Below are 57,671 nucleotides of genomic sequence, written 5' to 3'. Positions count from 1 at the left end.
GAGCATGAGCGCGTGGCCTGCCGTCGCGTCCGCGCCGCGGGCCGGGTCGACGCCGAAGTACACCATCCAGTGCGGCGGCGCCTGCGGCGGGTACTCGGGCCCCATCACGTACCGGTACAGCACCGGTTGCTGGTCCAGCCGCCATTCCACGTAGTCGATGCCGCGGTTGTCGCCCACCTGCAGGCTCGTGTACGAGAACAGCCTGGTGAAGAAGCCGTCCGCGGCCGCGCCGTCGCGGGTGTTGAGATCCGCCCCGGAGAAGGTGTTCGGATAGCCGGTCGCGAACGCCCAGTCCGGCGGCGGCTGCCACAGCACGAACGGCGCGCCGGAGGGCTCGACGCCGTGCATGATGCAGCCGCGGTGGGGCAGCACGGTCGGTTCGAGCGTGACCGCACCGCCGAGCCGCTGCACCCAGTTCGCCGCCGCCTGCGCGTTCTGCACCGAGATGTTGATCATCCACGCGCTCGCCTGCCCGGGCGCCGCCTGGTAGAGACCACCGACGGGCACGCCCTCCAGCGTGCCGATCAGGTACCGGCCGGTGCGCGTGGCGGGATCGCGGCTGAGCACGTAGGTCCAGCCGAAGAGGCCCTCGTAGAACCGGTGGGACGCCGCCTCGTCGACGGTGGCGAGCTCGACCCAGCACGGAACCCCGGACGGCAGAACGGACGGGGCCGAAGATCCGACGGACATACCGCCTCCGATCGGTGGGGAGGGCAGCAAGTCTAGGCCGAACGCGAAGCGCTTTCCGGGCAACTTTTCATTTATCCTTGCGGTGTGTGGAAGATCGCCCGGCGTGGGCAGCGGACCACGTCCCGGGCGGACGTCCTGCCCAGCCCCAACATCTGGTACTACCCGGACACCTACGAGCTGGAGAACCGCGCGCAGGACGTCGACGGCGACATCTGGCGGGTCCTCGCCGAGGAATGTCCCTGGCAGGGCAAGGACGTCCTGGACGTCGGCTGCGGGGACGGTTTTCACCTGCCCCGCTTCGCCGGGACGGCGCGGTCGGTGATCGGCGTCGAGCCGCACGAACCGCTGGTGCGCCGGGCGGAACGCCGGGTCGCCGGACTGTCTTCGGTGCGGGTGCTGCGTGGTTCCGCGCAGCTGATCCCGGTGCCGGACGCGAGTGCCGACGTCGTGCACGCGCGCACCGCGTACTTCTTCGGCCCGGGCTGCGAACCCGGTCTGCGCGAGGCGGACCGCGTGCTGCGGCCGGGGGGAGCGCTGGTGATCGTCGATCTGGACGTGTCCAGTGAGCCGTATGGCCGGTGGATGCGGGCCGATCTGCCCGACTACGACCCGGCCGCGGTCGACGCGTTCTTCGCCGGCCAGGGTTTTCGCTGCCGTCGACTGACGGCGAAGTGGCGGTTCGCCGACTCCGAGAGCCTCGCGGCGGTGCTGCGCATCGAGTTCAGCCCGGAGGTGGCCGACCGCGCGATCGAAGAGGTCCTACGGGACAACGGATCGCGCGGCCGGCACGGCGCGGGCTTCACGGTGCCGGTGGGCTATCGCGTTCTCGTCCGCGACAAGCCCGCCGGCCTCGTGCTGCCTGGTCACTCCTCGTCGTCCTCGTCGTCGGTGTCGATCTCGCCGAGCACGGCGTAGATCGACCGACGGGCTTCGTTGAGGATCTCCGCGGCGCGCCGCTTCTGACCCGGCGTCCCGGCCTGGGACACCTGGACCGCGGCGGCGGCCAGCATGGCGCCCGCCTTGCGCAGGTCGACCTCGTTCGGGTCGACGTCGGAGGCGATCTGCTCCCACGGCGGCTTCCCGTCCTGGTTCGCGGCCGCCTCACGGCCGGCGTCGGTCAGCTCGAACAGGCGCTTGCCGCCGTCCTCGCGAGCCACGACCAGGCCTTCGTCGGCCATCAGCTGCAGGGTCGGGTAGACCGAGCCGGGGCTCGGCCGCCAGAAGCCGCCGCTGCGCTCGGCGATCTCGCTGATGATCTCGTAACCGTGCCGGGGCTGTTCGGCCAGCAGGGCGAGGATGGCGGCGCGCACGTCGCCTCGTCGTCCCCGCCGCCCGCCGTGCGGGCCGCGGGGACCGCGTCCCCGGAACTCGCCGCGCGGACCGCCCGGGCCCCAGCCCGGGGGGAACTCTCCGAAACCACCGCGGGCGAACGGGCCGAAAGCGGGCCGCCCGTGCGGCGGGGGGAAATGTCCGTGTCTCATGTCGGTTCTCCTTCCGTACTGTTCCGACATTCTCACGATATATCGGAAACAGTCGTAAGGCAACCCGGCTGTCGGTCCGCCGGGTCGTCGACCTGGATGACCTGTGGAGACGGTGTGGCGCCAGTGGCCCGGCCCGTCTGCGTGCTGCCGTTGATCCGAAGTCCGCGGTGCCGGTCGGGGCAGGGTGAGCAGCGTCGCGGCGCCGGTGGCCAGTGCGGCACCCCGGCGCGGGTTCCCCGGGCGGTGGCGTGGGACAATATGCGGTTGTGTCGACATTGCCGCTGCTCTTCGAGGCTCCCCGGCGTGGGATGCCGCCTCGCCACCTCGCCGATCTGACCGCCGCCGAACGCGCGGCGGCCGTCAGCGACCTCGGCGAGAAGCCCTTCCGCGCCAAGCAGCTGTCGAACCACTACTTCGCCCGCCTCACCGCCGACCCGGAGGCGATGACCGACATCCCGGCCGCGTCCCGGGAGCGGCTGGTGTCCGAGCTGATGCCGCCGCTGCTGACCGAGGTGCGGGCGCTGGCCTGCGACGACGGCACGACGCGCAAGACGCTGTGGCGGGCGCACGACGGCACGCTGCTGGAGAGCGTCCTGATGCGCTACCCGGACCGGGCGACGCTGTGCATCTCCAGCCAGGCCGGCTGCGGCATGGCGTGCCCGTTCTGCGCCACCGGCCAGGCCGGGCTGACCCGGAACCTGTCGACCGCGGAGATCGTCGACCAGGTGCGGTCGGCTGCCGCGGTCATGCGGGACGGGTTGATGCCCGGCGGCCCGGGGCGGCTGTCGAACATCGTGTTCATGGGCATGGGCGAGCCGCTGGCGAACTACAAGCGGGTGGTGGCCGCGGTGCGCCGCATCACCGACCCGGCGCCGAACGGGCTGGGCATCTCGCAGCGGTCGGTCACGGTGTCCACGGTCGGGCTGGCCCCGGCGATCCGGCGACTGGCGGACGAGAAGATGCAGGTCCGGCTGGCGGTGTCGCTGCACACCCCGGACGACGAGCTGCGCGACACGCTCGTGCCGGTCAACAACCGCTGGTCGGTGGACGAGGTGCTGGAGGCGGCGCGGTACTACGCCGACTCGACGGGCCGCCGCGTGTCGATCGAGTACGCGCTGATCCGGGACGTGAACGACCAGCCGTGGCGGGCGGACCTGCTGGCGAAGCGGCTGCGCAAGCACCTGGGCCAGCTGGTGCACGTGAACGTGATCCCGCTGAACCCGACGCCCGGCTCGAAATGGGACGCCTCCCCGAAACCGGTCGAGAGGGAGTTCGTGCGGCGCGTCAACGAGGGCGGCGTGGCGTGCACCGTGCGGGACACGCGGGGCCAGGAGATCGCCGCCGCGTGCGGGCAGCTGGCGGCCGAAGGCTGATCGAAGGCGCGGCGAGACGGGGGGATTTCGCTGGTGCGGACTCGTCCACCGGACTTCTCGGTTCCTTCCGGGCGGCCGGTTTTCCCACCGGTAACGTTCCGTACTCCGGCGAGCTGTGCTTTTCGGCCGACGACCTGGCACACGCGCCCTGGGCCAGGCGACCGCCGTGTTCTGCCGCCCTCAGCTCGGTGTGAGGTTGCTTTCCGAGATCGAGGGCGAGGCGCCGTGGATCGCGCTCGGGTGCGTCGCCCATTTCCCCCGGCGCGACGGGCCGATCGAGGTCGAAGCGTGTCTTCGCCGATCTCGGGATGCGCGTCGGCCTTCCGGGGCGCATCGCCGAGCGGCTTCGCCGGGCCCGAGTCCGGTCGTGTGGACGGGTTGTTCGAGGGCTGAGCAGCAAAGAAGGGGCCCCTCGCCGAGGGGCCCCTCCTCACGTCGCCTGCGTCAGCGGCGCCAGGCCGTGCGCTTCTTCCGCATCTCCCAGAGCAGCCCGAACGCGATGCCGGCCGCGATGCCGACCAGCCACACGTTCTCGGTGTTGTTCTCGTGGTTGTTGTAGATCATCGCCAGCAGCACGACGACCGTGACCCAGCCCGCGATGCGCCCGCCCTTCGGGAACCCGCCGTGCCAGCCCCACTCGGCCGACGGCTCGTCCCGCGGGTCCACCTTCGCCGGAGCGGCCTGCCGCCGCTTCTCGACCGACTTGCTCGCCACGATCACTCCTCCAGGCCCTGCTGAACGTCCAACCGGATGATTCCACACCGCGACCGGCCCCGCGCCGATGACCCGCTCGGACGGGTTCGCGACAATGTCCCGGATGAACGCACCCCGCACCGTCCTCGTGCTCGGCTCGACCGGCTCGATCGGCACGCAGGCCCTCGACGTCGCCGCCCGCAACCAGCACCTCTTCCGCATCGCGGGCCTCGCCGCGGGCGGGTCCGATCCGGCGCTGCTGGCCGCGCAGGCGCTGGCCGAGCCGGTCGACGCGGTGGCCGTGACGAAACCCACGGTCGTCGAGGATCTGCAGCTCGCGCTGTACGCCGAGGCCCAGAAGCGCGGCTACTCGCGGGGCGAGTTCAAACTGCCGCGCATCTTCGCCGGCCGGGACGCCGTCGTCGAGCTGATCAACACGGTCCGGGTCGACGTCGTCCTCAACGGCCTGCCCGGGTCCCAGGGCCTCGAACCGACGCTCAAGGCCCTGGACACCGGCGCGACGCTGGCCCTGGCGAACAAGGAGTCGCTCATCGCCGGCGGGCCGCTCGTGCTCAAGCAGGCCAAGCCCGGCCAGCTCGTCCCGGTCGACTCCGAGCACTCGGCGATGGCCCAGGCACTGCGCGGCGGCCGCGCCGAGGAGGTCGACCGCTTCGTGCTGACCGCCTCCGGTGGGCCGTTCCGCGGCCGCAAGCGCGCCGATCTGGCGAACGTCACAGTCGAAGACGCGCTGGCCCACCCCACCTGGGCGATGGGCCGGCTCATCACCATCAACTCGGCCACCCTGGTCAACAAGGGCCTGGAGCTGATCGAGGCGAGCCTGCTGTTCGGCGTCGCGTGTGACCGGATCGACGTGGTCGTCCACCCGCAGTCGATCGTGCACTCGATGATCACCTTCACCGACGGCTCCACCCTGGCCCAGGCCAGCCCGCCGGACATGCGCCTGCCGATCGCGCTCGCCCTGAACTGGCCGGACCGGGTGCCCGGCGCGGCCCCGGCCTGCCGCTGGGACCAGGCCGCCCAGTGGACGTTCGAACCCCTGGACAACGAGGCCTTCCCGGCGGTCGAGCTGGCCCGGCACGCCGGTACCGTGGGCGGCTGCCTGCCCGCGGTCTACAACGCGGCCAACGAGGTGTGCGTCGAGGCGTTCCTGACGCAGAACGCCGGCTTCACGGCGATTGTGGACACTGTTACCCAGGTGGTGGAGGCCGCCGACGAGTGGCGTCGCGAGCCTGGCGACGTCGCGGAGGTACTGGCGGCCGAGCAGTGGGCACGAGCCCGGGCCGCGGAGATCTTGACCGGAGGGAAGTAGCGGGTGGCCTACGTTTTCGGAGTCGTGCTGTTCGCGCTGGGCATCTGCGTGTCCGTCGCGCTGCACGAGGCGGGGCACATGCTGACCGCCAAGGCGTTCGGCATGAAGGTCCGCCGCTACTTCGTCGGGTTCGGCCCGACGGTGTTCTCCTTCCGCCGCGGCGAGACGGAGTACGGCCTGAAGTGGATCCCGCTGGGCGGGTTCTGCGACATCGCGGGCATGACCGCGCTGGACGAGGTGAAGCCGGACGAGGCGCCGCGCGCGATGTGGCGCTTCAAGACCTGGAAGCGCACCGTCGTGATGGCCGCCGGCTCGGTCACGCACTTCATCCTCGGTTTCGTGGTGCTCTACCTGATGGCCGCCACGATGGGCCTGCCCAACGCGGTCGGCAAGCCGCAGATCTCCACGGTGTCGGAGTGCGTGCGCAGCGCGACCACCGACGAGGAGTTCGCCAACCCGGTGTGCCGGCCGGGCGACGCGGCCCCGGCGAAGAGCGGCGGCATCCAGCCGGGCGACGAGATCGTGTCGGTCAACGGCACCCGCACCCCGACCTACTCCGACGTCACGGCGGCGATCCAGCAGCTGTCCGGCCCGACCCGGTTCGAGGTCGAGCGCGACGGCCGGATCGTGCCGCTGACCGTGGACGTGGTGCGGGTCGACCGCCCGGTCACCGACCCGGCCAACCCCAACGGGCCGGAGAAGGTCGTCTCCGTCGGTTCGATCGGCGTCACCTTCCAGCGCATGTTCGAGTACAACGCGATCACCGCGATCGGCGGCGCGGCCGGCTTCACCGGCGACATGTTCGTCCAGACCTGGCAGCGCCTGCTGGAGTTCCCGGAGCGCATCCCGGCCGTGGTGTCGTCGATCTTCGGCGGCGAGCGCGACCCCAACACGCCGGTCAGCGTGGTCGGCGCGAGCCGCATCGGCGGCGAGGCCGTCGAAGCCGGGCTGTGGTCGCTGTTCCTGCTCCTGCTGGCGAGCCTGAACTTCTTCGTCGGCGTGTTCAACCTGCTGCCGCTGCTGCCGCTGGACGGCGGGCACATCGCGGTCATCTGGTACGAACGGGTCCGCGACTGGATCCGCAAGCTGCGCGGCAAGGCCGCGGGCGGCCCGGTCGACTACTCGAAGCTGTCCGCGGTCACCGTCGTGCTGGTGCTGATCGGCGGGGCCGTAACCCTGCTCACCGTCACCGCCGACATCGTCAACCCGATCAGGCTGCAGTAGCGGTACGTTTCACCAGGTCAGGGCCTTGTGCGGGGGAACTCGCTCCGGCCGGTCGCCACCGTGCCGGGCCCGGCCTGTGAGTAAGCTGGACAACGTCAGCAGCCCGTCTCACGCCGTAGAGGATTCGATGAGCGTCGAGCTTGGTATGCCCGCCCTCCCCGCCCCCGTGCTGTCCGAGCGCCGCAAGACGCGCCAGCTCATGGTGGGCAACGTCGGTGTCGGCAGTGAACACCCGATCTCGGTGCAGTCCATGACGACCACCCTGACCGCGGACGTGAACGCGACGCTGCAGCAGATCGCGCAGCTCACCGCGGCCGGCTGCGACATCGTGCGCGTGGCCTGCCCGTCCGCGGACGACGCCGAGGCGTTGCCGGCGATCGCGAAGAAGTCGCAGATCCCGGTCATCGCGGACATCCACTTCCAGCCCAAGTACGTGTTCGCCGCGATCGAGGCCGGCTGCGCGGCGGTGCGGGTGAACCCGGGCAACATCAAGAAGTTCGACGACAAGGTGGCCGAGATCGCCCAGGCGGCGAAGGACCACGGCACGCCCATCCGGATCGGCGTCAACGCCGGTTCGCTGGACCCGCGGCTGCTGAAGAAGTACGGCAAGGCCACCCCGGAGGCGCTGGCCGAGTCGGCGCTGTGGGAGGCGTCGCTGTTCGCCGAGCACGACTTCCACGACATCAAGATCTCGGTCAAGCACAACGACCCGGTGGTCATGATCCGGGCGTACGAGATCCTGGCCGAGCAGTGCGACTACCCGCTGCACCTGGGCGTCACCGAGGCGGGCCCGGCGTTCCAGGGCACGATCAAGTCGGCCGTGGCCTTCGGCGCGCTGCTGCGGCAGGGCATCGGCGACACCATCCGCGTGTCGCTGTCCGCGCCGCCGGTCGAGGAGGTCAAGGTCGGCATCCAGATCCTGCAGTCGCTGAACCTGCGGCCGCGGAAGCTGGAGATCGTGTCGTGCCCGTCGTGCGGCCGGGCGCAGGTGGACGTCTACAAGCTGGCCGACGAGGTCACCGCGGGCCTGGAGGGCATGGAGATCCCGCTGCGCGTCGCGGTGATGGGCTGCGTGGTGAACGGCCCCGGTGAGGCGCGCGAGGCCGACCTCGGCGTGGCGAGCGGCAACGGCAAGGGCCAGATCTTCGTCAAGGGCGAGGTCATCAAGACCGTGCCGGAGCACCAGATCGTCGAAACGCTGATCGAAGAGGCGATGCGCATCGCCGAGGAGGCGGGGGACGCGGAAGGAAGCGGTTCTCCCGTCGTCACGGTGAGTTAGGCTCCCTCACCGAGGGCACATCCGGGCCCTCCGGCCGCTATCCTTCGGGACGGCGCGTGGACGGCAGGAACGGGGTGGGTCGATGAGCACCGCATTCGCGGGTTCGGCGATGACCTGGGAACGGCTGCTGGACACCTGGCGCGAACTCCAGGTGCCGGAGGGCTGGCGCCCGGAGCTCACCGCCGAGGGGATTCAGATCACGCCGCCGCCTGGGGGAAAGCACAACCTGATCGCAGATCTGGTGGACGATGCACTGCGCCGGGCACGCCCTGCGGGGTGCGGCATCGTCCAGACGCTGGGTGTCGGTATTCGCGCGATCGGGAGCATCCACGTGCCGGATCTCTGCGTGGTGCCGCGCGACGTTGTGCCGGAGAACTCCGATCCGGTCCCGGCCGAGCACGTGCTCCTGGCCGTGGAGATCACCTCGCCGAGCAACGGTGAGCACGACCGGAAGAAGAAGTGGGCCTACGCCCACGGCGGCATTCCGCAGTACCTGCTGATCGACGCCTACGACGAGGACGGCCCCGCGGTCTCGCTGTTCACCGAGCCGGTTCAGGGCGTCTACAGCCGGACCGTCCGGGTCCCGTTCGGGCAACCCGTCGAGATCGGCGAGCCGTTCGGGATCCGGTTGGAGACCACCGGGTTCTGAGCCCGTGACGGCCGAGTGGGTTGTTCGTGCGCCGCACCCGCAGTTGCGGCCCGCGATCACGCGGTACATCGGCTACACGCAGCACGGCGTGACCCTCGAAACCCACCGCGGGCTGCCCTCGCGGCACGTCACGCTCGTCATCAGCCTCGCCGAGCCGATCCGCTTCACCGGCCTGCCCCGCCCCGGCCAGTCGCCGGGCCGCTACACCGCCGCGCTCGGCGGGATGCACACCGCGCCCGCCCTGATCGCCCAGGACGCCTTCCAATCGGGCGTCCACGTCGAGATCGACCCGCTCGCCACGCCCGCCCTGTTCGGCGTCCCGGCCACCGAGCTGAGCAACCTCGTCGTCGACCTCGCCGAGCTGGGGCCGAAACACCTCGCCGAACGCCTCGCCGACGCCCCCACCTGGGCCCACCGCTTCGCCATCCTCGACGACGTCTTCCGCCCCGCCCGCGCCGACCGCGAACCGGCCCGGGAGGTCGCCTGGGCCTGGCGCCGCCTCACCGCGGCCGGTGGGCTGATCCGCGTCGAGGACCTCGCCGCCGAGGTCGGCTGGAGCCGCCGCCACTTCGCCGAACGCTTCCGCCGCGAGCTGGGCCTGCCGCCCAAGCAGGCCGCCCGCGTCCTCCGCTTCGAGCGCGCCATCGCCAGGCTCCGCCAGGCCCCCACCGACCTGGCCACCCTCGCCGCCGACTGCGGCTTCTACGACCAGGCCCACCTGTCCAACGAGTGGCGCGCCCTGGCCGGGTGCTCGCCGCGCACCTGGATCGCCGAGGAACTCCCATTCCTCCAAGACCAGGACGCCTCGGCGGGCCCAGACTCGGGGACATGACCGAGAACCCACCCACCGTCTGGCCCGCCTTCCGCTACGACGACGCGCACGCCGCGCGGAAGTTCCTCACCGAGGTGTTCGGCTTCCGCGAGACGCTCGTCGTGCCGGGCGAGGACGGGCAGATCGCCCACGCCGAGCTGCGCTGGCCCGAAGGCGGCGGCTTCATGTTCGGCAGCACCGGCCACACCACAGGCGTCCACGGCGAGACGAAGAACGCCGGCTCCGCGTACGTGGTCACCGACCACGTCGACGAGATCCACGAGCGGGTGCGCCAGGCCGGTGCGGAGATCGTCGAGCCCCTCCACGACACCGGCTACGGCTCGCACACCTTCACCGCCCGCGATCCGGAGGGCAACCTGTGGACCTTCGGCACCTACCGCGGCGCCGCCTGATCCCCCACGATTTCCCGATCCACCACTCCATCTGGCAATCTGGTGGACGTGTTGCGGCTTGCCGGTGCACGGCTGCTCAGTGATCGGGACGATGCCGTGGTCCGTGCCGTGCTCGCGGCGGACCCGGTGGCCAGTTGCATGGTCAGCGCGCGCGTCGAGGTGGCCGGTCTGGACCCCTGGCGCCTCGGCGGGGAGCTGTGGGCCGCCGACTACCGGGGCGCCCGCGGCGGCCGCCTGCCCGGCCTGTGTTTCTCCGGCCCGAACCTGATCCCGTTGCGCGGCAACGCGGCGGCCCTGCGGTCGTTCGCGGACCGGGCCCTGCGCAAGCAACGCGTGTGCTCGTCGCTGGTCGGCCCGGCCGAGCAGGTCCTGGGGCTGTGGGACGAGCTGGCGGGGGAGTGGGGCCCGGCCCGCGAGGTGCGCGACGACCAGCCGCTGATGGCGATGGACGCCCAGCCCGCGGTGAAGCCGGACCCGCTGGTGCGCCCGGTGCGCCCGGACGAGCTGGAGCGGTACCTGCCGGCGGCGATCGCGATGTTCATCGAGGAGGTCGGCGTCGACCCGCGCGCCGGTGACGGTGGCGTGAGCTACCGCGCCCGCGTCGCGGAGCTGATCTCCAGCGGGCGCGCGTTCGCCCGGTTCGAGAACGGCGAGGTCGTGTTCAAGGCCGAGATCGGGGCGATGTCCCGCAGCGTGGGCCAGATCCAGGGCGTCTGGGTGCGGCCGGACCGGCGCGGGCACGGCCTGGGCGCCTCCGGCACGGCGGCGGTGGTGAGCCGGCTCGTCAACGGGCTCGGCCGCACGGCCAGCCTGTACGTGAACAGCTTCAACAGCCCCGCGCTGGCCGCCTACCGCCGCATCGGGTTCAGCCAGGTGGGCCGGTACGCGACCGTGCTTTTCTGACCGGGCTCACAGCCGCCGCGCCCGTCGGGGGTCGTAGGGTGGAGTCATGTCCCAGCGTGCTCCGTTGACCCCTGGCGTCCAGACGCCGCGCCGCCCCGTGCCCGCCAGCATTCCGCGCCCCGAATACGTGGACAGGCCGGCGCCGAAGCGGGACACCGGCAACGGCGTGCGCACGCCCGAGGTCATCGAGGCCATGCGCGTGGCGAGCAAGATCGCCGCGCAGGCGCTGGAGGAGGGCGGCAAGGCCGTCAAGCCGGGCAACACCACCGACGACGTCGACAAGGTGGTGCACGAGTTCCTGCTCGACCACAACGCCTACCCGTCGACGCTCGGTTACCGCGGCTTCCCGAAGTCCTGCTGCACCTCGCTGAACGAGGTCATCTGCCACGGCATCCCGGACTCGACGGTGATCCAGGACGGCGACATCTGCAACATCGACGTCACCGCCTACATCGGCGGCGTGCACGGCGACACGAACGCGACGTTCTGCGCCGGTGACGTGTCGGAGGAGGTGCGGCTGCTGGTCGAGCGCACCCACGAGGCGACGATGCGCGCGATCAAGGCCGTGCGGCCCGGCCGCCAGCTGAACGTGATCGGCCGCGTGATCGAGTCCTACGCGAAGCGGTTCGGCTACGGCGTGGTGCGGGACTTCACCGGCCACGGCGTCGGCCCGGCCTTCCACACCGCGCCGACCGTGCTGCACTACGAGGACCCGTCGGTGACCACGGTCATCGAGGAGGGCATGACGTTCACGATCGAGCCGATGATCACGCTCGGCTCGATCGACTACGACATCTGGGACGACGACTGGACGGTCACCACGAAGGACAAGAGCTGGACGGCCCAGTTCGAGCACACCCTGGTGGTGACCGCGGACGGCGCGGAGATCCTGACGCTGCCCTGACCACGGTCGGCCCGCGGAGCCGCGCGCCGGGGCGGACCGCGCACCACGGTGGGTTCGTGCGGGGCTGTCGCGCAGCCCCTGGCGCTCGCACCGTGACTACGCTCGCCCCGCCGCCGGTCAGGCGTCGGCGATCAGGTTGTCCAGGAAGCCGGCCGCCTCGGTCATCGCGCGCTCGGTGTCCCGCGCCGCGATGGCCTCCAGCAGGCCGCGGTGGCCGATCGCCTCGGTCTCGGGCAGGCGGGTGTCCGTCGTGGCCGCGACACTGGCCGTCACGGCCTCGAGAATCCCGCGGTACAGCTCGGTGAGCAGCGCGTTGTGGCTGGCCCGCACGACCGCGAGGTGGAACTCGGTGTCCGCCCGCACGTACGTTTCGATGTCCTCGCCCCGGTAGGCCTCGTCGCGCTGGTCGAGCAGCTCGGTGATCGTCGCCAGCTCCTCCTCGGTGCGGACGGTCGCGGCCAGCCGCGCGGCCTCCACCTCCGGCGCCGGCCGCACCCCCAGCACCTCGCGCAGCTCGGAGCCGCACAGCCGGCGGATCGCGCCGGAGACCTCACTCGTGGCGCGGACGTACGTGCCGTCGCCCTGCCGCACCTCCAGCAGCCCGCTGTGCGCGAGCGCGCGCACGGCTTCCCGGACCGTGTTGCGTCCCACCGCGAGGCTCTCGGCGAGTGCCGCCTCGGTGGGTATCCGCTGGCCGATGGCCCATTCGCCCTCCGCGATGGCGTCCCTGAGCTGCCCGATCACCTGGTCGACGAGACCGGTCCGGCGAGTAGTGGCGAGTGGCACGGGGATATCCCTTCACCCGATCATCCTATGTTTGTCATACTAGCCGCTGTGACCGTCAATGATGAAGCATCGGTGGAGGAGAAGACGCGCGTCCCCGCGCCTCGCGTGCTCATCGGCAGCGGGCTGCTCGCGGTGGCGGTCCTGCTGGCGGCGATGAACCTGCGCCCCGCGGTGACCAGCGTCGGCGCGGTGCTCGACGAGATGCAGGACACGCTGGGCGCGTCCGCCACCTGGGCGGGGGCGCTGACGACCATGCCCGGCCTGTGCTTCGCGCTCGCCGGCCTGACCGCGCCGGTGGTCGCCCGGCGCCTGGGCATCGCCACGGCCGTGTCGCTCGCGCTCGTGCTGCTGGCCGGTGGCCTGGTGCTGCGGGTGCTGGACGGGCCGCTGGTCGTGCTGGGCGGGACGTTGATCGGGACCGCGGGGATCGCGCTGGCGAACGTGCTGATCCCGGTCGTGGTCAAGGAGTCCTTCGCGACGCGGATCGGCCTGATGACCGGGCTCTACACCGGCGCGCTGCAGGCCGGTGGCGCCCTCGGCTCGGCGCTGACCCCGCCGCTGGACAGCGCGTTCGGCGGCTGGCGTCCCGGGCTCGCCAGCTGGGCGGCCCTGGCCGTCGCGGCGCTCGTGCTGTGGCTGGCGTCCGCGCGGACCCGTCCCGGCGGGGCCGCCTCGGGCGAGAACGCGACCGCCGCGCGGTCGCTGTTCCGCAGCCCGCTGGCCTGGATCGTGACGGTCTTCTTCGGGATGCAGGCCTGCCTGGCCTACATCGTGATGGGCTGGCTGCCGCAGGTGCTGATGGACGCGGGCGTGACCCGCGCCGACGCCGGCCTGATGATGGGCCTGGTGTCGCTCCTCGGCCTGCCGGTGAGCCTGATCGTGCCGCCGCTCGCCGCGAAGCAGGGCAGCCAGAGCGGGTGGATCCTGCTGCTGGGTGTGTTCGGCATCGCCGGCGTGACCGGCCTGATGGTCGCGCCGAGTGCGGCGCCGCTGCTGTGGTCGATCTTCATCGGCATCGGGATGGCGGTGTTCTCGCTGGCGCTGACGACGATCGCGCTGCGGGCGCGCACGGGCGCCGAAACGGCGAAGCTGTCGGCGATGGCGCAGGGGATCGGCTACCTGCTGGCCGCGGTCGGCCCGTTCCTGTTCGGCCTGCTGCACGACGTGACGCACGGGTGGACCGTGCCGTTCGCGATGCTGCTGGCCGTGGTGGCGGGGCAGATGGTGTTCGGCTTCTTCGCCGGCCGGCCACGCTACGTCTGATTCCCGCCAGCGCTCAGCCGCGCCGTGATCCACAGTAGCGATCATGGAAACCAGTGATCTGTCGGTGCTGCGCGGTATGTACGCGGCCGAGGCCGCGTACCTGGCCGCCGGTGGTCCCGGCCGCGCCTCGTTCGAACCGCTTGCCCCGTTCTTCGCCCCGGACGTGGTCCTCCACCAGGCGGAGGCGCTGCCCTATGGCGGGGTTTGGCGCGGGCACGAGGGACTGGAGCGGTTTTTCGCCGCGATGAGCGGTGCGTGGGAGACCTTCGAAATGGTGGCCCAGGAGTTCCTCCGCACCAGCAGTCCGCTCGTCGTGCTCACCCACGTCCACGCCCGGGCCCGGGCAACCGGGCGCGAGCTGCGGTTCCCGATCCTGCAGACCATCGCGATCGTGGACCGGCGGATCGCTGAGGTGCACCCGTTCTACTGGGACACCTCGGCGATCGCCGGCGCCTGCTCGCCCCGCTGACCGGTCCCGCTACGGCTGACCGCTCACAGCGGCAGGTTCAGCAGCGCGTTCTCGATCAGCTCGGGCATCGCCGGGTGGATCCAGTACTGGCCGCGGGCCATGGACTTCGCGTCGAGGCCGAAGCTCATCGCCTGGATCAGCGGCTGGATCACCGTCGACGCCTGCGGGCCGATGATGTGCGCGCCGATCAGCTGCCCGGTCGACGGGTCGGCCAGCAGCTTCGCGAACCCGCTGGTGTCCTCCATCGCCCAGCCGTAGGCGATGCCGGCGTAGTCCTGTGTGGACGTCACGTACTCCACGCCCCGCGCCCGTGCCTCCTGCTCGGTCAGGCCGACCGAGGCGATCTGCGGCGAGGTGAACACCGCGTGCGGCACGAACCGGTGGTCGGCCGTCATCGGCGAGTCCGGGTTCAGCAGGTTGTGCTGCACGACCCGCGCCTCGTGGTTGGCGACGTGCTTCAGCTCGTACGGCGACGAGATGTCGCCCAGCGCGTAGATCCCCTCGACCACCGTTTCCTGGTGGTCGTCGACCACCACGTGCCCGCTCTCGGTCGTGGTCACGCCCGTCGCGGCCACGTCCAGCAGGTCGGTGTTCGGCCGGCGCCCGACCGCGATCAGCAGCTCGTCCGCCTCGACGGTCTCCGCGCCGCCGGGGCCCTCCAGCTCCAGCGCGACCCCCGTCCCGGACGGGCGCACCCGCACGGTCTTGCGGTTGAGCCGCACGTCGAACCGGCGCTCGGCCAGCTCCGTGAACCGCTTGCTGAGGTCGAAGTCCTCGCTGCGCAACAACGCGCCGGACCGGGCCACCATCGTGACCTCCACCCCGAACGAGCGGAACACGTGCGCGAACTCCGCCGCGATGAACCCGCTGCCGACGATGACCATCCGCGCGGGCAGCACGTCGAGCCGCATCACGGTGTCCGAGGTGTGGTAGCGCACGTCCTCCAGGCCCGGCAGGTCCGGCACCACCGGACGCCCGCCCGCGGCGAGCACGAACCGGTCCGCGGTGACGACCTCGTCCGGCCGCCCGTCCGCGAACGACACCGTCAGCTCCTTGTGCCCGGTGAACCGCCCCTGGCCCTCGTACACGGTGACGCCGGCGTTGTCCTCGTGGTTCTTCCGGTACTCGCGCCCGCCCTCGGCGATCGGGTCGATGCGGCCGAAGATCCGGTCGCGCACGTCGGTCCAGCGCACCTTGTCCAGCGTCTCGTCCACGCCGAACCGGCTGGACACCGACGGGGTCGCGGCCACGTCCGCGGCGTGCACGAACATCTTGGTCGGGATGCACCCGACGTTCAGGCACGTGCCGCCGAACACACCCTTCTCCACGATCGCCGTCTTCCAGCCCGCGAACCGGGGGTCGAGGATCGAGTTCCCCGAGCCGGTTCCGACGATCACCAGGTCGTAGTGGGGCACGTGCGGTTACCTCCCAAGTAGTCCGATCCGGTACAACCGGTCCGGACCCGAAATCTGTTCCCGTTACTACCCGCCGGTCGCGGTGAAATGCATCCGGTCCTTCGGCTCCCGCCAGGCCCCGCCCCAGCTCCAGCCGGCCGCGGCGAACGCCCGCACCGTCGCGTCACCGGCCTCCACCATGCCCGGCCGCACCCACGAGCGGTCCAGGTACGCCGAGGAGAGTTCCGGCAGCACCAGATCGTCCTTGGTGTAGGGGTTGCAGAACGGGTTCAGGTCGATCGCCAGGCCGTACGCGTGCGCCGACCAGTTCGTCTGGCCGCGCACCGGGCGGCAGACGAACGCGCTGGTGTTGTTGCCGTCCCCGGTCGGCGGAGCGTCGAGTTCGGCGGGCGAGGTGACCCGCATCTCCTCGATCGGGAACCGCGCGGCGAACAGCTGCCCGAACACGCGCGTGACCTCCCGCGCGACCGAGGCGCCGACGAGCATCTCACCGGTGTGCGGCTTCCCGTCGAAGCCCCAGAACGACATCGTCAGGTAGCGCAGCTCGGACGTGGCCGCCGGACACGCGGGCCGCCAGGTGCTGCGCGTCAGCACGTCCGCCGGGACCGCGCTCACCGTCGAGGCGTAGCGGCCGTCCGCGGGCGGCGGCAGCAGGTCCGTCGTCGGGAGGCGGCGGTCGCGCAGCACGGCCGGGGTCGGCCGGATCTCGCCGAAGCCGTCCGGGCGGCGGGGCAGCGGGGTGGCGCCGACGGTCCAGGCCGGTGCCGTGGACGTGGTGGGCGGCGGTGCAGGGGTCGTGGTGGTTGTCGTGGTCGCCGGGACCGTGGGCGAGGGCACGGGTGCGGGTGGCGGCTCGGGTGGGGCGCCGCACGCCACGAGCCCGAGCGCCAGCAGGAGCGCCACGATTCCTCGCACGTCTCCAGCTTCGCAGAACCGGATACCACCCGATTCAGTGACACCGGTTCCGGGCCCTTGTCGATTACTGTATGTGCGGCAATCTCACGCCCCGAAGCCGGTTTTTCGACCATCGGGTGTGACACCGGGGGATTCATCGAGCTCTTCCGAAAGGAGCGCGCGCATGGCGAAGCACCGTCGACGCGACCGCAAGTTCCGCCTGGCGCTGACGGCGGTCATCGCCGCCGCCGCGTTCCCCGCGGCCGTGGCCGCGGCCGTGCCGAGCACCGGCGCCCGTCCGAACATCGTCGGCGGTACGGAGGCGTCCACCAGCAGCTACCCGTACGCGGTGTACCTGACCGACAAGAGCGGCAACCAGTTCTGCGGCGGGGTCATCGTCAGCTCGACCGCCGTGGCCACCGCGGCGCACTGCGCCGGCGCCGTGAAGCGGGCGGACCTGCGGGTCGTGGCGGGCCGCACGGACAAGCGCACCAACGAGGGCAAGACCGTGTCCGTGCGCGAGGTGTGGATGCCGGACTCGTTCTCCGACCCGGGCAAGGGGAACGACGTCGCGGTGCTCAAGTTGTCGCAGAGCCTGCCGTACCAGCCGGTGAACCTGCCCGGCGACGACTCGCTCTACGCCGAGGGCACCCGCGCGACGGTGCTGGGCTGGGGCCGCACCTCCGACGGCGGGGCGCGCTCGGACGTCCTGCGCAAGGCCGAGGTGCCGGTCATCAGCGACTCCGGCTGCCGGGCCAGCTACTCGAACTACGATTCCCGGTCGATGGTCTGCGCCGGTTACCCCGAGGGCAAGGTGGACGCCTGCCAGGGCGACTCGGGCGGGCCGCTGGTCGTGGGCAACACGCTCATCGGGCTGGTGTCGTGGGGCGACGGCTGCGCGCAACCGGGCAAACCGGGCGTCTACACCCGCGTGATCACCTACGTGAACGAGATTCGCAGCGAAGCCGAGTCGTCGCGGGTCGTGTTCTGGTAGTCAGGAGTCCGTGAACCCCGACAGAGGCGTCCGCGGACCGGACCTGACCACGCAGCAGCTGTACGACATCCTCCGGCTCCGGGTGGAGGTGTTCGTCGTGGAGCAGAACTGCCCGTACCCCGAGCTGGACGGGCGTGACCTGCACCCGACGACCCGCCACTTCTGGATCGACGGCCCCGACGGCATCGAGTCCTACCTCCGGGTTCTCGACGACGGGGACGGCGTCCAGCGCATCGGCCGCGTGGTCACCGCGAAGCACGCCCGCGGCAAGGGGCTCGCCGCCCGCCTGATGACCGCGGCGCTGATCTCGGTCGGCGACGCGGACAGCGTGCTCGACGCGCAGACCTACGCGCGCGGCTTCTACGAGAAGTTCGGCTACGTCGCCGAGGGCGACGAGTTCGACGAGGACGGCATCCCGCACATCACGATGCGACGCCGGCTGGCGCCGACTCGCTGATCACCTTCACCGCGGTGTCCACATCGGACTCCGTGAGGTCGGCCCGGGCGGTCAGGCGCAGCCGCGAGACGCCGTCCGGGACCGACGGCGGGCGGAAGCAGCCGACCCGCACCCCCTGCTCGGCGCAGCGGCCGGCCCATTCGGCGGCCGACTCGGGGGAGGGCGCCTGAACCGAGATCACGGCCGCCTCCGGGTTGCTCACCCGGAACCCGGTCGCGCGCAGCCGGCTCGACAGCGTCACCGCGTTGGTGAGGACCTTCTCCGGCAGGCCAGGCTCGGACTTGAGCACCCCGAGCGCGGCCAGTGCCGCGGCCGCGCTGGCCGGGGCGAGGCCGGTGTCGAAGATGAAGCTGCGCGCGGTCTCCACGAGGTGCCGGATCACCCGGCGCGGCCCGAGAACGGCGCCGCCCTGCGCGCCGAGCGCCGTGGACAGGGTGATCGTGGTGACCACGTCCGGCTCGCCCGCCAGCCCGGCCGCGTGCACCGCGCCGCGGCCGCCCTCGCCGAGCACGCCGAACCCATGCGCGTCGTCGACCAGCAGCGCCGCGCCGTGCTCGCGGCAGACCTGGGACAGCTCACGTAGCGGGGCGAGATCGCCGTCGACGGAGAACACCGAATCGGTGACCACCAGCGCCCGCGGTTTGCGGCGGGTCGCGAGCGCGTGCTTGATCGCCGCCGGATCGCAGTGGTTGATCGCCGCGACGTCGGTGCGGGACAGGCGGCAGCCCTCGATCAGCGACGTGTGCACGTACTTGTCGGTGACGATCGCGGATTCGGCCCCGGACAGGGCGGTGACGGCGCCGAGGTTGGCGGTGAAACCCGAGGAGAACACCAGCGCGGCCTGCGCGCCGCAGAAGCGGGCCAGCTCGTATTCGAGCTCGGTGTGCAGCTCGGTGGAGCCGGTGCCCAGGCGCGACCCGGTCGCGCCGGCGCCCCAGCGGAGCGCGGCCGCCGCGGCGGCCCCGGCGACGCGCTTGTCGCGGGCCAGGCCGAGGTAGTCGTTGCCGGCGAGGTCCAGCTCGGTCGAGGAGGCTCCCCGCGGCCGCAGCCGGCGGGTCAGCCCGGCCGCCGCGCGCTTCTCGGCCGCGGTGTCGAGCCAGTCGAAAACCTGCTCTGGAGAGGAGGAAGCCGGTAGGTTCACGTCACGCAGTGTCGCACCGAGCCCGCGCTGGGCAGTGGAGGGGCCATGACCGACCCGAGACCGGCCGCGATGCCGGAGGACTGGAACCGGGCGCTCGCGGTGGTCGCGCACCCGGACGACCTGGAGTACGGCGCGGCCGGGGCGATCGCCCGGTGGACGGGCCAGGGGAAGTCGGTGGTGTACGTGCTCGCCTCGCGGGGCGAGGCCGGGATCGACAGCCTGCCGCCCGAGGAGGCCGGGCCACTGCGGACGCAGGAGCAGCTGGCCGCGGCCCGGGTCGTCGGGGTCGAGGAGGTCGAGTTCCTGGACCACCCGGACGGCCTGATCGAGAACGGGATCCCGTTGCGGCGGGACATCGCGGCGGCGATCCGGCGGCACCGCCCGGAGCTGGTGGTGACGCTCAACCACCGCGAGTCGTTCCCCGGCGGCGGGTACAACATGGCCGACCACCGCAACGTCGGCGTGGCGACGCTGGACGCGGTCCGGGACGCGGCCAACCGCTGGCTGTTCCGCGACCTCGGGCTGGAGCCGTGGAGCGGCGTGCGGTGGGTGGCCGTGTGCGGCTCGCCGGTGCAGACCCACGCGGTGGACATCACGGACACCTTCGACGCGGCGGTCGCTTCGCTGCGGGAGCACAAGGCGTACCTGGCCGCGCTGGGCGGTGACATGGCCGAACCGGAGCCGTTCCTGCGCCAGTTCGCCGCCCAGGCCGGCGAGTCGTTCGGGGTGCCGCTGGCCTGCACGTTCGAGCTGTTCCCGATCTAGCGCCGGACGCGGTAGGTCACGTGGGTGGCCAGCGTGGTGGTGCGTGACGACACGGGTTCGAGGTCCAGGCTGGTCACGCCGGCGAAGAGCCGGGCGCCGTCGCCGAGCACCGTCGGCGCGATGGTCAGCCGCAGCTCGTCGATCAGCCCGGCGTCCAGGTACTGGTCGATCGTCGCCGCACCGCCCATGATCGCCACGGACCGCTCACCCGCGGCGGCACGCGCCTGGTCGAGCGCCGGCTCGATGCCGTCGGTGACGAAGTGGAAGGTCGTGCCGCCCGCCATCTCGATCGGCTCCCGCGGGTAGTGGGTCAGCACGAAGACCGGCGCGTGGTACGGCGGCTCGTCACCCCACCAGCCGTGCCACCCGGGGTCGTCCCACTCGCCGCGGATCGGGCCGAACATGTTGCGTCCCATGATGTAGGCGCCGTGGCCGAGGATCGCGTCGCGCTCGGCCCGGTTCTCCTCCGCGGCTTCGAACATCCACCGGTGCAGCCGCTCACCGCCTTCGCCGAGCCCGAGCTCGCGGCTCTGGCGGGGACCGGCCAGGTAGCCGTCGACCGAGATGGTGGGGCTGCTGATCACCGTGCTCATCGCGGCTCTCCTGACTGAGTCGGTTCTGGGAATGCCGACCAACCTGTCAGTCGAGGTCCCGGGTGACAAGTGGTCATGGGGGAGCCGGCCGCCCCAAGCCGAGCGGAGCGCAGGAAAAAACCGCCGCGACCCCGGGCTGGGATCGCGGCGGTTCTCGGTTTCAGCGCGTCAGCTGGCGGACGGCGTGCTGCGGCGCGGGCCGCGGCCCGGACGCCCCTGCCGGTAGCCGGCACCGTGCCCGCGGTCGCGGTCACCGTAGCCGTAACCGCCGCCCCGGCGCGGCCGCGTCGGCCCGCCGAAGCCACGCGAGCCGCCACCCCGGCGCGGCGCGGTGTCCCGCGGCCGCTCCACGAACGGCACCCCGCTCGGCTCGCGAGCACCGGTGATGTCGGACAGCTTCGCGTCACCGGGCCGCACGACCAGCTGGTCGGCGCGCACGCCGGCCTTGTCGGTCATCCGGCGCACGGTGCGCCGCTGGTCCGGCGTGATCAGCGTGACCACGACACCCGACGCCCCGGCGCGCGCGGTGCGGCCGGCGCGGTGCAGGTAGTCCTTGTGGTCGGCCGCCGGGTCGACGTGCAGCACCAGGCTGACGTCGTCGACGTGGATGCCGCGCGCGGCGACGTCCGTGGCGACCAGCACCGTGGTGTGGCCCTCGCGGAAGTCCTGCAGGACCCGGTTGCGCTGGCCCTGCGACTTGCCGCCGTGCAGCGCACCGGCCCGCACACCGCGCTCACGCAGCCGGTCGGTCAACCGGTCCACGTGGTGCTTGGTGCGCACGAACATGATCGTGCGGCCCTCGCGGGCGCCGATCTCGGTGATCACCGTCTGCTTCTCCTGGCGCGAGACCTGGAACACGTAGTGGTCCATGGTGTCGACGCTGGCGGTGGCCGGCGCGACCGAGTGCTCGACCGGGTCGTGCATGTACCGGTTGACCAGCTGCCCGACGTCGCCGTCGAGCGTCGCGGAGAACAGCAGCCGCTGCCCGTCGCGCGGGGTCAGGTCCAGGATCTCCCGGACCTGGGGCAGGAAGCCCATGTCCGCCATCTGGTCGGCCTCGTCGATGGCGATGAACTGGACCTCGCTGAGGTCCGCGGTGCCCTGCCGGACGTGGTCGGACAGACGGCCCGGCGTGGCGATCAGCAGGTCGACGCCGCGGTGCAGCGCCTCGGCCTGCCGGGGGAAGGCCATCCCGCCGACGGCGGTCCGGCACCACAGGCCCAGCGCGCGGGCCAGCGGGGTGAGCGCGTCGCTGACCTGGAGGGCCAGCTCACGGGTGGGAACGAGGACCAGGCCGCGGGGCTTCCGCGACCGGGCCCTGCCGCCCTCGAGGCGGGCCAGCAGGGCCAGCCCGAAGGCGAGGGTCTTCCCGGATCCGGTCTGCGCCCGGCCGAGCACGTCGCGCCCGGCGAGCGCGTCCGGCAGGGTCGCCGACTGGATCGGGAAGGGTGCGTCGATGCCGGCCTTGCGCAGAGCCCCGAGCAGGGGCTCCGGCAGGTTCAGGTCGGCGAACGACTGCACGGTGGAAGTGGACTCAAGGGTGATGCTCACGCATTGCCTCTCGGACGTGGTGGTACGTCGCAAGGGAGGCCCGGTGTGCCTGCGCGCAGGCAGGCGAAAGACATGTTCGGCGGGCTTTCACAAGGACGAACCCGGCGCGGCTGCGCCATCGGTGGTTAGTGCCGCGTTCCAGGAAGGGGGCGACCCGAATTCACGTCGCCGGTCGCGGACTGTGATCAGACTACCTGAAGACCGTCCGGTACTTCACGCCAGCCCCGCCCGCTCCAGCAGGTCCCGAGCCAGGTCATCGGCTCCGACCTGCAGTCCCCGCGCGGCAAACCACGCGGAGATGTTGTGGACGTCACGGGTGAGGTACTCCGCTCCTCTCGGATTGGCCACCACATCCACGACCTGTGGCAGATCGATGAGCACGATCCGGCCGTCGTGGACGAGGATGTTGTAGGCGGACAGGTCTCCGTGCGCGAGCCCCTCCGACGCCAGGACGTCGAGCGCCCCGACCGTCTGGAACCACAGTTCGCGTAGTTCCTCCGGTTCGGGCCGCAGCTGTGCCAGGCGTGGCGCCGCCGTGCCGTCGGGCTCTCCGATGAACTCCAGCAGGAGTTCCGTGCCGTCCCGCTGCACCGGGTACGGCACCGGCACGCCGATGGTCCACAAGCGACTGAGCGCGGCGAACTCGGCGACCGCCCACTGCTCGGCGATGAGGTTGCGGCCGAACGAGCTCCGTTGTGCCATGGCCCGGTTCTCCCGGGACCGGCGCATGCGCCTGCCCTCGAGGTAACCGGAGTCGCGGTGGAACTGGCGGTGCTCGCTCAACCGGTAACGCTTCGCGGCGAGCAGGCATTCCCGGCTGCCGTCCGGCAGGCCGCGGCGCAGCAGGTGCACCTCGGCCTCCTTGCCGGTCTTGAGGACACCCAGCTCGGTGTCCACGGCGGCCAGTTCGGTGATCACCCAGGCCGGGTGCGGGCGTGGGCCGTGCTCGGCGCTGTCCCAGGTCGAGTAGCGGTCGGCGCCGCCCGGGATCTCGGGTTCGGCGTAGCTGTCCTCGCGCAGGCGGGCCAGCCGCTCACGTTCGTCCTGCGTGAGGCGGCCGCTGCGGATCGGATTGAACTCGTCGTCGGACCGCGGGCGGCGACGACGGGAGCGCGGGGTGGGGTCTTCGGCGAAATCGTGCTGGCGCACTGGTGGGTCTCCATGGCTGAGGTGCCCCACCGGCGCCGTGGTGATCAGGCGGGCGGGGCGGGTGGATGGGCGAGGAAGGCACGGCCCAGGACAACGACGGACACGACGCACCTCCCTTCTCCACCACCGGGCCCAGCGCACCGGCGTACGGGTGATCATGCCCGCGGCGGCGCTGCGGCCGCAACCGAATTACCGGCAGACTGGCGGCATGCGCGTGATCGTGATCGGCTCCGGGATCGCCGGGGCGAGTACCGCCCACCAGCTCGCCCGCCGTGGCGCCGAGGTCGTCGTGGCCGACGCGGGCCGTCCGGGAGTGGCGACGGCCGCGGGCGCCGGGATCGTGTGCCCGTGGACCAGCCGCCGCGGCGACGACGAGTACCGCTTCGCCGCCGCGGCCGCGGCGTACTACCCGGAGCTGATCGCGCAGCTGGCCGAGGACGGCGCGGGGGACACGTCGTTCGAGGTGGTCGGCGGGATGGTGGTGTCGGCGGACCCGGCCGAACTCGACGAGGCTTTCGCCCGGGTGAGTGAACGCGTGGCCGGGGAACCGGTGGCCGGCGAGGTGTCCCGGCTCGATCCGGCGCAGGCCCGCGAGCTGTTCCCCGCGCTCGCCCCCGGCCTGGCCGCGGTGCACGTCAGTGGCGGCGGCCGGGTGGACGGGCGGCGCATGCGGCAGGCGCTGCTGGACGCGGCAGTGACGCGGGGCGCCCGGATCGTCGAGGGCGCGGCGGAGCTGACCCGGCGCGGGGTACGCGTCGCGGGGGAGGAGCTGGCGGCGGACAAGGTCGTCGTCGCGGCCGGGGCGTGGAGCGGTGAGCTGGTGCCGTCGGTGTCCGTGGCGCCGCAACGCGGACAGATCAGTCATTTCGAACTGCCCGGGGTGGACACCGCGCGCTGGCCGGTCGTGCTGCCGGTGTCCAGCCACTACCTGCTGGCCTTCCCCGGCTCGCGGGTCGTCGCGGGCGCCACGCGCGAGACCGGTTCCGGGTTCGACCACCGGATCACCGCGGCCGGGCAGCGCGAGGTCCTGGACCACGCCCTGACGGTCGCACCGGGCCTGGCCGACGCGACGCTGCTGGAGACGAGGATCGGTTTCCGCCCCGCCTCGCCCGATGGCCTGCCGCTGCTCGGCGCGCTGGCGGAGCGTCCGGACGTGCTGGTCGCCACCGGGTTCGGTCCCGGCGGGCTCACCGTCGCGCCGTTCGCCGGGCGGCTCGTCGCGGGTCTCGCGCTCGGTGAGGAGGCGCCGGTCGACCTGACGCCCTACCGGCCGGAGCGGTTCACCGGTCGGTGATCAGCTCCAGTTCCTGCTCGCCCACCCGGTCGAGCGTGATGCCCGCGCGCTCGGCGGCGCCGATCAGGCCTTCCACTGTGGAGGGTTCGCGCGAGGCGGTCGCCAGCGCGGCGGCGAGCTTTCCCTTGTACGCCTTGTTGAAGTGGCTCACCGTCCGCCCGCTCGCGGTGACCACGCGCACCGTGATCGCGCGCGGGATGCGGGCCAGCGCGGCGTAGGCGCCCGAGCGCAGGTCGACGATCAGACCGTCCACTTCGGCCAGCGCGGGTTCCAGGACCGGGCGCCACAGCGAGCGCAGCGTGCCGAGGGCGGGCAGGGTCGTGCCGCCGGAGAGGCGATAGGCCGGGATGCGGTCGTCGCCGCGGGCGATGCCGAACAGGGCGGACGCGACGGCCAGCCTGCGGTCGGCCTTGGCCCGCGCGGCCGGGCGCAGGCCGCCGTAGTCGAGGGCGTCGTAGAGCACGCCGGTGTAGCGCTCCAGCGCGGGCAGGGTGGGTGCGCTCCAGAGCGCGGCGTTGCGGGCGACCTCTTCCTCCTGCCGCCCCGACAGCCCCAGCACGTTCAGGCTCTCCGGCACGTCTCCGGCCAGCTCGGCCAGTGCGTCGGCGAGCTTGCGCCGCAGCGGGTTCAGCTCGGGGAACGACAGCGCGTCCAGATCCAGCGGAGGGCCGTCCCCACCGGCGGCTTTGGTTTCCGAAGGAGGCAGCAGCACCAGCACGGCCAGCAGGGTAACCCGCGCCCGGGAAATCATTGGGGACGGGCCAGCGGCAGTGCCTACGCTGCGTGGATGACTGTGACTTGGCGCGCACTGCGACGCGACGATGCCGAAGCGGTGGCGGAGTTGTTCGCCGCGGGGGAGACGGTGGAGCCCACGGGGGAGGAGCACAGCGTCGCCGACATCGGGGAGAGCCTGGAGTCGCCGAATTCGCCCCTGCCCGACGCGGGCGTGGCCGTGGTGGAGGGCGACCGGCTGATCGCGTACGCGATGACGGCCCGGCGCACCGAAGCGGACCCGGTGCACCGTATGCGGGTGGAGTCGATGGTGCACCCGGACCACCGGAGCGACGCCCTCGGTGCGGAGTTGCTCCGGTGGTACGAGGAGGCGAGCGCGAAACTGCACGCGAAGGTGTTCCCGGGCGCGCCGCTGGAACTGCACGCCGCGGCGCACGAGAACCAGCGGTGGTACGCGTCGGTGCTGTGCCGGGGCGGGTACGAGGTGGTGCGCACCATCGCCGACATGGCCGCGGACCTGTCCGCGTTGCCGCCGATCGAGTCCACGGTCGAGCCGGTGCCGTACGAGGCGCGGTACGAGGAGGCGACCCGGCTCGCGCTCAACGAGGCGTTCCGGGAGCACTTCGCCAGCACGGCCTTGACGCCCGAGCTGTTCCGCCACTGGGTGACCGGCAGCGCGGGTTTCCAGCCGGACCTGTCGTTCCTGCTGCTCGACAGCGATCGGGTGATCGCGTTGGTGCTGTGCCTCGAGCGCGGTGCCGCCGACGGGGAGGTGGTGGTCGAGTACGTCGGCACGCTTCCGGAAGCGCGTGGCCGCGGTGCCGCCAGGAGCCTGGTCGCCGCCGCGTTGCGGGCGGCGCGCGCCCGCGGATACCGGCGTGCCGTGCTCGGCGTGGACAGCGAGAACCCCACCGGCGCGCAGCGCGTGTACGAGCGGTGCGGGTTCGTGGTGACCGGTCACTGGCACGTGCACGCGCGGCCGGTCAGCGGACGGTAAGCCGGCGGTCAGCGCTCCTCGCGAAGCTCGGGGCAACCGAGTGGAGGAGTCCCGATGAGCAAGACAGTGCTGATTTCCGGTGCGAGCATCGCCGGCCCGTCCGTGGCGTTCTGGCTGAACCGCCTGGGGTACTCGACGACCGTGGTCGAGCGGGCGCCCGCGCTGCGTGCGGGCGGGCAGGCGGTCGACTTCCGCGGCGAGCAGATGAAGGTGCTGCGGCGGATGGGGTTGCTGGAGGAGATCCGCGCGCACCAGACGGCGATGGGGGAGCAGCACATCCTGGACGCCTCCGGCCGGCGCGTGGCGAGCCTGCCGGCGTCGATGATCAGCGGTGAGGTGGAGATCCAGCGCGGCGACCTGAGCCGCGTGTTGTACGAGGCGACGAAGGACCGGACGGAGTACGTGTTCGGCGACTGGATCACGTCCCTGACCGAGACCGGTTCGGGTGTCGAGGTGACGTTCGCCCACGGCGCCCCGCGGACCGTGGACCTGGTGATCGGCGCGGACGGGCTGCATTCGGGTGTGCGGGCGCTGGCGTTCGGCCCGGAGTCGCGGTTCCGGACCGAGATGGGGTACGCGTGCGCGGGTTTCAGCGCGCCGAACCACCTGCGGCTGGACCACACCGGGTTGATCTACAACGTGCTCGGCCGGGGCGTGACGTACGCCGCGCAGGACCCGGACGGCCCGGCGAGCGTCGGTTTCGTCTTCGCGGCGGACGGCCTGAGCTACGACCGCAAGGACGAGGCCCAGGTGAAGAAGGTGATCGCGGAGGTCTACGCCGGGGTCGGCTGGGAGGTGCCGCGCCTGCTGGAGGGATTGCACGCCGCCACTGACCTGTACTTCGACGAGCTGGCGCACGTGTACCTGCCGCGCTACACGAGCGGCCGGGTGGCGTTGGTCGGCGACGCGGGATGGGGCGTGGGCCCGGGCGGCAGCGGAACGGGCCTGGCGATGATGGCGGCGTACGTACTGGCGGGCGAACTGTTCGCGGCGGCGGGCGACCACCGGCTGGCGTTCCCGCGGTACGAGGCGGCGGTACGCCCGGCCGCCGAGGCGGGTGCCAAGCAGGCCAAGGGAACCGGCCCGTTCCTGGCCCCGCGCACGGCGCGTGGGCTGTGGCTGCGGAACCAGTCGCACCGCATGCTGACGACCCGGATGTTCTCGGGAGCCTTCGACAGGATGACCCTGAAGGCGGCGAACACGCTGAAACTGAAGGACTACGGGATGTGAGGGTTGCCCGACGCGGCCGCCGGGCCCCAGCCGCGACGTACCCGGTTCAGGACGAGGCGACGGCCACGGTGGCAAGCATCGGCGCCGAGGTTCTTCCGAGCACCCCATGTCTGCCGCAGCGGGCATCCCTCGGCCGGGCGATCCCCGCCGCGCCGCCCGTCCACGGTTGCGTGGCCGGGCGGCGCCCGTCGTGTCCAGGTGTCCGGCCGGTCACCCCACCCGGTGGTCGTGTCCGTGGTCGGTCCGGGCGAGCCGGGTGATCTCCTTGTAGGGCCGTGCCGTGCCGTGTTCGTAGGCGGTGGCGCAGGTGCCGGCGCCAGGAGCTTTTTCACCCGCTGCCCGCCCGGGTCACCCCACCGGGCTCTCGTGTCCGTGGTCGGTCCGGGCGAGCCTGGTGATGATCTCCTCGTAGCGCAGTGCCGCGCCGCGGTCGTAGGCCGTGGCGAAGGCGTCGGCGCCCAGCAGCTTCTGGCACCCCGCCGCCACGCCCGCCACGTCCTGGTCGCCCGGTCGCGCTGCGCCCCGCAGCGCCACCGCCATCCCCAGCTGCTCGGCCGCCCCCTCGGCGTCGCCGTCGAGCAGGGTCATCCCCGCCTGCCCCTCCAGCGCGTCCGCGATGCTGGAGCGGAAGTGCTGCGTCAGCGTGATGTCCAGCGCCTGCCGGTGCCGCGCCCGCGCCTCGGCCAGGTCGCCCGTCGCCTCGGCGAGCCGGCCCAGCGCGGTCAGGGTCTGCGCGCTCGCCGCGTCGCTCTGCCAATCCGCGCCCAGCGTGGCCAGCGCCCGCTCGTAGTGCTCCCGCGCACGCGCGAAGTCCCCGCGGTGCCGGGCCAGTTCGCCGAACCCGCGCTCGGTGAGGGCGAGCACGGTGGACGCCCCCGCGCGCCGTGCCAGGTCGGCCGCGCGGTGGTAGCCGGCTTCGGCGTCGGTCAGGTCACCGTCGCGCAGCAGCCGGTCCGACCGCCGCGCCCCCAGCTCGGCCAGCTCCTCCGTCGCGTTGAGCTGCCCGAGCAGGGCCATCGCCTCGTCGGTCAGCGCCAGCGACCGCTCCCGGTCACCGCGCAGGTCCGCGAGCTCGGCCAGCCCGTCGAGCACCTGCGCGGTACCCCAGCGGTCGCCGATTTCGCGGAACAGCTCGAGCGACTTGCCGAACGTCTCCTCCGCGCCCGGGGTGTCGCCGTTCAACAGCCGGATGTAGCTCGCCGAGAAGTGGTGCAGCGCCTGGAACCACGGATCCTCGTCGTCGAACATGGCCTGTTCCAGCTCGTTCGGCCGGCTCGCCGGATCCGGCGGCCCGGCGAACAGCGCCCAGTAGACGAGCAGGTACGGCTGACGCAGCGGCCACGCCAGCGACCGCATGATCGATTCGACGCGCCGCAGGTGCTCGTCCAGCCCCGGCGGTTCCGCGGGTGCGGCGTTGAGCACGCACAGTGCGTACTCCTCCGCCAGGCCGTCCGGCGGTTCCGCGCCGAGGTTGTCCAGCAGCCGCGCGGCCAGCGGCGCGATCTCCGTGCGCACGCCCAGCAGTCGCCAGTACGACGACAGCGCGCCGACGAGCCGCAGCGCCAACCCGGTGTCCTCCTCGACCGCCCAGCGCAGCGCGCCGTGCAGGTTCGCTCGCTCGGCCGTCAGACGGGCGAGCCACTCGATCTGCTCGGTGCGGCGCAGGTGCGGGTCGGCGGTCTGGGCGAGAGCGAGGAAGTGCTCGGCGTGCGCGCGTGCCACCGCGTCCCGTTCGCCCGATTCATCCAGTCTTTCACCGCTGAACGCCCGGATCGTCTCCAGCATCCGGTACCGGTCGCCGGACATCTCGAGGAGCGATTTGTCGACGAGGCTTTCCAGGAGGTCCTCGGTGTCCGGTTCGGACAGTCCACAGACGCCCGCGACCGCCTCCGCCGTGGCGCCGCCGGCGAAGATCGCGAAGCGCCGCACCAGGTCCTGCTCCTCCGGTTCGAGGAGGTCCCAGCTCCAGCCCACGACCGCGCGCAACGTCTGGTGCCGCGGCGCGGCGGTGCGGCTGCCCCTGGACAGCAGGCGGAACCTGTCGTCGAGACGGGCCTCGAGCTGATCCAGGGGCAGGGTCCGCAGGCGCGCCGCGGCCAGTTCGATGGCCAGGGGCAATCCGTCGAGCGCGGCGCAGATCCGCAGCACCCGCGCGGCCGAGTCGTCGTCGAGCCGGAAACCGGGGCGCACCGCGGCGGCCCGTTCGGTGAACAGCCGCACCGACTCGTAGCCGGTCGCCTCGGCCGCGCTGGTCTCCGGCGGAGGTGACGCGAGCGGCGGCACGGCGCACAGGGCCTCGCCGGTGATGCCCAGGGGTTCGCGGCTGGTGGCGAGCACGCGCAGTCCGGGAGCCGACGAGAGTAATCGGTGGACGAGCTTCGCGGCGTCGGCGATGACGTGCTCGCAGTTGTCGAGGATCAGCAGCATGCGACGGTCGGTCAGCGCCACCTCGATCCGCGCGACCGGGTCCGGCGCGGCCCCGGAGGCGGGGAACAGACCGGTCTCCCGCAGGCCGAGCGCGGTGAGGACGGCTTGGGCGACGCCGGTGCCGCTGGTGACGGGTGACAGGTCCACGAAGCACACTTCGCCGTCGGCTCGGCCACCGGCCTCGATGGACAGACGGGTCTTCCCCGCGCCGCCGGGGCCGGTCAGGGTGACCAGGCGTCCGGTCGCGAGCAGGCCGGCGATGCGGGCCAGTTCCGGTTCGCGGCCGATGAAGCTGGTGAGCTGGGCGGGGAGCTTCGGCGGTTCGGGCACCGGTTCGGCGCGCAGCACGGCGAGGTGAGCGGCGGCGAGTTCCGGCGACGGGTCCGCCCCCAGTTCGTCGGCGAGCGTGCGGCGGGCGTCCTCGAAGACGGTGAGCGCCTCGGCGTGACGGCCGTTGGCGGCGAGCGCGCGCACGAGCAGGACGCGGGGCCGTTCGCGGAGGGGGTGGGCGGCGCACAGCTCGGTGAGTTCGTCGATCACCGCGCGGGATTCGCCGAGCGCGAGGTCGGCTTCCGCGCGGTCCTCGAGCGCGGTGGTGCGCAGCTCGTCGAGGCGTGCGGCCTGCGCTTCGGCGAAGGGGGCGTCGCGGATGTCGGCCAGCGCCGGGCCGCGCCAGAGGTCCAGCGCTTCGCGGAGCAGCTTCGCCGCGCGGGCGGGTTCGCCGCCGGTCAGGGCTTGACGGCCGTCGCGGGCGAGCCGGGTGAAGCGGTGCAGGTCGACGCGATCGGGTTCGACCGTGAGCCGGTAGCCGGCGGGCTGGGACTCGATGCGTGCCCCGGCACCGAGCTTGCGGCGCAGGCGGGACACCTGGGCCTGCAGTGCGTTGGCCGCGTCGCCGGGTGGGGCGTCGCCGTAGAGGCCGTCGATGAGCCGGTCGGTGCCGACGACGCGACCGGCGTCGAGCAGCAGGAGGGCGAGGAGGGATCGCGGTCGTGGCCCGCCGACGGGCACGGGGTCGCCGGCCGCGGAGCGCGCCTCGACCGGACCCAGGACGGCGAACCACACCCGGTGATTGTGGCGCATGGCGCCTTGGACGGGGTGAGGCTGTGCCGTGGTTCGCGGCCCGCTGCTTTACTTCACGTATGGAACCTGGGCCGCTGACGATTTCCTACGCCGTGGCTTCCGACGTCGGACAGCGACGCGAAGCGAACGAGGACTCGGTCTACACGAGTCCGCGTCTGCTCGCCGTCGCCGACGGGATGGGTGGGCACGTCGCCGGTGAGGTCGCCAGTTCGGGCGCGGTCGCCGCGATCGCCGCCCTGGACGAGCGCCTCGAGGCCGAGTCCGCGAAGGCCGGCGTGGAGGCGCTGGCGGAAGCCGTTTCCGACGCGGGGCGCCGTCTGCGGGCGCTGGTCGAGGAGGACAGCCGGCTGCAGGGCATGGGGACCACGCTGACGGTCCTGGCGTGGGACGGGGCGTCGTTCGCGGTGGCTCACGTGGGCGACTCGCGGGCGTACCGGCTGCGCGAGGGTGAGCTGGTGCAGGTGACGCGGGACCACACGGTGGTGCAGGAGCTGGTGGACCAGGGGCGGATCTCGCCGGAGCTGGCGGTGAGCCACCCGCAGCGTTCGGTGCTCACCAGGGCGCTGCAGGGCGCCGGCGAGCCCGAGCCGGACCTCTTCGTCCTCGACACCCGAGCCGGCGACCGATACCTCATTTGTTCCGACGGCCTCTCGGACGTCGCGACGCCGGAGCAGCTGACGGAGGTGCTGACGACGGTGCCGGACCCGGAGGAGGCCGTGCAGAAGCTGGTCGAGCTGGCCAACGCCGGAGGCGGACCGGACAACATCAGCTGCATCGTGGCGGACGTCGCCGCCTGACGACGGTTGTCCGGCGTCACTGTTCGCGGGCACTGGTTTGACACGCGGGGGTCGCTCGGCCGCTTTGCACTCTGGACGCTGATCGACCGCACTGAGCCCGGGACGCCGCTCGACCTGGAGATGCGGAACCCCGGCGAGGGGCCGCCATGGCCACAGTCGCTCTGTCGCGCCCCTGCCGGATGGCGATGAGCCGCGCGAGGTGCGCGAGTTCACGTGGCCGTGCCAGCCCCGCGCTCTTCCGAGGCCGGTGGGGCGTTCGCTGCCTGCGGAGACTGCGGCGGGCGCCCTCGCTGCCTGCGGAGACGGTGGCGGGCGCCCTCGCTGCCTGCTGCGACCGGCAGCCGGCGGTGTGTCTTCGCCGCCCGGCGGCGCGGGCAGGACCGGCCCCCGGTCCGTCGGCGGATCACGCACTCCCCCCAACCGGATCCGGATCTTGAAAACCGGTTCGCCGGTCGCTTGGCCGCAGGTACGGTCGTGGCCATGGCCTCACCGGAAGCGCTGGTCTCCGCGCTGGCGGACCCCGAACGTCTGATGCTCTTCGCCCGGATCTGCACCGCACCTGACGGGCTCCCGGTCGCCGACGACCGGCACACCGGCAAGCTCGCGAAGCGCCTCATCTCGGCCGGGATCGTCACGGTCAGCGAGAACCGCTACCGAGCCGTACCGGAAGCCTTCCGCGACTCGCTCGCCCGACCCCCGTCCGATCCGCTCGAAGCACTGTTCAACCACGGCCGGCTCACCGCGATCCCTCGTCCGGGCAAGCTCCGCCAGGCTCTGCTCTCGAAACTCGCCGAGCGGTTCGAGCCCGGACGTGTCTACACGGAGCCGGAGGTGCGCGAAAAGCTCGCCGCGATCCACGACGACCACGCCGCGCTTCGCCGTTACCTCGTTGACGAAGGCCTCCTCCAGCGCAGCAACGACGGCCGCGCATACGGCCGTCCAGCCGAAGCCCGCCCAGACGCGGAGACCGACGGAGAGCGTGCCCCTGCCTGAGAGCCCCGCGTCGTCCCTGGGAAGGGATGGCACGGGAGGTGGCGGCCACAGGCCTACCGGGGGATCACGGCGCGGCCGGGCGTCCTGTCTGCGCGGCGAACGGCCAACGCGGTTGTCACGGCGTCGAAGCGGGCAGTTCGTGGTGCGATGCTCAATCCTCCTTCCTGTCGTAGGGTTTTCGTCATGATCGCCGCCGACCCGGACCGTCTGTGCCCACGACCGCAACTCGTCCGGCCCGAGTGGTTCGACCTGAACGGCTCCTGGGGCTTCGCCTTCGACGACGACGATCGCGGCCTCGCCGGCCGATGGTTCGCCTCGGCCGATCCCTTCGACCGGACGATCACCGTTCCGTACCCGCCGGAGTCGGAACTCTCCGGCCTGCACGCGACCGAACCGCACACCGTCGTCTGGTACCGGCGCGAGTTCGACGCCCCGGCGATCCCCGACGGCCACCGGCTGATCCTGCACTTCGCCGCCGTGGACTACGCGGCTTCGGTGTGGGTCAACGGAATCCACCTGGGCAGCCACGAAGGCGGGCAGACACCGTTCTCCTTCGACATCACCTCCGCTCTGCGGGCCACTGGTCCGCAAGTCGTCGTTCTCCGGGCCGAAGACCGGCCGGACGAAGGCACTCAGCCCCGGGGCAAGCAGGACTGGCACCCCGAGCCGCACGACATCTGGTACCACCGCACCACGGGGATCTGGCAGCCGGTGTGGGCGGAGGTCGTGCCGGCCCTGCACCTCCGCGAACTGCACTGGACGCCGGATCTCACCCGTGCGTCGGTCTCCTGCGAGGGCGAGCTGTCCGCGGCGCCGGGCGAGGCCGTCACGGTTCGCGTGGTGCTGCGGCACGGGGACGAGATCCTGTCCGAGCAGTCCGTGCGCGTCGACCGGCGGCGGTTCCGGTTCGACGTCGCCGTGCCCGCGCTGCGGCACGGTCAGGACCGGTCCCGCCTGTTGTGGTCTCCGGAGAACCCGGTACTGGTCGACGCCGCGGTGGAGCTGCACGCCGCCGAAGCGCCGTCCGACGCCGCGTCGAGCTACCTGGGTCTGCGTGAGGTCGGGGTGACCGACGGTCGCTTCCTCCTCAATCACCTCCCGTACTACCCGCGAATGGTTCTGGAACAGGGCTACTGGCCGCAGTCACACCTCGCCGCGCCGGACGCGGTCGCGCTGCGCCGGGAAGTCGAGCTCATCAAGGAACTCGGGTTCACCGGTGTCCGGGTGCACCAGAAGGCCGAGGATCCGCGGTTCCTCTTCTGGTGCGACCGGCTCGGCCTGCTCGTCTGGGGCGAGACCGCGAACGCCTACGAGTTCGCGCCCGAAGCCGTCGAACGGCTGACCCGGGAGTGGCTGGAGATCCTGCGCCGGGACCGCAGCCACCCGTGCATCGTGACCTGGGTGCCGGTCAACGAGAGCTGGGGCGTTCCCGACATCGCCTCGGCACCCGCTCAAGCCCACTTCGTGCGATCTCTCTACCACCTCACCAAGAGTGTCGATCCCAGCCGTCCCGTCATCGGCAACGACGGCTGGGAGATCCCGGAAGCCGACATCGTCGGCGTGCACGACTACGCCCCGATGGGCGAGGCATTGTCCACTCGCTACGGCGACACCGACACGTTGCGCCGCACCCTGGCCGACGGACGGCCCGGCGGTCGCCGCCTCCTGCTCGACGACCTTGCCGAGGCCCGCGCCGTCATGCTCACCGAGTTCGGCGGCCTCTCCTACGTTCCCGCCGAGGACGAGAAGTGGTTCGGCTACTCGACCGTGGCCGACGAGGAGGAGCTGGTCGCCCGGCTGGACCAGCTCGTCACCGCCGTCCTGTCGTCCCCGGCACTCGCCGGCTTCTGCTACACCCAGCTGACCGACACCGAGCAGGAACGCAACGGACTGCTCACCGCCGACCGCACACCGAAGGTCGACCCGGCGCGGATCCAGGCCATCCTCACCCGCCCAGCGGCGGCCGTGCCTCCGGAGGAGCTGAACCCCTACCGGGAGCGCAGCTGACCGCGACTACATTGCCTGAACCAGACCGGAATCTCACCTCCACGGCACGGCAGTGGTCCCCAGTGTGCGGGGCCTGTGGCGAGCGGTAGGTCTTTCCCACCCCTGGCGGTTCCGGGAGGAGCTGAACCTCTACCGGGCCACAGCTGACCGTCGAGTTCCCACTGTGATCAGGACAGGGCCGACTACATTGCCTGAACCAGACGGAATCACCTCCACGGCAAGGCAGTGGACCCAGCGCGCGGGGTCCGCGGTGAACGGTAGGTCTTTCCCACCCTGGCGGCTCCGGAAGAGCGGAATCCCTACCGGGACCACAGTCGACCGTCGAGTTCCCACTGCGATCAGGCCAGGAGAGACCACGACCCGATCACGCCTGAACCGGACGGGAACTAGCCTCCGCTCCCAGGCAGCGGGCCACAGCGGGGTCCGTCAAACCTGACGACAGCGGCTCCGACATCTCAGCCGTGACCTGGGTGACCCGCGGGCGCGCCGTGTGCCTGCGCCGCGCCCGCGGGTGGGAACCGCGCGGTGCGGGTCCCGGACCGGCGTCCGCTCGGACTCACGTCCCCAGGAGCGAGCGGGCGCCGGCCCCGTCCGTGGGGATGCGGCCTAGTAATCCCAGATCTGGATGGCCCGCACGACGAACGGTGCGTGCGGTACGAACGTTCCGCCGCCCGGGTACGTGGTGAAGTCACCTTCGGTGGAGCAGTCCTCGCCCTGGTACACCGTCACTTCGCGCTCCAGCCGGTTCACGAAGGAACGTGCGTCACCGCTGAGCGGGATGCATTCACCCGGGTTGGCGGTGCGCAGGTCGAGGAACTGCACCGCCCCGCCGTAGAACTCCTCCGACCACGCGCAGAACTCGCCCTGCTCGCAGCCGTACCCCACGGGCGGCGCGGTTTCCGCCTCGGCGATGCCTCCCGCGGTCAGCAGTCCCAGCGCGGCCAGGACGAGCACTCTCGGCAGGTACGCGCGAACTTTCCCGAACATTTCTCAACTCCCCTGTGAGTGGGTTTTCCGCACTGCGCGGTTCCGGGATCCACAATGGCCGGTGCGGGAAAGCTTGTCAGCAGGGATTTCTACTCGTGTGGATAAGTAGGTTCCGTTAACTCGATCGAGACCACCGAACCGCAGTTGTCCACAGGATCGCGAACTCGCTCTTGCCGAGCGGGCGAATCTTCTGCTATTCGGCGGGACTCGTGGAACCGCGCACCACGAGTTCGACGTCCAATGTGGTCGGCTTCGGTGCGCGGTGCCCGGCGAGCAGGTGCAACGCGAGCTCCCCGGCGAGCTGTCCCTTGCGCACGAGGTCCTGCCGCACCGTCGTCAACGGCGGATCCGACCACGCCGCCGGCGGGGTGTCGTCGAACCCGACGATCGACAGATCCCGCGGCACGCGCAGACCGCGTTGCCGCGCCACCGCCAGTGCCGCCAGTGCCAGTTCGTCCGACATGCACAACAGCGCGGTCGGTTCGCGGTCGAGCAGGCGCGCCGCGCCGGGCATCGCCGCCTCCCGCGACAGCCCCGACACCTCCCAGATGGGCACCGCGTCCGGGGCGATCCCCGCCGCGGCCAACGTTTCCAGATATCCCGCGAGCCGCTCCCGGTTGTCCAGGAACCGGCTCTGCGCCGCCTCGGCCGCGCTCAGCGGCCCCCCGCGCGGCTCGGACAGGCACTGCGCGGACAGGATCGCGAACCGCCGGTGTCCCAGTTCCAGCAGGTGCCGGGCCGCGGCCGTCGCGCCACCCCGGTCGTCCGTCGACACCCGCGCCGATCCGGGAACGATCGGCTGGTCGATCACCACCAGCGGCAACCCGCGCTGCTTGACCGCCCGCAGCGCCGGCGCGTTGTCCGCCAGCGAGTACGCCACCGCGAGGTCCGCCTGCGCCGCGAGCACCCGGTCCGCCCGCGGCCCGCCGTCGTGCCCGCCCGGCAGGAGCAGCAGCGCGTGCCCCTCCGGATCCACCCGGCTCGCGAGCGCGTCGAGCGTGATCGACAACGCCGGATCGGAGAACGCCGCCGACAACCCGGTGTCGAGCATGAAGGCGATCGCGCCCGACCGCTGGGTGGCGAGGCTGCGCGCGGTCGGGTTGGGACCCGCGTACCCGAGCCGCTTCGCCACGCGCAGCACTTCGTCGCGCAGGCCGGCCGAGAGCTGGTCGGGGCGGTTGTACGCGTTGGACACCGTCGCCCGAGACACGCCCACCGCGCTGGCGACGTCGTCGAGCGTCGGGCGGCGCCGACGGGTACCGGTCATCGCCGCAGTCTAGACCGAACCAGAACCCGGTTGACGTTCTGAAGCGCTTAAGTCATTGTGGGACGGGTGATTGTGGTCAGCGACCGGACAGCGGTCTTCGTGGTCTTCGCGCTCAACGGCGCGGTGTACGGGTCGTGGGCGCCGCGTGTGCCCGCCCTCGCCGAGCAGGTGGGCGCCAGTCCGGGCGAGCTGGGTCTGGCGTTGCTCGGCGGCACCGCGGGGCTCCTCCTCGCGGCTCCGCTGTCCGGCCGGCTGTCGGAGCGGTTCGGCGCGCGTGCCGTCATGCTCGCCGCGACGCTGCTGTCCTGCGTCGTGCTGCCGCTGACCGGGCTCGTCGGTTCAGTGGCGTGGCTCGCGGTCGCCCTGTTCGGCCTCGGTTTCGCCAACGGCGGGCTCGACGTGGCGATGAACATCGGCGGCGTCAGCGTCGAACGGCGCACCGGCAAGGCGATCATGCCGGTCTTCCACGCCGGGTTCAGCTTCGGCGGCCTGGTCGCGTCGGCCGCGGCCGGGCTCGCCGCGGCGCTGCGCTGGTCGCCCGAGCGGCACTTCCTGGTCGCCGCCGTCGTGACGGCGCTCGTGATGCTGGCCGTCCACCACGGCCTGCCACGGGCGGTGCCCCGATCCGAGCGGCCCGCCCGCGCGGCGACCACGGCACCCACCCGCCGGCCGGTGCTGTGGCTGCTGGCCGTGGTCCCGCTGTGTTCCGCGATGGCCGAAGGCGCCAGCTCGGACTGGTCCGCGCTGCTGCTGGTCACCGAGCACGGCGCCGGTCAGGGCGCGGCCGCGCTGGCCTTCACCGCGTTCTCGCTGGCCATGGCCGTGACGCGGCTGGGCAGCGCGTGGGTGCAGCGCCGCCTCGGGGCCACCCGCACCCTCGCGATCGGTGCGGTCGTGGCCGCCGCCGGCCTGCTGATGTCCGCGCTGGTCCCGATCGCCGCGCTGGCCTTTGCCGGGTTCGTCCTGGCTGGGATGGGTCTGGCCGCCGCGTTCCCGGTCGCGCTCAGCCTCGCCGGCGAGGCGGGCAAGCGTGCGGACGGCAGCGGCGGGGAGCGGGAGATCGCGTTCGTCACCACCGTCGCCTACACCGGGTTCCTGGCCGGTCCGCCGCTGATCGGCGGTATCGCCCAGCTGACCTCCCTGTCCGCTTCGTTCGTGCTGGTAGCGGTCCTCGCGGCGCTCATCGCCCCGGCCGCCGCCGGCGCGAGTCGCGCAGGTCACCGTGAACGGACCACTGCCGAACTCCGCGTTTGACGCGGGCCTACCCTCGACGTGTGCCCTCCGAAGTTTCCGAGACCGCGACCCGGCGCCGGGTGAGCGTCCTCCCGCTGCTCCTGGTGTGCGGGTTGCTGGCGGCGGTGGTGGCCGTCGCGCTGCTCGCGCTGTCGGGCGGGGCCACCTACCAGATCGCCGGCCTCCCCGAGCCCGGGCTCGTCACCCAGTACGGCGTCGGCGTGGTCCGGGTGCTCGCCGACGCGGCGTCGGTCGTGTGCGTGGGATCCCTGCTGCTCGCGACGTTCCTGGTGCCGCCGCAGAAGTCCGGCGTCCTGGCGCGTGACGGGTACGCGGCCCTGCGCGCCGCCGGGATCGCCGCGTGGGTGTGGTTCTTCGCCGCACTCGCCTCGGTCCTGTTCACCGCGGCGGACGCGGCGGGCAAGCCGGTCACCGAGCTGTTCTCGCCGCAGGTCCTGCTGGACCTGGTGGACGCGATCGAGCAGCCCAAGGCCTGGCTGTGGACGGCGGCCATCGCGCTCGTGCTGGTGCTCGGCTGCCGCCTCGCGCTGTCCTGGGGCTGGACCGCGGTGCTGTTCGGGCTGTCCGTCGCCGGGCTCGTCCCGGTGGCCGTGACCGGCCACTCGGCCAGCGGCGGCTCGCACGACCTCGCCACGAACAGCCTGCTCTACCACCTGATCGCCGCCTCGCTGTGGGTCGGCGGCCTGGTCGCGCTGCTCGCGCTCGGCTGGCGGCGCGGGGAGCACCTGTCGCTCGCGGCGCGCCGCTTCTCCCGGCTCGCGCTGGTCTGCTGGATCGTGATGGCGCTGTCCGGCGTGATCAACGCGCTGGTCCGGCTGCCCCTGTCCGACCTGCTCACCACCGAGTACGGCCTGCTCGTCGTGGCGAAGATCGTCGCGCTGCTGGTGCTCGGCGTGTTCGGCCAGCAGCAGCGCAGCCGCGGCGTGCGGGCGGTGGTCGACGGCCAGGGCGGCGGGCAGCTGCTGCGGCTGGCCGCGGTCGAGGTGCTGATCATGTTCGTCACGATCGGCATCGCCACCGCGCTGGGCCGCACCCCGCCGCCGCAGGAAGCCGTGCAGCCGTCCACGACGGAACTGCTCATCGGCTACGACCTGCCCGGCGCGCCGACCCTGCTGAGGCTGCTGTTCGACTGGCGCTTCGACCTGATCTACGGCACGGCGGCGATCGTGCTGGCCGCGCTCTACCTGGCGGGCCTGCGGCGGCTGCGGCGCAACGGGGTCGCGTGGCCGGTGGGGCGGACGGTGGCGTGGCTGGCGGGGTGCTTCGTGCTCCTGATCGCCACGTCCTCGGGCATCGGGCGCTACTCGCCGGCGATGTTCAGCGTGCACATGGGCAGCCACATGCTCCTGTCGATGATCGCTCCGGTGCTGTTCGTCCTGGGCGGGCCGGTGACGCTCGCGCTGCGGGCGTTGCCGGTGGCGGGCCGGGACGCCCCGCCGGGGCCGCGCGAGTGGCTCCTGGCGGCAGTGCACTCACCGGTGTCCCGGGTGCTCACCCATCCGATCGTCGCGCTGGCCTTGTTCGTCGGTTCGTTCTACGCGCTGTACTTCTCCGGCCTGTTCGACGCGGCGCTGAACTACCACTGGGCACACCTTCTGATGAACGCCCACTTCCTCCTCGCCGGTTACGTCTTCTACTGGCCGGTGATCGGCGTCGACCAGGCTCCGCGGCGGCTGCCGCACCTCGGCCGGCTCGGGATGATGTTCGCCGCCATGCCCTTCCACGCCTTCTTCGGCGTGATCCTGATGTCGAAGCAGACGATCATCGGCGACAACTTCTACCGCGCGCTGCACCTGCCGTGGGTGTCCGACCTGCTGGCGGACCAGCGGCTGGGCGGCGGGATCGCGTGGGCGTCCGGTGAGGTGCCGGTGCTGCTGGTGCTGATCGCGTTGCTCGTGCAGTGGTCGCGGGCGGACGCGCGGGAGGCGAAGCGGAAGGACCGCCGGGAGGAGGCCAGCGGCGACCAGGAGCTGGCGGCCTACAACGCGATGCTCAAGCAGATGGCGGACCAGGGCAAGCCCCGCCCCTAGCACACGCCACCGACATTTTCGGTGCCACGAACGGTTTTCCCCGCGAGTTGTCCACACGGCCCGAAACCATCCACAGATTTCGGCCGATTTCGCTTTCGCTCTCCCCACCGCTCGTTCCCGGGGCACTCTGGTGTCAGGCCGGTGACGACGAGTGAGAAGGAGAACGGCGATGGCGATCGGGGAGACGATGGTGACCCTGGTGGGCACGATGACCAGCGACATCACGGTCAAGCGGGTCGGGCAGGACCGGCGTGAGCTGGCGATCTTCTGGGCACGCAGTGACGAGCGCCGGTTCGACAGGCGCAGGCAGGAGTGGGTGCCGGGCAGGCGGTTCTCGGTGCGGGTGGTGTGCCATCGCGCACTGGCGGCCTCGGCGGCGCAGGCGTTGCGCCGGGGCGATCCCGTGGTGGTCAACGGGCGGCTGCACACCGGCGATCCGGACGTCGACGGGTCTCGTGCTCAACTTGAACTCGAGGCTTTCGCGCTCGGGCCCAACCTCGCCCAGTGCGGCGTCTCGCTGAGGCGGGGTCCCGGGGCCGAACCCGATGTGCCGTCCCAGATCCCGTTGTGGGACCCTGCCTGCCTCACCGACGAAGCCCTGGAGAACCGGCCCGTCGGGGACCGCGCGCCGGTGCTGGCCGGGCCGCGGGGAGGGCAGGGCCCGTGACGCGCCGGAGGTTCTCCACGGTGACGGGGGGTTGACTGTCCGTCGCGGGATGGTGACCGGCGTTCGGTCGCGCGTGACACGGCTCTACGATCGTGGGCATGGCCGAGTTCATCTACACCATGAAAAAGGTGCGCAAGACCGTCGGGGACAAGGTCATCCTCGACGATGTCAGCACCGCGTTCTACCCGGGCGCCAAGATCGGTGTCGTGGGTCCGAACGGTGCCGGCAAGTCCACCGTGCTGAAGATCATGGCGGGACTCGATCAGCCGAGCAACGGCGAGGCTTTCCTCCAGCCGGGCGCGAGCGTCGGGATCCTGCAGCAGGAGCCGCCGCTCAACGAGGACAAGACCGTGCGCGGCAACGTCGAGGAGGGCCTCGGCGAGATCAAGGTGAAGCTCGACCGCTTCAACGAGATCGCCGAGCTGCTGGCCACCGACTACAGCGACGAGCTGATGGAGGAGATGGGCCGGCTGCAGGAGGAGCTCGACCACGCCGACGCCTGGGAGCTGGACTCCCAGCTCGAGCAGGCGATGGACGCGCTGCGCTGCCCGCCGCCGGACGAGGCGGTCACCCACCTCTCCGGTGGTGAGCGCCGCCGGGTGGCGCTGTGCAAGCTGCTGCTGTCGAAGCCCGACCTGCTGCTGCTCGACGAGCCCACCAACCACCTGGACGCGGAGAGCGTGCTGTGGCTGGAGCAGTTCCTGGCCGGCTACCCGGGCGCCGTCCTCGCCGTCACCCACGACCGGTACTTCCTGGACAACGTCGCCCAGTGGATCATGGAGCTCGACCGCGGCCGCGTCGTCGGCTACGAGGGCAACTACTCCACGTACCTGGAGAAGAAGCGCGAACGCCTCGAGGTCCAGGGCAAGAAGGACGCCAAGCTCGCGAAGCGCCTGAAGAACGAGCTGGACTGGGTGCGGTCCAACGCCAAGGCGCGCCAGACCAAGTCGCGGGCCCGGCTCGACCGCTACGAGGAGATGGCCGCGGAGGCCGAGCGCACCCGCAAGCTGGACTTCGAGGAGATCCAGATCCCGCCGGGGCCGCGGCTGGGCAGCGTGGTCGTCGAGGTCTCGCACCTGAAGAAGGGCTTCGAGGACCGCGTCCTGATCGACGACCTGTCGTTCACGCTGCCGCGCAACGGCATCGTCGGCGTGATCGGGCCGAACGGTGTCGGTAAGACGACCCTGTTCAAGACCATCGTCGGGCTGGAGAAGCCGGACGACGGCGAGGTCAAGATCGGCGAGACGGTCAAGCTGTCCTATGTGGACCAGAATCGGGCCGGGATCGACCCGAAGAAGACGGTGTGGGAGGTGGTGTCCGACGGGCTCGACTACATCAACGTCGGGCAGACCGAGATGCCGTCGCGCGCCTACGTCAGCGCGTTCGGGTTCAAGGGGCCGGACCAGCAGAAGCCGTCGGGTGTGCTCTCCGGTGGTGAGCGCAACCGGCTGAACCTGGCCCTGACCCTCAAGCAGGGCGGGAACCTGATCCTGCTGGACGAGCCGACCAACGACCTGGACGTCGAGACGCTGGGCTCACTGGAGAACGCGCTGGAGCAGTTCCCCGGCTGTGCCGTGGTCATCTCGCACGACCGGTGGTTCCTGGACCGCGTGGCGACGCACATCCTCGCGTGGGAGGGCACGGACGAGAACCCGGCCAAGTGGTTCTGGTTCGAGGGCAACTTCGAGGGCTACGAGAAGAACAAGGTGGAGCGGCTCGGACCGGACGCGGCCCGGCCGCACCGGGTGACACACCGCAAGCTGACGCGCGACTGAGCGGGGAAGCCCCGTGCTAGCACGCTCGAGCCGACACGGAAGCGGAGTCCCCTTGGTAGCCACCCAGCACAGCCGAACCGGTTCGCGTCCGCAGGACGGCGGCCGGAGCGCCGAGATCGCGGCGGTCGAGCGGTTGCTCGGCCAGGCGGCCGACTTCGAGCTGCGCGCGCCCGAGCTGGCGCTCGTGCTCGGTGAGCGGGCCGCTGCCCTGGCCGAGGCGGCCGGAGCGGAGGAGCTGTGGGTCCGTGGCGAGGGGCTCGCGGTGTCGGCGCGGGTTCGTCTCGGTCTGCGGGCGCCGACGGTGGGCCGTGCCGTGGCTGCCCTGCGTGCCGCGGAGGACACGGGGCAGACGACGCTCGCGGCCCAGTTGCGCACCGACCTCGCCGTGTGTGCGCGCAGTGTCGGCGCGCCCTTGACCGGGCTCGCCGCGCTGCGGCCGGTGCTGGACGCGTCCGGCTTCGGTGGCGCGCGCAAGGCGGCGGCGCTGAGCCAGCTGGTCGGGTGCCTGTCGCAGTTCGGGCGCAAGCTGGAACTCGACCGGACCCTCGCCGAGGCCGACCGGCTGTGCGGGGCGGACGACGACCTCGACGGTGACGGGCGGCTGCTGGCGCGGTCGCTGCTGCGGGTCGCGGTGTCGGCGCACCGGCGGCGTCACGGGGACGTCATCGGCGCGGCCGACGCGGCGCCGACGGGGCTCGGTTTCCTCGAACAGCTGGAGGACGCGCAGCACGACGGTGGTGTGGTGCGGATCCGGCTGGTGCTCCAGCTCGTCTGCTCGCTGCTCGACCGCGGGGACGGCACCAACGCGCTGGACCTCGCGCGACCGGTACTGGACGAGCCGGCCCGTGCGGCGTCCGTCGCGCCGGCCGGGTGGCTCCGGATGGCGATCGCCACCCGGGTCCTGCTGCCCTCCGGCAGCGTGGAGGCGGCCGCGCGGATGCTGCGTGACGCCGTGCACGCCACCGAGCGGCACGAGCTGCACGCGCTGACCGCGCGCCTGTGGACTGAGCTGGCGCACGTGGAGGAGCGCCTCGGCCGGTACGCCGAGGCGATCGAGTGCCTGCAGCTGGCCCGGGCCGCCGAGCACATCCACGCGCGTGCCCGGCGTCAGGCGGTGGGCCTGCTGGCCGGTGAGTTCGGTGGCGGCGGGCACGCCGATGTCGATCTTGACCACGTCCTGGGGTCGGTGCCGGCGAGCGAGGTCGCGACCGCTTCGGTTGCGGTCGCGCCGTTGTCGGTGCCCGAGCCGGCGAGCATCGAGGCGACGAGCCAGGAGACGCCGCGACCGCGTGAGGCGGCGGAACAGGCTCGGCCGCAGAGCGCCCGGCCGAGCTGGTCGCTGGCGCCCGAACCCGCCGACGAGCGGCCGGCGGAGGTCGCGAAGACCGCGCGCTTCGAAGACGTGGTGCGGGCTTCGCGATCGGACGACACCATTCCAGGATCGCGGTCCGAGGAGCGCGGCCGGACATCGCGCTCGGACGAGGTCGTGACGGCGTCGCGGTCCGAGCAGCGTGAGTCCGAGAAGCCGCGGGAGGATGCCGCGACGGCATCGCGGTCCGAGGCTTCGGACGTGGTGCGGTACCGGCGGTCCGAACCGGTCGTGGATGTGTCCCGGCTGGGGGACGCGGTTGTGAAGGCGCTGCCGGATCGATCGCGTGAGGGATCGGCGGGGCGTCGGCGGGCCGAGGACAAGCCGGACGGGCGGTCCGAAGAGGTTGCGTCGCGGGACGACGTGACGTCGGAGGACGTGGCGGTTTCGCGCTCCGAGCGCGCCGAGACGCGGGCGGCCCGGAAGACGCGGCACGACTCGGAGCACGGGTCGGTCGCGGCGCGGAGCGTGCTGGACAGGCTGGGCGTCAGCACCGGGGCGGGTGGCGGTCGCCGCCGCGCAGCCGGAACGGGTGAGCCGGGACGCCCCGAGACCGCCGGACGCCGCCGCGCCGGGGACGACACGCTCGGCGACTCCGCGGAGGCCGGCCGCGATGGACGCGGGGACAACGGCCGTGAGTTCGGTGAGCGCGCGGATGTCGGCCGGGACTTTGCTGGCCTCGGCGACGCGGGCCGGGAATCCGGTGGGCGTGCTGGCCTCGGCGACGCGGGCCGGGAGTCCGGTGGGCGTGCTGGCCTCGGCGACGCGGGCCGGGAATCCGGTGGGCGTGCTGGCCTCGGCGACGCGGGCCGGGAGTCCGGTGGGCGTGCTGGCCTCGGCGACGCGGGCCGTGAGTTCGGCGGGCGTGCGGAGACTGGCCGCGATTCTGCTGGACGCGGCGGCGCGAGCCGTGAGCCCGACGGGCGTGAGGAGTTTGCCGTGCGGGACGACGGTGACGCCTCCAGCGAGTCGTGGTTGAGTGCGGAGGCGGAGCCGGTCAGCCGCGCCGAGGTCGCTCCGGCTGCGCGTTCGGACAGCGCTTCCGAGCCCGAGGTTCGCGGCGAGAACGAGCCGGCGCCGAGCGTGCCGGTCATCGACAACTGGTTGCCTCGCCTGCGGCTGCCACCGTCGCTGGCGCCGTGGGACGACTTCTCCGGCACGGACAGCGAACCGGCCACCAGCAGCAGCACGTCGGAGACCCCGTTCACGAACGCGCCCGTGCTGCGGGACGACGATCTCGGCGAGCCGTTCCGCACCGAGCTGACCGGCGTGCCGGACGACGATCTGCCCGAGGACGCCGGCCTAGCCGACCTGCTCGCCCGCGCGCTCGCCGAGCACCAGGCGGGCACCGCGAGCGCGGCGGCCCTCGTGAAGCGACTCGGCAACCAATCATCGTCCGAGCCGCGACCGGTCAACGGCCACGGACGCAACGGCAGCGAGCCCGGAAACGGCCGCCACCGCGGCGACGGCTGACCTTTCACCGGCGGCTGTGCGGCTGTGGGCGCGACGGCTGCGAGTCGGGCAACGGCCGCGACCGCGGCGACGGCTGACCTTTCACCGGCGGCTGCGGCTGTGAACGCAACGGCTGACCTTCACCGCGGTTGCGCGGCCGTGGCCGCAACGGCTGTGAGCCGGACGCTGGGTTTCCGCGGTGTCGAGGGTTGAGGGTGCACTGTGGCGTGGCTGGGGTGCGGCCGTGCGTAGCGGTAGTGCGCCGGGTGCCGGTTGGCATCGCGGGGGAGCCGGGTGCCGCCGCTGGGGTGGCTTGGCTTCAGTCGACGGGTGGTCCAGGGCGTAGCGACGGAAGTGCTCGGTGACGAGAACGGCCGCCACGGTGGTATGGGCCGTGTGAGGCCGCTGACGGGGTGAAGTTGCGGCTTGACTGCCGCCGTTGGTGGGCCGAGGTTGTGGCGGGGCGTGGCTGCCGCCGTTGGCGGGGCGAGCTCGTGGGGTGGCGTCGCTGCCGTCGGGCTGGGGCGAGCCGGGGTGGAAGGGCGTCGCGAAACCTGGCCGCCGTCGCCGGGGGAACGTGCCGTAGCGGCTGGCGCACCGTGCGCCGAGGGGTCGCCATCGTGTTTCGGGGGGCCTGCCCTCGGCCATCCCTCCAACGTGAAAACCCGCTTCCATCCCTGTGCCAATCCGCCTCGATTGTGCATCGATTCTACGATCCGGCGGTCGGGCGTCAGTGGGTTTTTCGGGCTGGTTATGGTGGTGTTCGTTCAGCGTCATGCGCGCGATCAGACTCGGTGGAGAGTTGCCTGAGATGAGCTCGTCAAGAGTGTCCGTCCGCCCCGGGACCACGTCCGGAACCGACCGTCTACGCCCTGCCAGCCCGGAGCAGATCCGCGACGAGCTGATCGAAGCCGCGGCCCGGCACGCGCCGGACATCGCCGACCTCATCCGCCTCTACTACCGCCACATCCCCGCCGACGAGATCCTCGGCGACGACCCCGTCGACCTCGTCGGCGCCGTCCGGTCCCACCAGGAGTTCGCGCGCAACCGCGTGCCGGGGGGCCCCGCGGTCCGCCTCCTCAACCCGACCACCGCCGAGGACGGGTGGACCCGCGACGCCACCGTGGTCCAGATCGTCACCGACGACATGCCCTACCTGGTCGACTCGGTCACCGCCAAGCTCGCCCGCGACGGCGTCCAAGTCCAGCGCCTCGTGCACCCCATCGTCGCCGTCACGCGGGACATCACCGGCGAACTCGTCAAGGTCCACCCGGCCGCCGACGTCGCCAACCCGCCCGAGGGCGCGATGGTCGAATCGTGGATGTACGTCGAGATCGACCTGATCACCGACCCCAACCGCGGCCGCGAGCTGAGCACCCACCTCGCCTCCGTCCTCGGCGACGTCCGTGAGGTCGTCGAGGACACCGACAAGATGATCCAGGCCGCGGAAAGCCTCGCCGCCGAACTCGACGCCACCCCGCCGCCGCTGCCCGACGACGAGGTCACCGAGGGCGCGAACCTCCTCCGCTGGCTCGCCGACGGCCACTTCATGTTCCTCGGCTACCGCCGCTACGAACTGGTCGAGGACCCCGACCCGGGCGCCGACGGACCCGCCCTGCGCGCCGCCCTCGCGTCCGGGCTCGGCGTGCTGCGCCAGGACAGCCTCGCCGCCCGCAGCCTCACCGCCGGCCCCGACACGGCCGCCACCGCGCTCGCCCCGCACCTGCTCGTCCTCACCCAGGCCAGCGCACCGTCCACAGTGAACCGTCCGGTCTACCCGTACTACGTGGGCGTCAAGACGTTCGACGAGCGCGGCAACGTCACCGGCGAGCACCGGTTCCTCGGCATGTTCACCACCTCCGCGCTGCACGAGGACGTCCTCGACGTGCCGGTCATCTCCCGCAAGGTGTGCGAGGTCATCCACCGCGCCGGCTTCCCGATGGAGTCCTACTCCGGCCAGCGCATGCTGGAGGTCCTGCAGAACTGGCCGCGCGCCGACCTGTTCTCCGCCGACCTCGACTCGCTCTACTCGACCGCCATCGGCGCCATCACCCTGTCCGACCGGCGCCGCCTGCGGCTGTTCCTGCGCCGCGACACCTTCGGCCGCTTCTACTCGTGCCTGGTGTTCCTGCCGCGCGACCGCTACACCACCCGCTCGCGCCTGGCGATGCAGGAAGTCCTGCTCGCCGAACTCGAAGGCACCCACCTCGAGTACGGCACGCGCGTCGGCGAGACCGCGCTCGCCCAGGTGCACTTCACCGTCCACACCGACCCGGCCACGCGCGTCGAGCCGGACGTGCTGCGCATCCAGGAACGCCTCAACGCCGCGGTGCGCAACTGGGACGATCTGATGGTCGAGGCGATCCTGGCGGAACGGCGCGAGCGCGCCGGCGAGGCCGCCCGCACCACGGCCACCCTCGGCGAGGAGTCGGCCGGTGAGCTCGGCCAGCGCTACTCGGGCATCTTCCCCGAGGCGTACAAGGAGGACTTCACCGCCACCGAGGCGCTCGCCGACCTGCGCAAGCTGGAGAGCCTGACCGGCCCGGACGACCTGGCCATGTCGTTCTACACGCCGGACGGCGCCGAGCCGGGGGAGCGGCGGTTCAAGCTCTACCTGCTCGGCGAGGGCGTCACGCTGTCGGCCGTGCTGCCCGTCCTGCAGCGGATGGGCCTGGAGGTCGTCGACGAGCGGCCCTACGAGCTGCGCCGCTGGGACGGCACCCGGTCCTGGGTCTACGACTTCGGGCTGCGCATCGGCCTGACCGACCTCGGCGAGGCCGAGCGCGACCTGCGCGAGCGCTTCCAGGACGCCTTCGCCGCCGCGTGGCGGGGCGACTGCGAGGTCGACGACTTCAACGCCCTCGTGCTGCGCGCCGGGCTGTCCTGGCGCCAGGCCGCGGTGCTGCGCGCCTACTCGCGCTACCTGCGCCAGGCCGGCACGCCGTACTCGCAGGAGTACATCCAGCGCGCCGTCCTCGCGCACACCGACATCGCCAAGATGCTGGTGAAGCTGTTCGAGCACCGCTTCGACCTGACCACGGACCCGGACGCGGACGAGCAGACCGAGGCGCTGGTCGGTGAGATCTCCGCGATGATCGACGCGGTCACCAGCCTGGACGAGGACCGCATCCTCCGCCGCCTGCTGTCGGTCATCTGCGCCACGCTGCGCACCAACTACCGGGTCACCGACGCCGACGGCCGCCCGCGCCCGTACCTGGCGCTCAAGCTGGACCCGAAGAGCGTGCCGGACCTGCCGGAGCCGCGGCCGCGGTTCGAGATCTTCGTGTACTCGCCGCGCGTCGAGGGTGTGCACCTGCGCTTCGGCTCGGTCGCCCGCGGTGGCCTGCGCTGGTCGGACCGCCGGGAGGACTTCCGCACCGAGATCCTGGGCCTGGTCAAGGCGCAGGCGGTGAAGAACGCCGTGATCGTGCCCGTGGGCGCGAAGGGCGGGTTCGTCGTCAAGCGCCCGCCGGTCCCGACCGGCGACCCGGGCGTGGACCGCGACGCGCACCTGGCCGAGGGCATCGCCTGCTACCGCATGTTCATCTCCGGCCTGCTCGACCTCACCGACAACCTCGTCGAGGGCCGCACGATCCCGGCCAGGGACGTCGTGCGCTACGACGGCGACGACAACTACCTCGTGGTGGCGGCCGACAAGGGCACCGCGACCTTCTCCGACATCGCCAACGAGGTGTCCGCGGCCTACGGCTTCTGGCTGGGCGACGCGTTCGCCTCCGGCGGGTCGGTCGGCTACGACCACAAGGCCATGGGCATCACCGCCCGCGGCGCGTGGGAGAGCGTCAAGCGGCACTTCCGCGAGCTGGGCGTGGACACCCAGACCCAGGACTTCACGGTCGTCGGCATCGGGGACATGGCCGGTGACGTGTTCGGCAACGGCATGCTGCTGTCCGAGCACATCCGGCTGGTGGCCGCGTTCAACCACCTGCACGTCTTCCTCGACCCGAACCCGGACGCGGCGGCGTCGTTCCGCGAGCGCAAGCGCCTGTTCGAGCTGCCGCGCTCGTCGTGGGAGGACTACGACCGCTCGCTGATCAGCGAGGGCGGCGGCGTGTTCTCCCGCAGCGCCAAGACGATCCCGGTGTCGCCGCAGGTGCGTCAGGCGCTCGGCCTGGCCGACGACGTCACCCAGCTCGCCCCCGCCGACCTGATCCGCGCGATCCTGCTGGCGCCGGTGGACCTGCTGTGGAACGGCGGCATCGGCACCTACGTCAAGGCCGAGACCGAGACCCACGCCGACGCCGGGGACAAGGCCAACGACGCGGTGCGCGTCGACGGCAACCAGCTGCGGGTGAAGGTGGTCGGCGAGGGCGGCAACCTGGGCCTGACCCAGCGCGGCCGCATCGAGTTCGCCCGCGCCGGTGGCAAGATCAACACCGACGCGCTGGACAACTCCGCCGGGGTGGACTGCTCCGACCACGAGGTCAACATCAAGATCCTGCTCGACCACCTGGTCGGCAGCGGCGCACTGGACCGCGAGCAGCGCAACGAGCTGCTGCACGAGATGACCGACGAGGTCGGTCGCCTGGTGCTCGCGGACAACTACCACCAGAACGCGGTGCTCGGCGTGAGCCGGGCGCACGCGCCGCAGATGCTGCCCGTGCACGCGCGGCTGGTCGCGAGCCTGGAGAAGGCCGGGGCGCTGGACCGCAAGCTGGAGGCGCTGCCGAGCAAGCAGCAGTTCCAGGCGCTGGAGAAGGCCAGTGAGGGCCTCACCTCGCCGGAGCTGGCGACCCTGCTCGCGCACGTGAAGCTGGAGCTGAAGGACGAGCTGCTGGCCAGCGACCTGCCGGATGCGGAGGTGTTCGCCCGGCGGCTGCCCGAGTACTTCCCGAAGCCGCTGCGCGAGCGGTTCGCCGACCGCATCGGCGAGCACCCGCTGCGCCGCCAGATCATCACGACGCTGCTGGTGAACGAGGTCGTCGACGGGGCGGGCGTGTCCTACGCCTACCGCCTGGCCGAGGAGATGAACGCGACCGCCACCGACGCGGTGCGCGCGTACACGATCGTCACGCGCGTGTTCAACCTCAACGCCCTGTGGGACGACATCCACGCGCTCGACAACTCGGTGCCCACCGAGGTGCAGGACGCGATGATGCTGGAGTCGCGGCGCCTGCTGGACCGGGCCGCGCGCTGGTTCCTCGCCAACCGGCCGCAGCCGCTGGCCGTCGGCGCGGAGATCTCGCGCTTCGGTCCGGTCGTCGCCGAGCTGGCGCCGAAGGTCGACACGCTCCTGCGTGGCCGGGAAGCCGAGGCCGTGCGCGAGCAGGCCGACCGCTACGCCGAGGCCGGGGTGCCGCGTGAGCTGGCGCTGCGGGTCGCGGTCCTGCTGGACGCCTACGGGCTGCTCGACGTCGTCGAGGTGGCCGAGCTGGCGGTGCGCGCGACCGGGGTGGACGCGGAGAGCAGCCCGGAGGAGGCGTCGCAGCTGTACTACGCGCTGTCCGCCCACCTCGACGTCGACCGGCTGCTCACCTCGATCAGCGCGCTGGAGCGCGGGAACCGGTGGCACGCGCTGGCCCGGCTGGCCCTGCGCGACGACGTGTACTCGTCGCTGCGGGCGATCACGCTGGACGCGCTGCGGCACAGCGATCCCGAGGACGACACGGACGCCAAGATCGCGCAGTGGGAGAAGGCGAACGCCTCCCGGCTGGCCCGGGCCAGGGTGTCGCTCGACGAGATCAACCAGTCCGGCCGCCTCGATCTCGCGACGCTGTCGGTCGCCGCGCGCCAGCTGCGGAGCACGGTGAGGTAGGAATATCGGGGTGTACGTAGCGAAGGTGCGGCCCCGCTGGTCGGACATGGACGTGTTCGGGCACGTCAACCACGCCAACATGGTGACGTTGCTCGAAGAGGCACGCGTGCCGTTGTTGTTCGACGAAGCGGGCCGCGCCGGGCTCGCGGAGTTCGCGAAGGGCATGGTCGTGGTCAAGCTGGCCGTGCACTACCGCGCCCCGATCGTGGTGGACGGGCAGGAGATCCGGGTGGAGATCTCGCTGAAGGACCTCAAGTTCGCGTCGCTGACCCTGGACTACCGGGTGCACGACGGCCCGGACGCCGGATCGCCGGTCGCGGTCACCGCCGAGACCGTCCTCGCGCCCTACGACGTCACCACCAGCCGTCCGCGCCGCCTGACCGCGGAGGAGCGGGCGTTCCTGCAGACCCGGCTGACGGAGGCGGGCGCGTGACCGAGCTGCGCGTCCCCGACCGGGGCGACCGGGAGACGCTCGGGGCCTTCGTGGCCCGGGCTGTGCGGCTGGACGGCCAGGCCGCCGTGCGGCTGCGCAACCGCGGTGGCGGCATCGTCGAGGCGTGGGTGTCCACGCCGTTCGACTGCCTGGCCACCCGCGCGGTCCACGGCGAGGTCGAGCCTGGTGACGTGACGGTGTCCGGCAACGAGCTGCTGGCCGCCCTCACGGTCGCCGGCGGCGAGCGGATGGACCCGGGGCCGCCGCGGGACCTGCTGTGGCACAGCGAACTGCCGGCCACCGGGCCGTGGCAGCTGGTCGACGAGCTGCCCACGAAGGTGATCAGCGACCTCACCGACCGCGGTGTCGCGCTGGCCCGGGAGAACGCCGGCCCGCACGGCAACCCGCCGGCGTCGCTGATGGACCAGGCGGTCCTGACGGTCAGCGAGGGCGATATCGAGGTCAAGGTCCAGATGCGGTGCCTGTTCGCCCTGTCCGGAATGGGGTTCTTCGATTCGTCCATTCCGGATGACGTCATCCGGGTGACGGCGACGAACTCGTGGATGCGCCTGGACGCCCGCTACGGTGCCGTGGTCCGGCGGCGGCACGCGTTGCTTCCGCTGCTGTTCTGACTTGCGCTGGAGCAGCTCCAGGTCGCTAGGGTCGCGACCATGCGCTTCGCGTTCAAGACCTCACCCCAGAACACCGAGTGGTCCGACATGCTCGCCGTGTGGCAGGCGGCCGACGACATCGAGATCTTCGAGTCCGGCTGGACCTTCGACCACTTCTACCCGATCTTCTCCGACCCGACCGGCCCGTGCCTGGAGGGCTGGGTCACGCTGACCGCGCTGGCGCAGGCGACCAAGCGGCTGCGCCTGGGCACGCTCGTCAGCGGCATCCACTACCGGCACCCGGCGCTGCTGGCGAACATGGCCGCGACGCTCGACATCGTGTCGAACGGGCGGCTGGAGATCGGCACCGGCGCCGGCTGGAACGAGGAGGAGTCCGGCGCCTACGGCATGGAACTCGGCACGGTCAAGCAGCGCAGCGACCGGTTCGAGGAGGCCTGCGAGGTGCTGGTCGGCCTGCTCACGCAGGAGACGACCACCTTCCAGGGCGAGTACTACCAGCTCACCGACGCCCGCAACGAGCCGAAGCCGATCCAGCGCCCGCACCCGCCGATCGTGATCGGCGGCAGCGGTGAGAAGCGCACCCTGCGCACCGCGGCGCGCTTCGCCCAGCACTGGAACTTCGTCGGCGGCACGCCGGAGGAGTTCGCCCGCAAGCGGGACGTGCTGCACCAGCACTGCGCCGACATCGGCCGCGATCCGAAGGAGATCATGCTGTCCAGCCACGTGCGGCTGGACACGGACCTCGACTACGCCAAGGTCGCCGACGAGGCCGCCGCGCTCGGCGAGCAGGGCCTGGACCTGGCGATCGTCTACCTGCCGCCGCCGCACACGCCGGACGTGCTGGAGCCGCTCGCCAACGAGCTGGCCAAGCTCTGACGCCGGGAGCCCCGTGCCCGCTCAGGCGGGCGCGGGGCTCAGACCCAGCTGTTCATCATGCTGTGGGCGGCCATCTCGAGGTAGTTCCACAGCTGGGTCTCCAGCGGCTCCGGCAGCCCGGCTTCGTCGACCGCGACGCGCATCGCGCGCAGCCACGCGTCGCGCTCGATGGGGCCGATCTTGAACGGCGCGTGCCGCATCCGCAGGCGCGGGTGGCCGCGCTGGTCGGAGTAGGTGTGCGGGCCACCCCAGTACTGCATCAAGAACAGGCGCAGCCGGTCCTCGGCCGGCCCGAGGTCCTCCTCGGGGTACATCGGCCGCAGCACCTCGTCCTTCGCCACCTCGGCGTAGAACCGCGCGACGATCTTGCGGAACGTCGGTTCCCCGCCGACGGCCTCGAAGAAGGACTGGGGGTCGCTCATACCGGTCACCCTCTCATTGTGCCGTGGTCGCGGCGGACAGGAAGCCGGCTTCCTCCAGCGCCGTGAGGCACGCCGCACGCAGCTGCCGCTGCACGGCCCACTGCCGGCCCGGCCGCACCTTGACCGTCAGCCGCAGCTCGATGCTCTCCGGCGTGACCTTCTCCACGCCGAGCACCTCGGGCTCCTCCAGCAGGTCGACCGACAGCGGCTCGGTGGTCGCGGCGCTGTGGGCGGCCTCGGTGAGGACGGCGGTGGCGCGCTCGACGTCGGCGTTGTAGCTCAGCGGCACGTCGACCAGGGCGATCGCGTAGCCCTGGCTGGAGTTGCCGACGCGGGTCACCTCGCCGTTGCGGACGTACCAGACGGTGCCCTTGACGTCGCGGATCGTGGTGATGCGCAGGCCGACCGACTCGACCGTGCCGGTGGCCGGCCCGATGTCGACGACGTCACCGACGCCGTACTGGTCCTCCAGCATCATGAACATCCCGGACAGGAAGTCCTTGACCAGGTTCTGGGCGCCGAACGCGAGCGCGATGCCGACCACACCGGCCGAGGCGAGCAGCGGCCCGAGGTTGATGCCCAGCTCGCCCAGGATGTAGATGGCGGCGAGCCCGAGCACGACGAACGAGGTCAGCGACTTGAGCACCGAGCCGATCGTCTTGGCCCGCTGGCGGCGCCGCTCGGCCACGACCGGGCCGAGGATGTCGGGGGCGCGCTCGCGCAGGGGACGCAGGATCGTGGGCAGCTTCCCGCCGTTGCCACGCGGCATGGTGGTGACCTGGTCGATCAGCTTGTGCAGCAGGAACCGGATGATCATCGCGACGAGCAGGATCAGGATGATCCGCAGCGGCTTGGCGATCAGCCAGTTGGCGGAGGCCGCCAGCCACTCGTTGTGCGTGATCTGGAACACTTGATAGCACCAGGTGCCGGGTTCGTTGATGCACTCGGGTGCTTCGTTGAGCAGCGGCGTCACGGGGCTCCGGGATCCCTTTCTGGCCGTTTCCGCCCGTCGTCACGCAGACGTCGAACGAATTTCACAGGACACGTCTTCTAACACAGGTGCGCATCGGGTGTGATCTGTGGTCGACTATGGCTGCACCGGTGGAGGTGGTCGAGTGCCAGACCGACAACCGATCCCCCTCGGCGCCCCCGACCAAGCGGTGGGCGGGCAGGCGCCGGAGGTAGCCCTGTGTTCTACGCATGATCAGGGCGCTCACCAGGGTCAGGGGCCGCCCGGAGGCGGACCTCAGCCCAGTGGGCCACCCCCGCGAGGCGGCCGCGTGAGCCGACCCTCGGGTCAGCGTAGAGGGCGGGATCCGGCCGGTTCCGGCGGCCCCGGCACGTTCTCCATGGGCAGGCGGCGGGTGCTGCTGCTCAACGCCACGTTCGAACCGCTGACCGCGCTCCCGCTGCGGCGGGCCGTGGTGCTGGTCATGTGCGGGAAGGCGGAGGTCGTGCACGGCGACCCGGCCGGTCTGACGTTGCACGCGGCGACGCTGTCGCTGCCGGTGCCGTCGGTGATCCGGTTGTCGACGTACGTGCGGGTGCCCTACCGGGCGCAGGTGCCGTTGACGCGGGCCGGGCTGATGCACCGGGACCGCTACAAGTGCGCGTACTGCGGCGGGCGGGCCGAGACGATCGACCACGTGCTGCCGCGCAGCAAGGGTGGTCCGCACAGCTGGCAGAACTGCGTGGCGTGTTGTGCGAAGTGCAACCACCGCAAGGCCGACCGGCTCCTGGAGGAGCTGGGCTGGCAGCTGCGGGTGGTGCCGACGGCGCCGCGGGGCCCGCACTGGCGGTTGCTGGTGCACTCCGGGGACGCGGACCCGCTGTGGAAGCCCTACCTCGGCGTGGCGGCCTGATCGGACGCACACCGGCGCCCCGGCTGTGGTGGTGAGCCGGGGCGTTCCGACGTCTTCGACTTGGTGGTGGTTCGGGTCAGTTTCCGGGACGGGACGGGTCTCAGGCGGCGGTGACGCGCGTGCCGCGGGTGACTCGGGTGCCACGCGTGACGCGGGTGCCCATCGTGACGCGGGTGCCACGGGTGACTCGCGTGCCACGGGTCACGCGGGTACCGGCGGTGACCCGGGTCCCCCTGGTGACGCGGGTGCCGCGGGTGACTCGAGTACCGGCGGTAACCCTTGTGCCGCGCGTCACACGCGTGCCCCGCGTGGAGCAGCCGTCCGCTGTGTCGATCAGTGACGGAGCGTGGTCGTCGTTGCTCTGGGCGAGGGTACGGAGCAGGTACATGATCTGTCCTCCAGGGACCTGTGCGTTACTCATTGGGAAGGGGAGCGGGGCGCAAGGCCCGTACAGGTGAAAAAGCTACGAGGAACTGGGCCACCGGACAAGGCAATCGCGCCGGGTGCGGCCGGCTGTACGTTGAGTTGCAACCTTTCGTCCGACCGCTCTTCAGCCCATCGCCCCAATGACGTCGCGACGCTCGGCGGACGGTGGCCCGGATGCGACGAGCGGTCGTGACCGGCTTCGGCGGGCCGGGGCTGCTCGGGCTACTCTTCACGCGTGAACATCGGAGAGACGATCCTGATCTTCGCGCTGATCCCGGCCGCGATCTACGGGGTGATCAGCGTGCTCACCCTGCGGTCGAAGCTGACCGGCACGCCGCGCTACCGGCCCGGCCAGGCCTGGGAGTACCCGCCGATGTGGTGGAGCGGCAACCCGGAAGGTATCGGGACCGTGCACGACACGCACTCCGGCGAACCGGTGGAGAACAGGGACGCGAGCGGGAACGCGCGCGTGACGGCGGCAGGAGGAGCCCGTGGCAGCTGGTGAGCTGACCCGACAGCCAGGATCGGACGAGGAGCTGGAGATCGGGGTCGCGATTACCGCGACCGGTCGCCGCTCGGTGGCCCGGATGTACGAGCCCGCTGCTCCATCCAGCCCATTCAGCACCGTCCAGTTGGCCCGTCTGGACGAAGCGCTGACCCTCGCGAGCCGGGAGACCGGGCTCGACTTCAGCGTGTACCTGGGCGAGCTGGGCTCCGAGAGCCGCGCCCGGGCGGAGGAGCTGCACGCGCGGATCGAGCCGGACTCCGCGAACGCCGTGCTGATCGCCGTCTCCCCGGGCGAGCGGGTCGTGGAGATCGTGACGGGCTCCGACGCGATCCGCCGTCTCCCCGACCGCGGCGCGAAGCTGGCCGTGATGAGCATGGTGGCGTCCTTCAAAGAGGGCGACCTCATCGGCGGCTTGGTCTCGGGCCTGCGCATGCTGGCCGACCAGGCCGGCTCCGCACCCAAGCACTAGGCAGAAAAGAGGGGCGGTCGCGCAGCGGCCGCCCCTTTTTTGCACCCAAGGTAGCTGGGTGGTCATCCCGTCGCCTGACACCGAAACGATCACCTTGAGCCAGGGCCGCAACCCAGGCCGCCAACCGGCGGCCGACGGTGCCAACCTTGCGGGCCTGGCTCAAGGTGATATGCACAAACCGGAAGGCGACGGGATGACCACCCAGCGACCACCTCGCCAAGGCGAGGTTCCTGCATTCCCCGTCATCCCGGAGCCTGCCCGTCCGGCGAGGACATCTCTTGATCTTTAGAGGTGACGTTAGGCAGGCGAAGAGCCCGCCCTGCGGGCGGCCCGCCCTGCGGGCGGGAGCGCCTCACGGCGCCGAACGGTCACCTTCCGACCACCCCCGCCCCCGATGCCTGATTGTGTTTCAGTCGCCGAGCAGTCGTGTCAAGGCGGGAAAGTGATGTGCTCCGAGGTCTCCGGACACGTCTTCCAAGTAGACTGGCGGAGGAGCCCGGAGGAGTGTTTCATGGCAAGGAGACCGAGAAAGTACTCGCCGGAATTGAAGGCTGAGGTCGTCAACGCGGTACTCGAGGGCGGGCTGAGCTATACCGAAGCGGCGCGCGATTTTGATTTGGTCGCGCAGACGGTGCATAACTGGGTGACGGCCGAGAAAAAGAAGAGAGCTGAAGAGTCGCCG

50 protein-coding genes (1 of these 50 running past the window's edge) are annotated in these 57,671 nt (G+C 71.8%); 34 read left to right on the top strand and 16 right to left on the bottom strand.

The annotated features are described in order from the left end of the window. Positions 1-690: the 5' portion of a VOC family protein gene (locus tag D0D15_RS13845; RefSeq protein WP_094007879.1), read on the bottom strand. Its footprint begins 153 nt before the window's first position; the window shows 690 of its 843 coding nt (coding positions 1-690); the start codon lies at positions 688-690; its stop codon lies beyond the left edge, outside the window. Positions 691-774: 84 nt separating this feature from the next. On the opposite strand from D0D15_RS13845, the gene D0D15_RS13840 reads away from it, so the two are divergent. Then, positions 775-1,605 carry a class I SAM-dependent methyltransferase gene (locus D0D15_RS13840; protein ID WP_094007880.1) on the top strand — a complete coding sequence of 277 codons (831 nt, stop codon included), beginning with the start codon at positions 775-777 and terminating at the stop codon, positions 1,603-1,605. Here the strand turns inward: D0D15_RS13840 and D0D15_RS13835 are convergent. After that, complete coding sequence (locus D0D15_RS13835) at positions 1,554-2,000, bottom strand: PadR family transcriptional regulator (protein WP_094007881.1); 447 nt, start codon at positions 1,998-2,000, stop codon at positions 1,554-1,556. The genes D0D15_RS13840 and D0D15_RS13835 overlap by 52 nt on opposite strands. A gap of 437 nt (positions 2,001-2,437) precedes the next feature. Here D0D15_RS13835 and rlmN point away from each other — a divergent pair, with 437 nt between their 5' ends. Beyond that, complete coding sequence (gene rlmN, locus D0D15_RS13825) at positions 2,438-3,544, top strand: dual-specificity RNA methyltransferase RlmN (RefSeq protein ID WP_094007882.1); 1,107 nt, start codon at positions 2,438-2,440, stop codon at positions 3,542-3,544. A gap of 444 nt (positions 3,545-3,988) precedes the next feature. On the opposite strand, the gene D0D15_RS13820 is transcribed toward rlmN, so the two are convergent. Next, positions 3,989-4,264 carry a DUF2631 domain-containing protein gene (locus D0D15_RS13820; protein ID WP_094007883.1) on the bottom strand — a complete coding sequence of 92 codons (276 nt, stop codon included), beginning with the start codon at positions 4,262-4,264 and terminating at the stop codon, positions 3,989-3,991. Positions 4,265-4,361: 97 nt separating this feature from the next. On the opposite strand from D0D15_RS13820, the gene dxr reads away from it, so the two are divergent. The 8 genes from dxr to map all read left to right on the top strand — a co-directional run bounded on the left by dxr (position 4,362) and on the right by map (position 11,750). Next, the gene (gene dxr, locus D0D15_RS13815) at positions 4,362-5,567 is read left to right on the top strand and encodes a 1-deoxy-D-xylulose-5-phosphate reductoisomerase (RefSeq protein WP_244214956.1); all 1,206 of its coding nucleotides are present in this window, start codon (positions 4,362-4,364) and stop codon (positions 5,565-5,567) included. 3 nt (positions 5,568-5,570) lie between these two features. Then, a complete protein-coding gene (locus tag D0D15_RS13810) occupies positions 5,571-6,791 on the top strand; it encodes a M50 family metallopeptidase (protein WP_094007885.1) in 1,221 nt (406 codons plus the stop codon). 127 nt (positions 6,792-6,918) lie between these two features. After that, positions 6,919-8,070, top strand: coding sequence for a flavodoxin-dependent (E)-4-hydroxy-3-methylbut-2-enyl-diphosphate synthase (gene ispG, locus D0D15_RS13805; protein ID WP_094007886.1), 1,152 nt, complete (start codon positions 6,919-6,921; stop codon positions 8,068-8,070). 82 nt (positions 8,071-8,152) lie between these two features. Next, the gene (locus tag D0D15_RS13800) at positions 8,153-8,719 is read left to right on the top strand and encodes a Uma2 family endonuclease (RefSeq protein WP_094007887.1); all 567 of its coding nucleotides are present in this window, start codon (positions 8,153-8,155) and stop codon (positions 8,717-8,719) included. Positions 8,720-8,723: 4 nt separating this feature from the next. Further along, positions 8,724-9,551 (top strand): helix-turn-helix domain-containing protein, encoded by an 828-nt coding sequence (locus D0D15_RS13795; RefSeq protein ID WP_094007888.1) that lies wholly within the window; start codon positions 8,724-8,726, stop codon positions 9,549-9,551. Continuing rightward, the gene (locus D0D15_RS13790; RefSeq protein WP_094007889.1) at positions 9,548-9,943 is read left to right on the top strand and encodes a VOC family protein; all 396 of its coding nucleotides are present in this window, start codon (positions 9,548-9,550) and stop codon (positions 9,941-9,943) included. Before D0D15_RS13795 ends, D0D15_RS13790 begins: the two co-directional genes overlap by 4 nt. A gap of 48 nt (positions 9,944-9,991) precedes the next feature. Next, positions 9,992-10,846: a GNAT family N-acetyltransferase gene (locus tag D0D15_RS13785; protein ID WP_094007925.1), complete on the top strand. Its 855-nt coding sequence runs from the start codon at positions 9,992-9,994 to the stop codon at positions 10,844-10,846. Positions 10,847-10,892: 46 nt separating this feature from the next. After that, complete coding sequence (map, locus tag D0D15_RS13780; protein WP_094007890.1) at positions 10,893-11,750, top strand: type I methionyl aminopeptidase; 858 nt, start codon at positions 10,893-10,895, stop codon at positions 11,748-11,750. Between the two features lie 117 nt (positions 11,751-11,867). On the opposite strand, the gene D0D15_RS13775 is transcribed toward map, so the two are convergent. Next, on the bottom strand, positions 11,868-12,536 hold the full coding sequence (locus D0D15_RS13775) for a FadR/GntR family transcriptional regulator (protein ID WP_115944480.1): 669 nt from the start codon (positions 12,534-12,536) through the stop codon (positions 11,868-11,870). Between the two features lie 48 nt (positions 12,537-12,584). Between D0D15_RS13775 and D0D15_RS13770 the strand changes: the two genes are divergently transcribed. Together D0D15_RS13770 and D0D15_RS13765 are read left to right on the top strand one after the other, a co-directional pair. Continuing rightward, a complete protein-coding gene (locus D0D15_RS13770) occupies positions 12,585-13,799 on the top strand; it encodes a CynX/NimT family MFS transporter (protein ID WP_369806819.1) in 1,215 nt (404 codons plus the stop codon). Positions 13,800-13,842: 43 nt separating this feature from the next. Then, entirely contained in the window at positions 13,843-14,268 is a 426-nt protein-coding gene (locus D0D15_RS13765; protein WP_233157449.1) for a nuclear transport factor 2 family protein, read from the top strand. 23 nt (positions 14,269-14,291) lie between these two features. Here D0D15_RS13765 and D0D15_RS13760 read toward each other — a convergent pair whose 3' ends face one another. Continuing rightward, entirely contained in the window at positions 14,292-15,683 is a 1,392-nt protein-coding gene (locus tag D0D15_RS13760; RefSeq protein ID WP_094007894.1) for a mycothione reductase, read from the bottom strand. A gap of 66 nt (positions 15,684-15,749) precedes the next feature. Further along, on the bottom strand, positions 15,750-16,586 hold the full coding sequence (locus tag D0D15_RS13755; protein WP_198958346.1) for a M15 family metallopeptidase: 837 nt from the start codon (positions 16,584-16,586) through the stop codon (positions 15,750-15,752). Between the two features lie 175 nt (positions 16,587-16,761). Between D0D15_RS13755 and D0D15_RS13750 the strand changes: the two genes are divergently transcribed. Both D0D15_RS13750 and D0D15_RS13745 read left to right on the top strand, forming a co-directional pair. Continuing rightward, positions 16,762-17,571, top strand: a complete 810-nt coding sequence (locus D0D15_RS13750; RefSeq protein ID WP_115944479.1) for a serine protease — start codon at positions 16,762-16,764, stop codon at positions 17,569-17,571. 10 nt (positions 17,572-17,581) lie between these two features. Next, entirely contained in the window at positions 17,582-18,028 is a 447-nt protein-coding gene (locus D0D15_RS13745) for a GNAT family N-acetyltransferase (protein WP_094007896.1), read from the top strand. Here the strand turns inward: D0D15_RS13745 and D0D15_RS13740 are convergent. Further along, positions 17,994-19,169: an 8-amino-7-oxononanoate synthase gene (locus D0D15_RS13740; RefSeq protein ID WP_094007897.1), complete on the bottom strand. Its 1,176-nt coding sequence runs from the start codon at positions 19,167-19,169 to the stop codon at positions 17,994-17,996. The genes D0D15_RS13745 and D0D15_RS13740 overlap by 35 nt on opposite strands. 45 nt (positions 19,170-19,214) lie before the next feature. Here D0D15_RS13740 and D0D15_RS13735 point away from each other — a divergent pair, with 45 nt between their 5' ends. Further along, positions 19,215-19,934 (top strand): PIG-L deacetylase family protein, encoded by a 720-nt coding sequence (locus D0D15_RS13735; RefSeq protein WP_094007898.1) that lies wholly within the window; start codon positions 19,215-19,217, stop codon positions 19,932-19,934. Here the strand turns inward: D0D15_RS13735 and D0D15_RS13730 are convergent. From D0D15_RS13730 to D0D15_RS13720, 3 genes are all read right to left on the bottom strand, one after another. Continuing rightward, positions 19,931-20,527 (bottom strand): dihydrofolate reductase family protein, encoded by a 597-nt coding sequence (locus tag D0D15_RS13730; protein ID WP_094007899.1) that lies wholly within the window; start codon positions 20,525-20,527, stop codon positions 19,931-19,933. The genes D0D15_RS13735 and D0D15_RS13730 overlap by 4 nt on opposite strands. A 168-nt stretch (positions 20,528-20,695) precedes the next feature. After that, positions 20,696-22,078, bottom strand: coding sequence for a DEAD/DEAH box helicase (locus D0D15_RS13725; protein ID WP_115944478.1), 1,383 nt, complete (start codon positions 22,076-22,078; stop codon positions 20,696-20,698). Positions 22,079-22,291: 213 nt separating this feature from the next. Beyond that, a complete protein-coding gene (locus tag D0D15_RS13720) occupies positions 22,292-23,227 on the bottom strand; it encodes a serine protein kinase RIO (RefSeq protein ID WP_094007901.1) in 936 nt (311 codons plus the stop codon). A gap of 208 nt (positions 23,228-23,435) precedes the next feature. Here D0D15_RS13720 and D0D15_RS13715 point away from each other — a divergent pair, with 208 nt between their 5' ends. Then, positions 23,436-24,521, top strand: a complete 1,086-nt coding sequence (locus tag D0D15_RS13715; RefSeq protein ID WP_094007902.1) for an NAD(P)/FAD-dependent oxidoreductase — start codon at positions 23,436-23,438, stop codon at positions 24,519-24,521. On the opposite strand, the gene yaaA is transcribed toward D0D15_RS13715, so the two are convergent. Next, positions 24,508-25,239, bottom strand: a complete 732-nt coding sequence (gene yaaA / locus D0D15_RS13710; RefSeq protein WP_094007903.1) for a peroxide stress protein YaaA — start codon at positions 25,237-25,239, stop codon at positions 24,508-24,510. The two genes, D0D15_RS13715 and yaaA, sit on opposite strands and share 14 nt — an antisense overlap. 69 nt (positions 25,240-25,308) lie before the next feature. Between yaaA and D0D15_RS13705 the strand changes: the two genes are divergently transcribed. Both D0D15_RS13705 and D0D15_RS13700 read left to right on the top strand, forming a co-directional pair. Continuing rightward, positions 25,309-26,250 carry a GNAT family N-acetyltransferase gene (locus D0D15_RS13705; protein WP_094007904.1) on the top strand — a complete coding sequence of 314 codons (942 nt, stop codon included), beginning with the start codon at positions 25,309-25,311 and terminating at the stop codon, positions 26,248-26,250. Between the two features lie 54 nt (positions 26,251-26,304). Beyond that, positions 26,305-27,480 carry an FAD-dependent monooxygenase gene (locus D0D15_RS13700; RefSeq protein WP_198958345.1) on the top strand — a complete coding sequence of 392 codons (1,176 nt, stop codon included), beginning with the start codon at positions 26,305-26,307 and terminating at the stop codon, positions 27,478-27,480. Positions 27,481-27,828: 348 nt separating this feature from the next. Here D0D15_RS13700 and D0D15_RS13695 read toward each other — a convergent pair whose 3' ends face one another. Beyond that, a complete protein-coding gene (locus D0D15_RS13695) occupies positions 27,829-30,972 on the bottom strand; it encodes an AfsR/SARP family transcriptional regulator (RefSeq protein ID WP_233157450.1) in 3,144 nt (1,047 codons plus the stop codon). 77 nt (positions 30,973-31,049) lie between these two features. Between D0D15_RS13695 and D0D15_RS13690 the strand changes: the two genes are divergently transcribed. The 3 genes from D0D15_RS13690 (at position 31,050) to D0D15_RS13680 (ending at position 34,787) form a co-directional block, all read left to right on the top strand. Beyond that, entirely contained in the window at positions 31,050-31,787 is a 738-nt protein-coding gene (locus D0D15_RS13690) for a PP2C family protein-serine/threonine phosphatase (RefSeq protein ID WP_094007906.1), read from the top strand. Positions 31,788-32,267: 480 nt separating this feature from the next. Beyond that, a complete protein-coding gene (locus D0D15_RS13685; RefSeq protein ID WP_094007907.1) occupies positions 32,268-32,780 on the top strand; it encodes a DUF2087 domain-containing protein in 513 nt (170 codons plus the stop codon). Between the two features lie 183 nt (positions 32,781-32,963). Continuing rightward, a complete protein-coding gene (locus D0D15_RS13680; protein ID WP_094007908.1) occupies positions 32,964-34,787 on the top strand; it encodes a glycoside hydrolase family 2 protein in 1,824 nt (607 codons plus the stop codon). 606 nt (positions 34,788-35,393) lie between these two features. Here the strand turns inward: D0D15_RS13680 and D0D15_RS13675 are convergent. Both D0D15_RS13675 and D0D15_RS13670 read right to left on the bottom strand, forming a co-directional pair. After that, a complete protein-coding gene (locus D0D15_RS13675; RefSeq protein ID WP_094007909.1) occupies positions 35,394-35,774 on the bottom strand; it encodes a peptidase inhibitor family I36 protein in 381 nt (126 codons plus the stop codon). A gap of 193 nt (positions 35,775-35,967) precedes the next feature. Continuing rightward, positions 35,968-37,041, bottom strand: coding sequence for a LacI family DNA-binding transcriptional regulator (locus D0D15_RS13670; protein WP_094007910.1), 1,074 nt, complete (start codon positions 37,039-37,041; stop codon positions 35,968-35,970). A gap of 66 nt (positions 37,042-37,107) precedes the next feature. On the opposite strand from D0D15_RS13670, the gene D0D15_RS13665 reads away from it, so the two are divergent. The 9 genes from D0D15_RS13665 (at position 37,108) to D0D15_RS13625 (ending at position 53,302) form a co-directional block, all read left to right on the top strand. Continuing rightward, positions 37,108-38,295: an MFS transporter gene (locus tag D0D15_RS13665; protein WP_094007911.1), complete on the top strand. Its 1,188-nt coding sequence runs from the start codon at positions 37,108-37,110 to the stop codon at positions 38,293-38,295. A 20-nt stretch (positions 38,296-38,315) separates the two neighbouring features. After that, positions 38,316-40,325, top strand: a complete 2,010-nt coding sequence (locus tag D0D15_RS13660; RefSeq protein ID WP_094007912.1) for a bifunctional copper resistance protein CopD/cytochrome c oxidase assembly protein — start codon at positions 38,316-38,318, stop codon at positions 40,323-40,325. 169 nt (positions 40,326-40,494) lie between these two features. After that, positions 40,495-40,992, top strand: a complete 498-nt coding sequence (locus tag D0D15_RS13655) for a single-stranded DNA-binding protein (RefSeq protein WP_094007913.1) — start codon at positions 40,495-40,497, stop codon at positions 40,990-40,992. Between the two features lie 98 nt (positions 40,993-41,090). Beyond that, a complete protein-coding gene (gene ettA, locus D0D15_RS13650) occupies positions 41,091-42,767 on the top strand; it encodes an energy-dependent translational throttle protein EttA (RefSeq protein WP_094007914.1) in 1,677 nt (558 codons plus the stop codon). A 52-nt stretch (positions 42,768-42,819) separates the two neighbouring features. Next, positions 42,820-45,609, top strand: a complete 2,790-nt coding sequence (locus D0D15_RS13645; protein WP_244214955.1) for a hypothetical protein — start codon at positions 42,820-42,822, stop codon at positions 45,607-45,609. Between the two features lie 790 nt (positions 45,610-46,399). Beyond that, a complete protein-coding gene (locus tag D0D15_RS13640) occupies positions 46,400-51,361 on the top strand; it encodes an NAD-glutamate dehydrogenase (protein WP_115944477.1) in 4,962 nt (1,653 codons plus the stop codon). A gap of 10 nt (positions 51,362-51,371) precedes the next feature. After that, positions 51,372-51,794, top strand: coding sequence for an acyl-CoA thioesterase (locus D0D15_RS13635; RefSeq protein ID WP_094007916.1), 423 nt, complete (start codon positions 51,372-51,374; stop codon positions 51,792-51,794). After that, positions 51,791-52,426 carry a DUF8010 domain-containing protein gene (locus D0D15_RS13630; RefSeq protein WP_094007917.1) on the top strand — a complete coding sequence of 212 codons (636 nt, stop codon included), beginning with the start codon at positions 51,791-51,793 and terminating at the stop codon, positions 52,424-52,426. Before D0D15_RS13635 ends, D0D15_RS13630 begins: the two co-directional genes overlap by 4 nt. A 39-nt stretch (positions 52,427-52,465) precedes the next feature. Then, complete coding sequence (locus tag D0D15_RS13625; protein WP_094007918.1) at positions 52,466-53,302, top strand: LLM class F420-dependent oxidoreductase; 837 nt, start codon at positions 52,466-52,468, stop codon at positions 53,300-53,302. Between the two features lie 38 nt (positions 53,303-53,340). On the opposite strand, the gene D0D15_RS13620 is transcribed toward D0D15_RS13625, so the two are convergent. Together D0D15_RS13620 and D0D15_RS13615 are read right to left on the bottom strand one after the other, a co-directional pair. After that, positions 53,341-53,724 (bottom strand): globin, encoded by a 384-nt coding sequence (locus tag D0D15_RS13620; protein WP_094007919.1) that lies wholly within the window; start codon positions 53,722-53,724, stop codon positions 53,341-53,343. Positions 53,725-53,737: 13 nt separating this feature from the next. Beyond that, positions 53,738-54,697, bottom strand: a complete 960-nt coding sequence (locus tag D0D15_RS13615) for a mechanosensitive ion channel family protein (RefSeq protein ID WP_094007920.1) — start codon at positions 54,695-54,697, stop codon at positions 53,738-53,740. Positions 54,698-55,088: 391 nt separating this feature from the next. On the opposite strand from D0D15_RS13615, the gene D0D15_RS13610 reads away from it, so the two are divergent. The 4 genes from D0D15_RS13610 to D0D15_RS37805 form a co-directional block, all read left to right on the top strand. Then, complete coding sequence (locus D0D15_RS13610) at positions 55,089-55,586, top strand: HNH endonuclease (RefSeq protein ID WP_094007929.1); 498 nt, start codon at positions 55,089-55,091, stop codon at positions 55,584-55,586. 661 nt (positions 55,587-56,247) lie between these two features. Further along, complete coding sequence (gene ctaJ, locus D0D15_RS13600; RefSeq protein ID WP_017987644.1) at positions 56,248-56,517, top strand: aa3-type cytochrome oxidase subunit CtaJ; 270 nt, start codon at positions 56,248-56,250, stop codon at positions 56,515-56,517. Continuing rightward, a complete protein-coding gene (locus tag D0D15_RS13595) occupies positions 56,504-56,989 on the top strand; it encodes a DUF5130 family protein (RefSeq protein WP_094007922.1) in 486 nt (161 codons plus the stop codon). Before ctaJ ends, D0D15_RS13595 begins: the two co-directional genes overlap by 14 nt. Before the next feature lie 394 nt (positions 56,990-57,383). Continuing rightward, on the top strand, positions 57,384-57,671 hold a 288-nt coding region (locus D0D15_RS37805), incomplete at its 3' end, for a transposase (RefSeq protein WP_205414074.1).

It is taken from the genome of Amycolatopsis thermalba (genome assembly GCF_003385215.1).
Lineage (GTDB): Bacteria > Actinomycetota > Actinomycetes > Mycobacteriales > Pseudonocardiaceae > Amycolatopsis_E > Amycolatopsis_E thermalba.
Note: the sequence above shows the minus strand (reverse complement) of the source record. Positions and strands in the feature narration are given on the sequence as shown.

Coding starts and splice junctions, on each gene's coding strand:
- dxr (WP_244214956.1), top strand. CDS start 4,362: ATGAACGCACCCCGCACCGTCCTCGTGCTCGGCTCGACCGGCTCGATC.
- ispG (WP_094007886.1), top strand. CDS start 6,919: ATGAGCGTCGAGCTTGGTATGCCCGCCCTCCCCGCCCCCGTGCTGTCC.
- D0D15_RS13800 (WP_094007887.1), top strand. CDS start 8,153: ATGAGCACCGCATTCGCGGGTTCGGCGATGACCTGGGAACGGCTGCTG.
- D0D15_RS13790 (WP_094007889.1), top strand. CDS start 9,548: ATGACCGAGAACCCACCCACCGTCTGGCCCGCCTTCCGCTACGACGAC.
- map (WP_094007890.1), top strand. CDS start 10,893: ATGTCCCAGCGTGCTCCGTTGACCCCTGGCGTCCAGACGCCGCGCCGC.
- D0D15_RS13765 (WP_233157449.1), top strand. CDS start 13,843: ATGGAAACCAGTGATCTGTCGGTGCTGCGCGGTATGTACGCGGCCGAG.
- D0D15_RS13750 (WP_115944479.1), top strand. CDS start 16,762: ATGGCGAAGCACCGTCGACGCGACCGCAAGTTCCGCCTGGCGCTGACG.
- D0D15_RS13735 (WP_094007898.1), top strand. CDS start 19,215: ATGACCGACCCGAGACCGGCCGCGATGCCGGAGGACTGGAACCGGGCG.
- D0D15_RS13730 (WP_094007899.1), bottom strand. CDS start 20,527: ATGAGCACGGTGATCAGCAGCCCCACCATCTCGGTCGACGGCTACCTG.
- D0D15_RS13715 (WP_094007902.1), top strand. CDS start 23,436: ATGCGCGTGATCGTGATCGGCTCCGGGATCGCCGGGGCGAGTACCGCC.
- D0D15_RS13705 (WP_094007904.1), top strand. CDS start 25,309: ATGACTGTGACTTGGCGCGCACTGCGACGCGACGATGCCGAAGCGGTG.
- D0D15_RS13700 (WP_198958345.1), top strand. CDS start 26,305: ATGAGCAAGACAGTGCTGATTTCCGGTGCGAGCATCGCCGGCCCGTCC.
- D0D15_RS13690 (WP_094007906.1), top strand. CDS start 31,050: ATGGAACCTGGGCCGCTGACGATTTCCTACGCCGTGGCTTCCGACGTC.
- D0D15_RS13685 (WP_094007907.1), top strand. CDS start 32,268: ATGGCCTCACCGGAAGCGCTGGTCTCCGCGCTGGCGGACCCCGAACGT.
- D0D15_RS13680 (WP_094007908.1), top strand. CDS start 32,964: ATGATCGCCGCCGACCCGGACCGTCTGTGCCCACGACCGCAACTCGTC.
- D0D15_RS13675 (WP_094007909.1), bottom strand. CDS start 35,774: ATGTTCGGGAAAGTTCGCGCGTACCTGCCGAGAGTGCTCGTCCTGGCC.
- D0D15_RS13670 (WP_094007910.1), bottom strand. CDS start 37,041: ATGACCGGTACCCGTCGGCGCCGCCCGACGCTCGACGACGTCGCCAGC.
- D0D15_RS13655 (WP_094007913.1), top strand. CDS start 40,495: ATGGCGATCGGGGAGACGATGGTGACCCTGGTGGGCACGATGACCAGC.
- ettA (WP_094007914.1), top strand. CDS start 41,091: ATGGCCGAGTTCATCTACACCATGAAAAAGGTGCGCAAGACCGTCGGG.
- D0D15_RS13640 (WP_115944477.1), top strand. CDS start 46,400: ATGAGCTCGTCAAGAGTGTCCGTCCGCCCCGGGACCACGTCCGGAACC.
- D0D15_RS13625 (WP_094007918.1), top strand. CDS start 52,466: ATGCGCTTCGCGTTCAAGACCTCACCCCAGAACACCGAGTGGTCCGAC.
- D0D15_RS13620 (WP_094007919.1), bottom strand. CDS start 53,724: ATGAGCGACCCCCAGTCCTTCTTCGAGGCCGTCGGCGGGGAACCGACG.